Origin of the sequence: Neptuniibacter sp. 2_MG-2023 (genome assembly GCF_030547495.1) — a bacterium.
Taxonomy (GTDB): domain Bacteria; phylum Pseudomonadota; class Gammaproteobacteria; order Pseudomonadales; family Balneatricaceae; genus Neptuniibacter.
The window spans coordinates 1-57,671 of the sequence record NZ_JAUOQC010000010.1; the positions used below are offsets into that span (position 1 = coordinate 1).

57 protein-coding genes and 1 riboswitch (1 of these 58 running past the window's edge) are annotated in these 57,671 nt (G+C 42.7%); of the genes, 45 read left to right on the plus strand and 12 right to left on the minus strand.

Going from position 1 to position 57,671, the window contains the following annotated elements; all coding sequences use genetic code 11:
* The first annotated feature begins 181 nt into the window (after positions 1–181).
* From Q4486_RS10480 to Q4486_RS10510, 7 genes are all read left to right on the plus strand, one after another.
* Positions 182–538 (plus strand): hypothetical protein, encoded by a 357-nt coding sequence (locus tag Q4486_RS10480; RefSeq protein ID WP_303519363.1) that lies wholly within the window; start codon positions 182–184, stop codon positions 536–538.
* A 140-nt stretch (positions 539–678) separates the two neighbouring features.
* A complete protein-coding gene (locus Q4486_RS10485) occupies positions 679–945 on the plus strand; it encodes a transcriptional regulator (RefSeq protein ID WP_303519364.1) in 267 nt (88 codons plus the stop codon).
* On the plus strand, positions 942–1,226 hold the full coding sequence (locus Q4486_RS10490; protein ID WP_303519365.1) for a type II toxin-antitoxin system RelE/ParE family toxin: 285 nt from the start codon (positions 942–944) through the stop codon (positions 1,224–1,226). Before Q4486_RS10485 ends, Q4486_RS10490 begins: the two co-directional genes overlap by 4 nt.
* A gap of 1,000 nt (positions 1,227–2,226) precedes the next feature.
* Positions 2,227–2,628, plus strand: coding sequence for a GFA family protein (locus Q4486_RS10495; RefSeq protein ID WP_303519367.1), 402 nt, complete (start codon positions 2,227–2,229; stop codon positions 2,626–2,628).
* 84 nt (positions 2,629–2,712) lie between these two features.
* A complete protein-coding gene (locus Q4486_RS10500) occupies positions 2,713–3,144 on the plus strand; it encodes an acetyltransferase (protein ID WP_303519368.1) in 432 nt (143 codons plus the stop codon).
* Between the two features lie 72 nt (positions 3,145–3,216).
* A complete protein-coding gene (locus Q4486_RS10505; protein ID WP_303519369.1) occupies positions 3,217–3,792 on the plus strand; it encodes a YdeI family protein in 576 nt (191 codons plus the stop codon).
* Between the two features lie 430 nt (positions 3,793–4,222).
* Positions 4,223–4,906, plus strand: coding sequence for a hypothetical protein (locus Q4486_RS10510; protein ID WP_303519370.1), 684 nt, complete (start codon positions 4,223–4,225; stop codon positions 4,904–4,906).
* Positions 4,907–5,121: 215 nt separating this feature from the next.
* Here Q4486_RS10510 and Q4486_RS10515 read toward each other — a convergent pair whose 3' ends face one another.
* Positions 5,122–7,944, minus strand: coding sequence for an autotransporter domain-containing protein (locus Q4486_RS10515; protein ID WP_303519372.1), 2,823 nt, complete (start codon positions 7,942–7,944; stop codon positions 5,122–5,124).
* A 418-nt stretch (positions 7,945–8,362) separates the two neighbouring features.
* Here Q4486_RS10515 and Q4486_RS10520 point away from each other — a divergent pair, with 418 nt between their 5' ends.
* The 6 genes from Q4486_RS10520 to Q4486_RS10545 all read left to right on the plus strand — a co-directional run bounded on the left by Q4486_RS10520 (position 8,363) and on the right by Q4486_RS10545 (position 12,701).
* On the plus strand, positions 8,363–8,857 hold the full coding sequence (locus Q4486_RS10520) for a hypothetical protein (protein ID WP_303418425.1): 495 nt from the start codon (positions 8,363–8,365) through the stop codon (positions 8,855–8,857).
* Between the two features lie 178 nt (positions 8,858–9,035).
* On the plus strand, positions 9,036–9,704 hold the full coding sequence (locus Q4486_RS10525) for a 2OG-Fe(II) oxygenase (RefSeq protein ID WP_303519473.1): 669 nt from the start codon (positions 9,036–9,038) through the stop codon (positions 9,702–9,704).
* A gap of 361 nt (positions 9,705–10,065) precedes the next feature.
* Positions 10,066–10,518: a hypothetical protein gene (locus tag Q4486_RS10530; RefSeq protein WP_303418422.1), complete on the plus strand. Its 453-nt coding sequence runs from the start codon at positions 10,066–10,068 to the stop codon at positions 10,516–10,518.
* Between the two features lie 146 nt (positions 10,519–10,664).
* On the plus strand, positions 10,665–11,588 hold the full coding sequence (locus Q4486_RS10535; protein ID WP_303519373.1) for a zinc dependent phospholipase C family protein: 924 nt from the start codon (positions 10,665–10,667) through the stop codon (positions 11,586–11,588).
* Positions 11,585–11,983 (plus strand): hypothetical protein, encoded by a 399-nt coding sequence (locus Q4486_RS10540; RefSeq protein ID WP_303519374.1) that lies wholly within the window; start codon positions 11,585–11,587, stop codon positions 11,981–11,983. Before Q4486_RS10535 ends, Q4486_RS10540 begins: the two co-directional genes overlap by 4 nt.
* A gap of 382 nt (positions 11,984–12,365) precedes the next feature.
* Positions 12,366–12,701, plus strand: coding sequence for a hypothetical protein (locus Q4486_RS10545; protein WP_303519375.1), 336 nt, complete (start codon positions 12,366–12,368; stop codon positions 12,699–12,701).
* A gap of 212 nt (positions 12,702–12,913) precedes the next feature.
* Here Q4486_RS10545 and Q4486_RS10550 read toward each other — a convergent pair whose 3' ends face one another.
* A complete protein-coding gene (locus Q4486_RS10550; protein WP_303519377.1) occupies positions 12,914–14,761 on the minus strand; it encodes a methyl-accepting chemotaxis protein in 1,848 nt (615 codons plus the stop codon).
* Positions 14,762–15,349: 588 nt separating this feature from the next.
* On the opposite strand from Q4486_RS10550, the gene Q4486_RS10555 reads away from it, so the two are divergent.
* The 3 genes from Q4486_RS10555 to Q4486_RS10565 all read left to right on the plus strand — a co-directional run bounded on the left by Q4486_RS10555 (position 15,350) and on the right by Q4486_RS10565 (position 17,230).
* Entirely contained in the window at positions 15,350–15,847 is a 498-nt protein-coding gene (locus Q4486_RS10555; RefSeq protein WP_303519378.1) for a YqiA/YcfP family alpha/beta fold hydrolase, read from the plus strand.
* Between the two features lie 116 nt (positions 15,848–15,963).
* Positions 15,964–16,248, plus strand: coding sequence for a cysteine-rich CWC family protein (locus Q4486_RS10560; RefSeq protein WP_303418409.1), 285 nt, complete (start codon positions 15,964–15,966; stop codon positions 16,246–16,248).
* Between the two features lie 130 nt (positions 16,249–16,378).
* Positions 16,379–17,230 carry a transglutaminase family protein gene (locus Q4486_RS10565; RefSeq protein WP_303519379.1) on the plus strand — a complete coding sequence of 284 codons (852 nt, stop codon included), beginning with the start codon at positions 16,379–16,381 and terminating at the stop codon, positions 17,228–17,230.
* A gap of 89 nt (positions 17,231–17,319) precedes the next feature.
* Here Q4486_RS10565 and Q4486_RS10570 read toward each other — a convergent pair whose 3' ends face one another.
* Together Q4486_RS10570 and Q4486_RS10575 are read right to left on the minus strand one after the other, a co-directional pair.
* Positions 17,320–17,979, minus strand: coding sequence for a hypothetical protein (locus tag Q4486_RS10570; protein WP_303519380.1), 660 nt, complete (start codon positions 17,977–17,979; stop codon positions 17,320–17,322).
* Positions 17,980–18,108: 129 nt separating this feature from the next.
* Positions 18,109–19,284, minus strand: coding sequence for a hypothetical protein (locus Q4486_RS10575; protein ID WP_303519381.1), 1,176 nt, complete (start codon positions 19,282–19,284; stop codon positions 18,109–18,111).
* A 490-nt stretch (positions 19,285–19,774) separates the two neighbouring features.
* On the opposite strand from Q4486_RS10575, the gene Q4486_RS10580 reads away from it, so the two are divergent.
* The 4 genes from Q4486_RS10580 to Q4486_RS10595 all read left to right on the plus strand — a co-directional run bounded on the left by Q4486_RS10580 (position 19,775) and on the right by Q4486_RS10595 (position 21,604).
* Positions 19,775–20,116: a cupin domain-containing protein gene (locus Q4486_RS10580; protein WP_303418401.1), complete on the plus strand. Its 342-nt coding sequence runs from the start codon at positions 19,775–19,777 to the stop codon at positions 20,114–20,116.
* Positions 20,117–20,300: 184 nt separating this feature from the next.
* Complete coding sequence (locus Q4486_RS10585; protein WP_303418400.1) at positions 20,301–20,627, plus strand: hypothetical protein; 327 nt, start codon at positions 20,301–20,303, stop codon at positions 20,625–20,627.
* A gap of 69 nt (positions 20,628–20,696) precedes the next feature.
* Positions 20,697–21,026 carry a multidrug efflux SMR transporter gene (locus Q4486_RS10590; RefSeq protein ID WP_303418398.1) on the plus strand — a complete coding sequence of 110 codons (330 nt, stop codon included), beginning with the start codon at positions 20,697–20,699 and terminating at the stop codon, positions 21,024–21,026.
* 152 nt (positions 21,027–21,178) lie between these two features.
* Positions 21,179–21,604, plus strand: a complete 426-nt coding sequence (locus Q4486_RS10595) for a hypothetical protein (RefSeq protein ID WP_303418396.1) — start codon at positions 21,179–21,181, stop codon at positions 21,602–21,604.
* An 80-nt stretch (positions 21,605–21,684) separates the two neighbouring features.
* Here Q4486_RS10595 and Q4486_RS10600 read toward each other — a convergent pair whose 3' ends face one another.
* Together Q4486_RS10600 and Q4486_RS10605 are read right to left on the minus strand one after the other, a co-directional pair.
* Positions 21,685–22,374, minus strand: a complete 690-nt coding sequence (locus Q4486_RS10600) for a response regulator (protein ID WP_303418394.1) — start codon at positions 22,372–22,374, stop codon at positions 21,685–21,687.
* Between the two features lie 17 nt (positions 22,375–22,391).
* Positions 22,392–23,996 (minus strand): sensor histidine kinase, encoded by a 1,605-nt coding sequence (locus tag Q4486_RS10605; protein ID WP_303519383.1) that lies wholly within the window; start codon positions 23,994–23,996, stop codon positions 22,392–22,394.
* 217 nt (positions 23,997–24,213) lie between these two features.
* Here Q4486_RS10605 and Q4486_RS10610 point away from each other — a divergent pair, with 217 nt between their 5' ends.
* The 5 genes from Q4486_RS10610 (at position 24,214) to Q4486_RS10630 (ending at position 28,669) form a co-directional block, all read left to right on the plus strand.
* Positions 24,214–25,197 (plus strand): tripartite tricarboxylate transporter substrate binding protein, encoded by a 984-nt coding sequence (locus Q4486_RS10610; RefSeq protein WP_303418391.1) that lies wholly within the window; start codon positions 24,214–24,216, stop codon positions 25,195–25,197.
* Positions 25,198–25,376: 179 nt separating this feature from the next.
* On the plus strand, positions 25,377–25,850 hold the full coding sequence (locus tag Q4486_RS10615) for a tripartite tricarboxylate transporter TctB family protein (protein WP_303418388.1): 474 nt from the start codon (positions 25,377–25,379) through the stop codon (positions 25,848–25,850).
* Positions 25,851–25,854: 4 nt separating this feature from the next.
* Positions 25,855–27,396 carry a tripartite tricarboxylate transporter permease gene (locus Q4486_RS10620; protein WP_303418386.1) on the plus strand — a complete coding sequence of 514 codons (1,542 nt, stop codon included), beginning with the start codon at positions 25,855–25,857 and terminating at the stop codon, positions 27,394–27,396.
* Between the two features lie 264 nt (positions 27,397–27,660).
* Positions 27,661–28,245, plus strand: coding sequence for a uracil-DNA glycosylase family protein (locus Q4486_RS10625; protein WP_303519385.1), 585 nt, complete (start codon positions 27,661–27,663; stop codon positions 28,243–28,245).
* Between the two features lie 79 nt (positions 28,246–28,324).
* Entirely contained in the window at positions 28,325–28,669 is a 345-nt protein-coding gene (locus Q4486_RS10630; protein WP_303519386.1) for a 5-carboxymethyl-2-hydroxymuconate Delta-isomerase, read from the plus strand.
* A gap of 64 nt (positions 28,670–28,733) precedes the next feature.
* On the opposite strand, the gene Q4486_RS10635 is transcribed toward Q4486_RS10630, so the two are convergent.
* A complete protein-coding gene (locus Q4486_RS10635; protein WP_303418380.1) occupies positions 28,734–30,443 on the minus strand; it encodes a diguanylate cyclase in 1,710 nt (569 codons plus the stop codon).
* 254 nt (positions 30,444–30,697) lie between these two features.
* Here Q4486_RS10635 and Q4486_RS10640 point away from each other — a divergent pair, with 254 nt between their 5' ends.
* From Q4486_RS10640 to Q4486_RS10720, 17 genes are all read left to right on the plus strand, one after another.
* Positions 30,698–31,240, plus strand: coding sequence for an HD domain-containing protein (locus tag Q4486_RS10640; protein ID WP_303519387.1), 543 nt, complete (start codon positions 30,698–30,700; stop codon positions 31,238–31,240).
* Between the two features lie 114 nt (positions 31,241–31,354).
* Positions 31,355–31,618, plus strand: a complete 264-nt coding sequence (locus Q4486_RS10645) for an RNA-binding protein (protein ID WP_303418376.1) — start codon at positions 31,355–31,357, stop codon at positions 31,616–31,618.
* A 68-nt stretch (positions 31,619–31,686) separates the two neighbouring features.
* Positions 31,687–33,138, plus strand: coding sequence for an NAD(P)/FAD-dependent oxidoreductase (locus Q4486_RS10650; RefSeq protein WP_303519388.1), 1,452 nt, complete (start codon positions 31,687–31,689; stop codon positions 33,136–33,138).
* Positions 33,139–33,315: 177 nt separating this feature from the next.
* On the plus strand, positions 33,316–33,822 hold the full coding sequence (locus tag Q4486_RS10655; protein WP_303418372.1) for a hypothetical protein: 507 nt from the start codon (positions 33,316–33,318) through the stop codon (positions 33,820–33,822).
* A 135-nt stretch (positions 33,823–33,957) separates the two neighbouring features.
* Entirely contained in the window at positions 33,958–34,950 is a 993-nt protein-coding gene (locus tag Q4486_RS10660) for an alpha/beta fold hydrolase (RefSeq protein ID WP_303519389.1), read from the plus strand.
* 97 nt (positions 34,951–35,047) lie between these two features.
* Positions 35,048–35,389, plus strand: a complete 342-nt coding sequence (locus Q4486_RS10665) for a hypothetical protein (protein WP_303519390.1) — start codon at positions 35,048–35,050, stop codon at positions 35,387–35,389.
* Positions 35,390–35,746: 357 nt separating this feature from the next.
* Positions 35,747–36,238 (plus strand): DUF2202 domain-containing protein, encoded by a 492-nt coding sequence (locus Q4486_RS10670; protein ID WP_303519391.1) that lies wholly within the window; start codon positions 35,747–35,749, stop codon positions 36,236–36,238.
* A gap of 9 nt (positions 36,239–36,247) precedes the next feature.
* Positions 36,248–36,982, plus strand: a complete 735-nt coding sequence (locus tag Q4486_RS10675) for a ZIP family metal transporter (RefSeq protein ID WP_303519393.1) — start codon at positions 36,248–36,250, stop codon at positions 36,980–36,982.
* A gap of 121 nt (positions 36,983–37,103) precedes the next feature.
* Positions 37,104–37,577 (plus strand): Dps family protein, encoded by a 474-nt coding sequence (locus Q4486_RS10680; RefSeq protein ID WP_303418362.1) that lies wholly within the window; start codon positions 37,104–37,106, stop codon positions 37,575–37,577.
* A gap of 138 nt (positions 37,578–37,715) precedes the next feature.
* Positions 37,716–37,864, plus strand: a riboswitch (FMN riboswitch).
* Positions 37,865–37,974: 110 nt separating this feature from the next.
* Positions 37,975–38,457 carry a 6,7-dimethyl-8-ribityllumazine synthase gene (locus Q4486_RS10685; protein ID WP_303519395.1) on the plus strand — a complete coding sequence of 161 codons (483 nt, stop codon included), beginning with the start codon at positions 37,975–37,977 and terminating at the stop codon, positions 38,455–38,457.
* 107 nt (positions 38,458–38,564) lie between these two features.
* Complete coding sequence (locus Q4486_RS10690) at positions 38,565–39,353, plus strand: zinc-dependent peptidase (RefSeq protein ID WP_303519396.1); 789 nt, start codon at positions 38,565–38,567, stop codon at positions 39,351–39,353.
* A gap of 526 nt (positions 39,354–39,879) precedes the next feature.
* Positions 39,880–42,156, plus strand: a complete 2,277-nt coding sequence (locus Q4486_RS10695) for an AAA family ATPase (RefSeq protein WP_303519398.1) — start codon at positions 39,880–39,882, stop codon at positions 42,154–42,156.
* 136 nt (positions 42,157–42,292) lie between these two features.
* Positions 42,293–42,994, plus strand: coding sequence for a hypothetical protein (locus Q4486_RS10700; protein WP_303519399.1), 702 nt, complete (start codon positions 42,293–42,295; stop codon positions 42,992–42,994).
* Positions 42,995–43,153: 159 nt separating this feature from the next.
* Entirely contained in the window at positions 43,154–43,411 is a 258-nt protein-coding gene (locus Q4486_RS10705) for a type II toxin-antitoxin system Phd/YefM family antitoxin (RefSeq protein WP_067865658.1), read from the plus strand.
* The gene (locus tag Q4486_RS10710) at positions 43,399–43,710 is read left to right on the plus strand and encodes a type II toxin-antitoxin system RelE/ParE family toxin (protein WP_067865644.1); all 312 of its coding nucleotides are present in this window, start codon (positions 43,399–43,401) and stop codon (positions 43,708–43,710) included. Before Q4486_RS10705 ends, Q4486_RS10710 begins: the two co-directional genes overlap by 13 nt.
* Positions 43,711–44,020: 310 nt before the next feature.
* Positions 44,021–46,177, plus strand: a complete 2,157-nt coding sequence (gene katG / locus Q4486_RS10715) for a catalase/peroxidase HPI (protein ID WP_303519400.1) — start codon at positions 44,021–44,023, stop codon at positions 46,175–46,177.
* 267 nt (positions 46,178–46,444) lie between these two features.
* The gene (locus Q4486_RS10720) at positions 46,445–47,152 is read left to right on the plus strand and encodes an NAD(P)-dependent oxidoreductase (RefSeq protein ID WP_303519402.1); all 708 of its coding nucleotides are present in this window, start codon (positions 46,445–46,447) and stop codon (positions 47,150–47,152) included.
* 86 nt (positions 47,153–47,238) lie between these two features.
* Here the strand turns inward: Q4486_RS10720 and Q4486_RS10725 are convergent, their stop codons facing one another.
* From Q4486_RS10725 to Q4486_RS10745, 5 genes are all read right to left on the minus strand, one after another.
* Positions 47,239–48,546: a HAMP domain-containing sensor histidine kinase gene (locus tag Q4486_RS10725; RefSeq protein ID WP_303519404.1), complete on the minus strand. Its 1,308-nt coding sequence runs from the start codon at positions 48,544–48,546 to the stop codon at positions 47,239–47,241.
* Positions 48,543–49,229, minus strand: coding sequence for a response regulator transcription factor (locus Q4486_RS10730; protein WP_303519405.1), 687 nt, complete (start codon positions 49,227–49,229; stop codon positions 48,543–48,545). The genes Q4486_RS10725 and Q4486_RS10730 overlap by 4 nt, the downstream gene beginning before the upstream one ends.
* Positions 49,230–49,377: 148 nt before the next feature.
* Positions 49,378–50,814 carry an efflux transporter outer membrane subunit gene (locus tag Q4486_RS10735; protein WP_303519406.1) on the minus strand — a complete coding sequence of 479 codons (1,437 nt, stop codon included), beginning with the start codon at positions 50,812–50,814 and terminating at the stop codon, positions 49,378–49,380.
* Positions 50,807–53,968, minus strand: coding sequence for an efflux RND transporter permease subunit (locus tag Q4486_RS10740; protein ID WP_303519407.1), 3,162 nt, complete (start codon positions 53,966–53,968; stop codon positions 50,807–50,809). Before Q4486_RS10740 ends, Q4486_RS10735 begins: the two co-directional genes overlap by 8 nt.
* Before the next feature lie 3 nt (positions 53,969–53,971).
* A complete protein-coding gene (locus Q4486_RS10745; RefSeq protein ID WP_303519408.1) occupies positions 53,972–55,162 on the minus strand; it encodes an efflux RND transporter periplasmic adaptor subunit in 1,191 nt (396 codons plus the stop codon).
* 310 nt (positions 55,163–55,472) lie between these two features.
* On the opposite strand from Q4486_RS10745, the gene Q4486_RS10750 reads away from it, so the two are divergent.
* The 3 genes from Q4486_RS10750 to Q4486_RS10760 all read left to right on the plus strand — a co-directional run.
* Entirely contained in the window at positions 55,473–56,123 is a 651-nt protein-coding gene (locus Q4486_RS10750; protein ID WP_303519409.1) for a peroxiredoxin, read from the plus strand.
* Between the two features lie 320 nt (positions 56,124–56,443).
* The gene (locus tag Q4486_RS10755) at positions 56,444–57,388 is read left to right on the plus strand and encodes a glyoxylate/hydroxypyruvate reductase A (RefSeq protein ID WP_303519410.1); all 945 of its coding nucleotides are present in this window, start codon (positions 56,444–56,446) and stop codon (positions 57,386–57,388) included.
* A 140-nt stretch (positions 57,389–57,528) separates the two neighbouring features.
* Positions 57,529–57,671, plus strand: partial view of a Bax inhibitor-1 family protein gene (locus Q4486_RS10760; protein WP_303519411.1) — the start only. It continues 514 nt past the right edge of the window; the window shows 143 of its 657 coding nt (coding positions 1–143); it begins with the start codon at positions 57,529–57,531; the stop codon falls past the right edge of the window.

Genomic DNA, 57,671 nt, shown 5'->3' on the forward strand with positions numbered 1-57,671 from the left:
GCCGAAGGTGGGTCTCAATTTACCCGTTTTTAAAAGGATTTAAAAAGGTGGAATATCCTCAAGAACAACCATACAAGCCGCTCAAATACGTTCCGGCCATAAAAAGCGTGGCCTCCACCGGACTCGCTAACGCTCGCCGTTTAGCGGGGCGTTAGAAATATCACAAACTTAAGGAGAAGTTATGCCAACTGGAGTAAATCAAGCAGTTATTGCCATCTGGATTACGATTGGATTATCTGTTGCAGCTGCACTGATTAATCGATGGATAGGTGAAATATCTAGTGGCGAGTTCATGTGGTACATCATCGTATATGCAATACTCTGTGTTTTTCCTTATAAACTCAGTAAGGGTAGTAACCCCGCTCGCTGGGTCTACGCAATATTTTTTGCGGTAAGTATTCTTTTTATGCTTGGTGGTGTATCTAGTGATATGCCAAAGGCGGATTGGATAGTTTCTATCATTACCCTACCTATCGAAATATTTATAATTTATCGTCTCTTTCAGGCAGAGGCATCGTTATGGTTTAAACAGCATTAAATTTCTAACAAGGGTAAGCACTTGACCCAAAAAAGCTACGCTTTTTCGGTCAAGTGTTACCGGCGTTATAAGTCACTCGCTCTATCTAGTTTCCTGTAGTATTATGTATTACATGTGAACACATGTGTATGGAGCCGACTATGAGCGTTACTAGTATTCGCCTTAATAATGAGGTTGAAAGGCCTCTAGAGGACCTTTCAGTTAAATTAGATAGAAGTAAGAATTACCTTATAAATCAGGCGGTTAAGGAGTTTTTAGCCCGTCAAGCCATGGAAGATTCTCGCTGGGAAGACACCCTCCAGGCCCTAGATTCCGTAAAATCAGGCAAATCCATCAATGGCGCTAAAGTTGAAGAATGGCTTCAGAGCTGGGGCTCCAAAGGCGAGAAGGCATCACCTCAAGAATGACTATTTCTTATACGCCGGAAGCTGTAGGTGACCTGTCTCGGTTACGGGAATTCATTGCCGAAAAGAACCCAAATGCAGCTCAAAGGATTGCTGGCGAACTTCTAGAAGGTATCAGTAAACTCGAGACGTTCCCCAGAATGGGCTTACCGGTAGCTAAAGCGCCTGACCCTGAGCTCATTAGAGATTTATTTGTAACTTCGTACACTGTACGCTATCTCATAGCTAGTGAAGAAATTCACATCTTGCGTGTATGGCACAACAAAGAAGCCGAAAAAAACTGATAACAAATTGCTTCAGTTGATTCCCTACACTCTGTTTGATTTGCGCTAGAAAAATATTGGCGCAAATCAAACTCCATTCCGGTCACAACTGAGCAAGGCGTTATGTGTAGGTATGAAGAGAAATTGTCCTGCTTGTGGTGAGAGAAGTATTAACGTAATTGGTGTGACCTTTTGGAGCACTAAGTGCAGTAACTGTGGTGCTAAAGTTCAAACACAGTATTGGGCATCTCTCATATTCAATGTATTGTTTTTTATTGGTAGTTTGGGTTTGTTGTGGTTTGGTTTTATTAATCTGTATGTATTCATATTACTTCAAATAGTTAACTGGCTTTTGGTTGAAGCAGTTTCTCCATTAAAAGCTTCGAAGTAATAGCAAACACATAGCAAGTCAATCCACCGCCTACGGCGGCTGATTGAGGCGTTGGTATGAATATGACAACAACGGTATCGATCATCTCGCTTTTGCTACTAAGCTTTGTGGTTTTCCTGACTACATTGGTAGAAGTAACTACGTGTACTCAGGGTAGTCTCGATGTTTGGCTTGTATCATTATTCGTGTTCGTGCCAGCAATTGTAGGTCTTTCTGGCGTTGCTCTCATTGGGCGAGCGCGGAGAATTTTTGTACGCTGGTTCACATTGCCTGTGTTATTGGCGCTACCGTTGTCCAGTTATCATGTAGTCCGATATATTATCGGCATTAATTTAAAGGGTGAGCATCCTTGTAGCATTGCAACGGGAACGGATTTCGAATCTTTTCCTCTGGAGCCATGGGTACCTTATTGGGCCCCCATCCATTTTGCGGCGCTTGTTTTTTGCAGCTGGGTTGTCTTCCAATTTTGGTTCGGCAAGAGAAAAGGCTAACAGGTTATCAACTTGATGCACCATACTCCGCGCCTTTTTGGGGTGGCTACGCCACCTTACCCAAAAAGCCACTCCATATGTGGCACAGATTATCATGGCGTTAGGTGTGTTTTATCCAAAGACCAAGGAGGAGGTTCTGATGACTGATTATGTGGGTTCTTGTCTATGTGGCACTGTGAGTTTTGAGATAAAGGGTGATTTTGATAGTTTTTACCTGTGTCATTGTCAGCATTGCCAAAAAGATACGGGTTCGGCTCATGCGGCAAACCTATTCTCACGGTCAGCAACATTGGTCTGGCGGTCGGGTGCCGATGCTGTGACGTCCTTTACGCTTCCAGACACTCGTCATAGCAAAAGCTTTTGTAAGATCTGTGGTTCAGCACTGCCAAATACTCAGATCGAAGGTTTGCTCGTCGTTCCCGCAGGGTGCTTGGACACTGAAATATCTATGGTGCCTACAGCGCATATCTTTTTGTCCAGCAGAGCTGCTTGGGATGAGGAATTAGGGGAAGTAGCAAAGTTCGATGGGCTGCCTGATTGAGCTACTATCACATACTGTTGGTGGACGCATCTACGTTCCGGCACATCGGAAAGCCAAAGGTTAAATTTTCAATCAGGTTTAGTGATGAATATTGAAGTTGTAGAAAAAGCAGATCATCTTAGGCTGCTAAAAATTTGGGAAGGATCTGTGAGAGCAACCCATGATTTTTTGGCGGAAGAAGATCTTCAGGAATTAAAGCCACTGATCTTAGAGCAGTATTTTGACGCCGTTGATTTAAGGTGTGCAAAAAATAGTAAGGGTGAAATATTGGGGTTCTGTGGTGTACATGGAGGTAACATTGAGATGCTGTTCATTTCACCTGATGCGCGTGGCAAAGGTTTAGGAACTCTATTAGCTACTTATGCGATCAAGTCCCAAGGGGCTAGCAAAGTTGATGTTAATGAACAGAATGAGCAAGCGTTAGGTTTTTACCAGCATATTGGCTTTTCTGTCACGGGCCGTTCACCAATTGATGGTCAGGGCAAGCCTTATCCGCTGTTGCATATGGCGCTATAAACATTAAATAAGGCCAAGCAACGTGATAGCTTTTTATAACGCCAACCAATCACTAAAGAGAATCTAATTCAGATGCCAGAACCTGATCCATTAAAAATCATTGCATTTGCAACGCCAAAAGATCTTGGCAAGTGGCTCGAGAAGAATCATGCAAGGGAACGTGAGTTGTGGGTAAAGATTTTTAAAAAGAATACTGGAATCCCAAGTGTTACTTGGAATGATGTGGTGATAGAAGTTTTATGCTGGGGCTGGATTGACGGTGTAAAAAAGTCAATTGATGATCAAGCCTATCTTCAACGCATAACTCCTAGAACAGCACGAAGCAATTGGTCTAAAAGAAACACAGAGCATGTGGAACGTTTGATAGGCGAAGACCGGATGAAGGAACCTGGGCTTGTACATGTGCATGCAGCAAAGACTGACGGTCGGTGGGAAAACGCCTATGTAGTAAGTGAAATGGAAGTGCCTGCAGATTTCTTGGCAGCATTAGATACTCAGCCAAGAGTAAAAAGTTTTTTTGAGACACTTAATAAATCGAGTCGTTATGTTATTGCTTACGGTTTAACAAGCGCAAAGAAACCCGAAACTAGACAAAGGCGTTTCACAAAATATATGGAAATGCTTGTGCATGGGGAAAAACCCAAATAGTTGAATCGTGTATATCAATGCGCTTAGTACTCAGGGTTGGGGCAGAAATAATACTATGTCGAATCACTATACTTTTACGTTGAATTTAAAACTTAAACGCAATCTAATGGCCACAGAAATTGCCACATTAGAATATATTCTTAATGGTAAGGAACCAAGGGGGCAGATCTTACATCGTGCGTGTTGGTTACTGCTATCTGACCCTTAAGTTTATGAGTAATAAATGGGTCAGAGTCTATTTATTAAAAAAACTGTAGGAGCTCAGCCCCTGAGCGAATCTCTGAGCAAGCCTCTGACAAGGTTGTTCCTTAAGCAAGTGTCGGATAAGTCATTAATCCACTAAGAATCGATGACAAAGGGAAGAAAAAGAAAGGCGAGTTAATACTTTTTTATCAGACCAATCGTCAATAGTTGATAAGGATAAAGCTTTATGGAAGTGATTCTCATCATTTGTCTACTTCTCTTGTTGGTCGGCATACTCTTTCTTGTCATTAGGTTTAGCAAGTGGATTTTGCGAAGTAAAATGAGGTTAGGTGTATTTTTAATATTGCTGGGAGTAGGTATTGTTGGGCAGGGTATTCATCACCTTTTTTTTAAGAATATGCAGTTCATACAATCCGAGGTCTATCCTGACCTTTATTTAATAAAGTATCCAGACAAGGATCAGAAAGTTGTTCATCAAGCCATCCGTGAAAAAGTAATAAAACACCTAGCCAATGGGTTTCTACAAGGTAAAAAGCTGGCTTATCAAAGAGAAGATTCTATTTTCTTCTATACTTACTACAAGACTTTTCCTTTAAGTATTTTTCAGGATGCTGGTACCGAATACTTTTTAGAAAACGAAGAGGATCTGGGTGGGCTTGTTACTGAAGAATTAGGTATGTACAGGCAGTATAAATTAGCTGAATTTTATTATGCTCCCTGCAAAGCCGATGAAACGTTGTATTGTGGTGAAATCAGTTATTTTAATAAGGGTGATTTCGTTAAATCTGAGAACCTGTTCAATCTGGTTACTTCAAGCAATGTGGCTAAAGAGGTTAATGCAAAGGTTGTTAACCCTGCTTTGGACGATGCTACCCGTCGCGATGTATCTATACAATATAAGGGCGAATAAATGGGGTTAGAATATATTGATTAAGTTCATTTATCGTTGGCTGCACTGAATAAAAATGGACGTTACCCTATACCCAAAATGTATGAATGGGCATAGGGCAGGCTAGGCCTAGTCACGATTCACGGCTTATTGTAAATCTTATCCTCTGCAATGCTCAGTGTCGCGGATCCATTGAGTCTGCTCTCTGGATTCCCGCTAATAGCTGAAGCGAAACGCTACCAAACAAATTTCACCGTAGCGGCAAAGCTGTGGTATTTATCAGAGCTTGCTAATTCACCGTTGTAACCGACATTCAAGGTTGTGTTTCTATTCAACTGACTTGTGACACCCAGACCAATTTGTAAGCGGTTTTTATCTAAATCAGAACCATCTACTTTGAATGTACTGGTTGGTACCGCAGTGAAACCCGCTTCAAGTTGTGATTGACTATCTAAATGCTCATGCACATAAGCAATGCTGGCCGCTGGGGTAATCGTTTCATTATTTTTGGTTTGAATCTCTCGGCTTAACCGTAAGCCTAAAATGGTACGTAAACTGTCTTCGTCTTGTTGCTTAACACTTAAGTTCGCTGTGCTTGCTCCAGTCTCAATAAAGCCATCACGCTTATTGTGACTGTAACTCACGCCAATATACGGTGTAAGAGTGGTATCTAAATTCAGTTTAATGTCTTTGCCCGTTTCAAGTGCTACACCTAGGTTAATACTGTCATAGTTTGATGTGGCGGTATTGACTGAGTTACCGACAGTAACAACCCTTGTTGCATCAATTTTATGTAAGCCTAAATTGACCGATGTATTCATGTAAATATTGTCGCGTGCCCAGCTTCCGTAAGCTCCAGCTTGGAAGGATTCAATATCACTGTCACCCGCAAAAGGATCAACATTACTTCGGGTATAACTACCGGCAACACCGACAACAAAATCACGCCATTGGGTATCTATACCTAAGGCAACGCCTGCGCTTTGATAATCGGAACCACTCGCATTAGTAGTATCGGCTATGGTTCCGAAACCTCCTAGCCCTTGCATCCACCAACCGCGAGGATTAGCTGCTAAACTTGATGGCTCCATCATACCAATAGGCCAATTGTTTGAGTTATCCGCAAGCAGGTAACCTTGCATTGGCTTGAAGGTTTGTGGATTAAACCCGAGTTGGCTATTCGTACTTTGAGTGCTGCGACTAAATAACAACTGTTTGAACTGTTGGCCAAGTTTATTCATGACGGCTTGGTTTTGAGTGTGTTGAATACCGCTTAAACTATCGAACGCTTGTTGCGCACCTGATTCAGTCAATGGAGTGATATTGTTGACAATGGATTGTAAGGCGGTGGTGTTGTTATCCAGTACAGCGGACACAGCAGTTTGGTTCGGAGTACTTGCGATGTTGTTAAAGCTAATATCGTTACGCGTTAAGTTCAGTAACACGTTATTGGCATCATAACTTAAGGTAGGGGTTAAAAACGCTAGATTGGAATTTACACTGCCAAAGGTTGTTCCGCCTAAACCGCCTGTCGCGGTTAAAATGGTGTAGTCAGTCGTAGCGGCATAAGTACCGGCTTCTGGTTGGACATTCACGGTAGCTCCGGTTAAGGTTGCCGTGCCTGTGGCTATGATTTTATCGGAGTTACCGGCAGCATCAACTTCCACATTGTAGTTACTACCGGCGCTAAAGACGACATCCCCAGTTACGTTGATGGTTCCAATCGAATTACCCGGGGCAAACGTTCCCCCGCTGTTGATTGTGACGTTGCCGACAGTACCGCTACCACCTAAGGTAGCACCCGTATTGACCGTTGTGCTTGAATTTGCAATCGAACCATTGACCGACAAGATACCATCATTAATGGTGGTGGTTCCTGTATAGGTGTTAACGCCAGTGAGGTTTGTATTGCCTGTACCAGCTTGGGTGAACGACCCTGTACCACTCATGACACCGGCATAAGTACCGTTGGTGGTTTGATCAAAAGTAACATTCGCATTATTAATGATATTGCCTTGTAGTGAAGTCGTTGTACCTTGCAATGTGCCGCCACTGACTGTTGTACCGCCGGTGTAGGTATTTGTTCCTGTTAATGTCTGTGTGCCCGAACCTTGTTTGGTTAGCCCACCAGTACCCGATAAAATACCGGAATAACTTGTCGATGTATTATTACCGCCAGTCGTCAACGTGTTGGCATTCAACGTCACATTACCTGCACCCGCTAATGAGCCAATGCTTAAGCCTGTTGTCAGATCAAGTGAGCCACCGCCTACCGTTACGGCACTGTTACTACCTAACGCACTGGTATTGGAAGCTCGCAGGAGACCTGCACTGATAGTGGTTGCACCAGTATAGGTGTTGGCGCCAGACAAGGTCAATGTGCCTGCACCAGTTTTTGTTAAAGTACCGCTACCACTTATGCTCTTGTTATAGAAAGCTCCAGAATTAGCCTCATTGCTGTAGATAAAGCTACCGTTGTTAATGATATTCCCATTTATCATTAAACCTTGTGCTTCTAAAGTACCGGCTGAAATATTGGTAACGCCAGAGTAGTTTTTAGAACCTGTAAGTATCAGCTTTCCGTCGCCCAGTTTGGTTAGTGCATTTGGAGAAGTACCTCCAGAAAAACCAACGATCGCTGAAATTGTTGCTGTATCCCCAATGTTTGTAACCGTATATGAATTGACAGGATTGGCGAAGAATATGGCCTGTGACGAAATCCTGTATCCATCACTAGAAAATGTAATGTCTCCAACAGTCTGGGCGGTACCCAGCGTTACTGTGCCCCCTGTCCCTCCAAAGTTCGCATTATCACCAGCTACCCATGCCTGATTGCTTGTGCCAGCGGCATCGTTGGTCCAGTTCGTGGTGGTCGTGTTCCAGGTACCGGTACCACCAATTGGCGCACCATTGCCGCTGGAGGTATCCGTACCATCCCAATAGACGGTAGCTGCATTTGCATATTGGTTCATACCAAATAACATTAACGGTAACATCGCCCAATAAAGGGGTTTTAATTTAGAGTGAAGAACGCTTGAACCTTTTAGTTTGTGTTCCACCTGAATATCCTCTATTTAATTGTTATTGTTATCGGTGTTGGTACGATTTTGTAGACGGATGCAGAGCATGACTTTAGTAAAATTTATGTATTTACTTTGAGTATTGCAAGGCAATTCGACATTATATGAGAATATGAGTCGATGGAGTAAAGGGCTATCCAGTTTCCGAAAAACTATGGATTAAAATGCCTTTTTACTTGGGTTTATAATATTGTTTTTAGCTTAGAGCGTAAGTGGAATTAAGATGGCTGAATGAATTAGGTCGCTAGGGTTTTGGATGGGGCAAAGTTGTTGGATTCCAAAAAAACACTGAAATCAAATGTCCGCCAAGACTTCTGGCGCATTAAACCGCGATGGTATATTTAGGTTTCCAGTGAACAAGCCGCCCAGTACTTAGCGTTAGGCCATAAATAATACTATGTCGAATCACTATACTTTTACGTTGAATTTAAAACTTAAACGCAATCTAATGGCCACAGAAATTGCCACATTAGAATATATTCTTAATGGTAATGGCTCTCCACCGACTGATTTACCCAATCACTCCTTTTTTTCTAGCGGCTTACCTAACTATGTTTACTGGAAATCATACAAGGAGTTTCCAGTAGGGGGTTGGCGATCTGAGTTTTGGCAATCAGTCTACTCCCCTGGTTGTGCAGCCGATGGTCAAATGAATTATGGCGTAAATTTATATCTGCCTAGCCATAAATTGGAAGGGGCTCTTAGCGAACTCCCATTTGCTTGTTGGCTTGCAACCATTAGTACTTCAATTGGTTATGTTGGGGCAATTACCTGTGAAGATGATGATATTGGGATGCCACTTTTTCTTCTGTTTATCAATGATGGGCAGTTAAAAATAAGTAGTTTGCCTGACAACCTTGAACTGGAATCTGCTGAAGGCATATCGGGTTGATCGAACATCAATAGAGAAAGCTCTGGCTGCTTTACAACAAGATAGTTCAGTTAATAAATATAAGGTTATACTAGCCAATGGCTTTAACAAAGCGTTGCACTGGGCAAGTCTGAGAATGCGACGTTATCCAAGATGAGTTGAAGTATTAATTCTGAATAGGTAGTAAATAAAATTGGCAGTGCTAAAAAAATTTCCCAAAGCGAGTGACGGAAATACCTTTGATGAAACACTATTTGGTCTTATCGCCGATGATCTGGAAAAACAAGGGTACAGCATTCGGCATGGAGCTCTCCCTGATGATATATCAAGTTCTTTGTATTCATACCAACAAGATTTAAATGCGGCCAAATACGCTGATGCAGGTATTGGGCGTGGTGAGGACTTTTTAAAGACCGAATTTGTAAGAACGGATGAGATTTTTTGGATTGTTGAAGAGTCGGATGCGGGAAAGAAGTGGATCGATTGGACATCTAAATTACAGCGTTTCTTAAATCAAAGGCTCTTTTTAGGTTTATTCTCTTTTGAGAGTCATTTTGCACATTATGCGCCGGGGGCATACTACAAAAGACATCGCGATGCTTTTCGAGGAGAGGCAAACCGCGTTCTATCGGTCGTAACATACTTAAATCCAGCCTGGGGACACTCTGATGGTGGTGAGCTGGTGTTATATAGTGATGATCAAGATCGTGAAGGGTTAAAAGTTGTTCCTTTATACGGAACTTTAGTGTTTTTTCTGAGTGAAGAGTTTCCTCATGAGGTGTTGCCCGCTACTAGGGATAGGTATTCTATTGCTGGTTGGTTTCGTGTTAACAATTCAATTAATAATAATATTGACCCGCCTCGTTAAGTCGATCGATTCAAAGTATAACAGGCACTTCAAAAATGACGCTTGGCTGCATATTTTAAGCGGGCGTTATGTATAGGACATAAAATGGTTAATCTTGAAGATATAAGTATGATTTTCAGTCTAGCTGGAAGGTTTTCGGAATGAGCATTGCTTGGGTAATAGCTTTTTATTGATCGCTATTTTGTTCATAGTTATCTTAGAGTCCGCAGGAATTATCAGTCTTGCCTAACAAATTAATCAATGGCGTTCCTACGGTGCTGGACCTTCACTTTGCGGCTTGCCGCTTGGTTTCGGTTATTTATGTAAGGCGTTGTGCTTCAAAAAAATAAAAACCGCCTAAAAACATGGGAGTGTGTTCTATATGAGTCTCGCTAGGTTAGAGAGTAGATGGAAAGCCTGTTTTACATCGATAGTGCTGGTGAGTCCTTTTCCTATTTTAATTATATTTTTTGTGGCCCTCGACTTTCGTGCTCCTTCAGATATAGATAATAGTGTGCTTATCTTTTTTAGCGTCATGTTTAAATGGATCATTGCACTTTTAATGGGTTTGTTTCTCTATGTGTTGATATCCTTATTAGGCTGGCTTCTTATCGGTATGCCAATCAGCAGGCTAATAGAAAAAAGTAATAACCCTAGTATTTTTATTTATTTGGCCGTTTCAATATTTTTTAGCCTATGTTTAGGGGTGTTTAATGCTCCCAATACTTCTATCGCTAATAATTTACAATCAATCGCGTTTTTTGCTATTCCTATTGTTTTACAAACAACGATTTATAAAATTTACTTAAATAAAATAATTTCACATAACAAGTAGCTGCGTCAAAAGCCACATGGGAAACATATGGAGCCTGAAATCATATTTCGAATCGCTTTCTGTTTTGGTTTTGCTGGCAACGAATTTATTGGCCTCAGGTTAAGCCAGTAACATAACGGATACATTATTAATAATAAGGACGAACCATGCCTGGTGCATTCGCACATCTTGCAGCGGTTAATTTCGCACTAAGTAATGCAAACCTCAAAAAACTAAATATGCCTAAGAGGTCAAAGTTAATCCTAAGTAGAAATCAAAAGTTTGTTGAGTTGGGCTGTGTCAGTCCTGACTATCCCTATTTGATGTTAATAAGCCCAGCTCAAAAGGCGTGGGCAGATAAGATGCATTATGAAAAAGTAGGTGTCTTAATAAAAAAAGCAATCTTGCTTGTGAAGGTGCTACCGAATAAAGAGCAAGAGAAAGCGTTTTCTTGGCTGTGTGGTTTTGTTGCCCATGTGATTACTGATATTACAATTCACCCTGTGATTGAGCTGAGAGTTGGGCCTTATAAGGAGAATGCAAAAGAGCACCGCATCTGTGAAATGAACCAAGACGCATATATCTGGCCAACGCTGAACTTAGGTAAGATCGGTTATGCCGATAGAGTTAGAGATAATATTGGTGCCTGTAATGATGCTCATAATCCATCGGATTTAGATAAAACCATCACGACGTTATGGGGACGCTGTTTAACGGAGATCTTCCCTGAAAAAGCGAATGCTACACCGCCAGATATTAATGGTTGGCATAAAGGTTTTCGGTTCATCGTGGATAACGCCGACGAAGGTTATCGACTTTTTCCTTTTGCTCGGCATGTTGCGGCTAAACAAGGGTTAGTTTATCCCAATCAAGACGCCATCGATCCCTCTTATATTAAAGCTTTAAAAACGCCTGATGGAGTCGCCGATTACGATGCTATTTTCGAACGTGCTGTTGAAAACGTAAGGGAATACATCTGTTGTTTGGCTAATGCTGTTTTTGATGAGGGGAGTGTTGATATGTTCTTAAACTGGAATTTAGATACCGGCCTCTGTGAAGACGGAAATTTAACCGCTTGGAATAACACATGAAACATCTACTCTTTATTATTGTATCTATGCTAATCGTTGGATGCTCTACATCTAACCCTTATAACAATGAAAAAATGTATGACTTAGCGTCACAATTTAAAGACCTGTCGCAAACGGTTGATGGTTCTATTAAATTTGGAGAGGTTGCGATTGAAAATGGTCATCAAGCCTTAGAACGTGTTTCGATTGAGCAACCGGATAAGGTTGCCCCTTTTGCCGAATATATCATCAAAGTTGAAGTGCAAGGTGACAATGCGGTGCTTCTATTATGCGATGAGGATATTGCTCTTATAGAAGATGCCGGCTGTAATGCCGTACTTGATAAAGTCTATTGGCAAGCGCTTAATCCTAAGAGTTGTGTGATCACATTAGATAGTCACCAGCTTTGCAAATAGAGAGTGGGCGCTAGGGTACGTCTTGCCTAGAGCCTATTTGATTGTTTTTCCTGTCGGTCAAGCACGCTACATTAGGTAGGAATTCAGCCTGTGAGCGAAAGGCTCAGTGTAACCTGAGGGGCTTAGGTCGTAGCTTTATTGCTACAGCTGTTAGGGCAGCTGTAGCGAAAGAGAAACAGACTTTACATCATTGTTCTTATGATGAAATAAAATATTTTTTAAGGTTAATTTGTAATCAATTGATTTCAATCGTTAACACATGGTGATTAGGTGTAACGGCCTCTATTTTTAACTAATGGAACTATCTTTGCAATTTCATATCAGAATATTTAGTGCCCTGTAAAAAAGGGTAATGAGTAATTAACCGTAAGCAGGCTGTGTTATGAATTTAAAAATAGGAATAGGTTTTTTCTCGGCGATGGTTTTTTCTTTATCTGTTGTTGCAGGTTCTGAAGGTGTTTCCACTCAATATAAAGGTGGTTTTTATGATATGGCAGGTTATTTGAATAAGACAGCAGTTGTCGGTTCTGATCAGCCCAGAAACGCGCCTATAAGCATTAAGGGTGGGCCATTTGATATGAATGGTTATTTAAAACTGACGGCTTTTTCTACAGTTTCAACTCTGGGCGACAACAAGTCAGTTCAGGTTGCTGCAATAAATATGCATGCCAATCCGAATCTGTTATTTGTGCCTGGTGCTTTAAATCACCATCTATAAGAACCGTTGAAAAGCATTTGCCTTTTTATTGTTTTATCGCTCTTTTCTCGTCTATATCTCGTGCAGCAGTTTTAACTGCGGTGCAGGGTATATAGATTCTATTTATATTGGTCGACGACGTTTGCCCTAAAGCTTTTCAGTCTAGGGGGCTACTTATAAGAGATCCTAATTCAAGTTTTCTGTTGTTTTACGGTTCCTTAAGGTTGCACCGGTTATTGGGCTTTTAAGGGTTTAGGTTCTAAATTGAATTTGTGACAGTGGGCCTCATAACGTGCTTTTAGCTCGGATTCGCCTAATAGATTACCGGGCTCGTCGCGATAGGAGCCGTCGCCATTGAGAGCGGTACCTTGCCATGTCTGTTCAATCGCGGTGCGTTCTCTTTGTTGCTTAAACCAATGGATGAAACGGTTTGCTTGGGCTAATAAGCGATAGCTAGAGGCGCTACTATTAACGACCATAGTATAAAAAAATGGTCGGGGCGCTAAGTTGCCCGGTATTATTTCAATTTTATCGTACCAAGGGCTTGCTGGGTTTTTACATGCCCAGTAATAGATGGGTAGATCAATACCAAAGGCATCGACAATACCATCGGCAAGGCAGTGGTGTATGCGAGATTGATCGGAGTAGGCGATTAGGTTATTCAGCGTGATGCTGCCCCCCGGTTTTTTCTCGTTACTACTCCAGCGGACGCCTAGATCCTCTAAAATCATTAGGGCTGCAGGGTCGTTGATCACACCGACAACTTTATCTTGTAGATCTTGGATACTGTTGATTCGATCGTCGCCTTTACGACGGGCCAATACCCAAGGTAAGTAGGTATACGCTTCAGAATAGGCAACATTGTCATATTCGGCGGAGGGCGGTAAGGCGCTGATAACAATGTCGGCGGGTGGTTGGCCGAATTTTTTGCCTGATGTTAGTAGTTCTGTACACATATCCCAGGGTGCTTCGATAAATTCGCATTCGACCCCGAGATAGCGGGCAAATGCTTGTGCATAATCGACATCTAAGCCTTTGAGTGGTTCACCTAGCTTTTCACGGAATGATAAACCAACAAAACTAGGTTCAATGGCGACGCGTAGTTTGCCTCGACGGAGTACGTCGTCTAATTGGTCATGTCCGGCATCGGCAACTAAGTGTAATTTATTTAGCGTTTGATTGATCGCTTTAGAGGCTAGATGGATATCAGTACTATGAATATCGACTTGATCTAACCCTTTCGACATATCTTCAACAACGTGATTAATCAGCTGGTTTTTATTGCTGATGCGCTGCATTGAACCGTTGCTCATTTCTAGGGTTTCAAAGATGACCGCAGTATTCTCCATGACGGCACTGAGTTGTGTTGCTATAGAGTTAAATAGCTCGGTTAATTGCTCTGTCGCTGATTGGGTGACTTGGACGAAATTGTCCAATTTTTCAGTATTGGCTGCGCTGATATTACTTAGTTCAGCATTCACTTGAGAAAAGTCGAGCTGTTCGGCTGCTTGATTGGCTTGCTCTGTAGTCACGTTTGCTAGGCGTCTTACTTCATCGGCAACAACGGCAAATCCGCGACCATGTTCACCGGCTCGAGCAGCCTCAATTGAGGCATTAAGTGCTAAAAGGTTAATCCCTTTCCCTATCTTAAGAATACCATTAAGCACCTCGTTTACATTGCTAGATTTATCAGCAAGGGAGCTGCTTATCTCATCTAGTGATAGGCTAATTGAGCTGTTTACTTCATCTACTTCTGTTTTAATCTGTTGTTGGAGAGAGCTTACTTTAGTGTTAGAGCTGTTTAAGTAATCGTTGGCGACATTGAGTTCGGTGTCTAATTTTGTGGCACGTTGGTTAATCTCTGAGAGAAAGTTTTCTTGTGCTTCTAATGCTCTGAATATTTGCCGGGATAGTTGTGCTGTTTGGCTACTAATCAGTTGTAATGCGCGATAGAAACGCTTCTCATCATCTGAGAAGCGAGGAATGTCGATGGTCTGGGAATCTGGCGCATAGGTAATAGATGCTTGGGTATCCGAAGTTGTATTCTGTGATTTACCAAAAAGTTTATTAAATAGTGTCATAGCTAATTCCAAAAGGAGTACCCAGTAAGCACTATCTATAAGCAAATCTTGTTCCATAAGAATATAAAATTCGTAATAGGAATAAAATAAACGTATTTTTACGATATTATGCCTATCTAGCGAGCGTTTATAGCTCAATAGAAGGAAAGAACGTCGAGTGACAGGCTATAAATTGGCTGTGGGCGAGTCCCTTTGCACTAGCGTTGTGCTTCTTTTGTTACATAAATGTGCGTTAAATGCGTGGATTTGTGGATTTTAACTTTTTATCTTCACTTTCCATGCTCGATGATCAATAGGGGCGATCATTGTACCTAGGCATCACCAAAGCAGGACTAGGTCACAGAAAGGAGGGCTAGGTAACAGGAAGAAGGGCGAATACCATATCTAGAATTAAACGACGTGACCGTGGGAGCCCATCCTTTATGTCTGACAGGGTGCCAGAGCGAAAGATTATTAGAAAATACTTATCTTGGACTGACGAGTATTTCCATTGTGTTTGACCCATATAGCTGGCCATATCATGATACTGTGTGGTCTTTAACAGCGTGCTACCCGCATCACTTCACAGGATAAAAGGGATAAGTGCCTATGAAAGTTTATTTTTCACATGGTAAAGAGAGTGGGCCATGGGGCAGTAAAATCAAACGATTGGCGGGTATCGCTCAACAGAAAGGTTACGCTGTCGATAGTATTGATTATTCCGATATTTTAGACCCTGATCTGAGAGTTGAACGCTTGCTTAGTGTACTGGGTGAAACCGGCGAAGCGTTTGTGTTGGTCGGTTCTAGTATGGGGGGTTATGTGTCATTGGTTGCTTCAGAACAGGTGAATGCCAAAGGTGTTTTCTTATTGGCTCCTGCACTCTATATGGAGGACTATCAGCAGCAAAACTATCATCCCCATGGGTATGTGGAAGTTGTGCATGGTTGGTCGGATGATGTTATTCCCGTCGAAAACTCGATTCGCTTTGCCAAAGCCGTGGATTGCTCATTGCATCTCATTTCCGGTGATCATCGGCTTAATAGCTCGATTGAAGTAGTTGAACAGCTATTTTCGCAGTTTCTTGTCTCGGTTGACTCGCATTGAGATTCATCCGCTGGTCTGGTTTTGTTCTATGATTAAAGCATCTACGCGATGAAACCCCATGGATACTTATATGTGGCTTTGGCGGCGATAGGATTGATCTGAAAGATTAATGGATCATGGTGGCGATTAATGGGTTAAACTTATTGTTTAATGCGACGACTTCATTGGGGCTGCTTACGTTGAATCAAGAAGACCTGTGCCCATCTGATAAATGCCCTCTGTGTGGCAAAGATAATCATTGTGGACATCTCAACTCAAGTGGTGAGGCTCTCTCTTGCTGGTGTTCTGATAGCCAAATAGAGTTTCCCCATGAGTTGGTAAGCCAAGTGTCTGCATCGCACCTCAATACTGCGTGTATTTGTAAGGCATGCGTCTTGGCCACAAAAAGCATCAAACCTTAATTCACACTATGGGTTGTCGGTTGTCTGTGAATCGATGTAGATCTTGTTTAGATCTGTGAGTTTTATATGATCTTTTAGGTTGGCTGCAAGGTTCTCTTATGTAAGTTTGAACTTTCATTTTAGGGGCATTATGAAACGTTATAAAATCATTCATCGTACCTATTATAACTATACGGATACCGTGACTTTGGGCGCGCACCAGTTGTTACTGCGACCTCGAGAAGATCATGAGCTACGTATAGAGTCTTTCTCGTTGCAGATTACACCCGATGCAAAAATCTATTGGCATCGCGATGTGGAAGGTAACTCAGTAGCGATTGCCAATTTCAGCAACCCAGCGCAACAGTTGACGATCGAAAGCGAGGTGGTGATTCAGCAATATAATGAATCCCCCTTAGATTTTTTGGTGGCGGATTATGCGATTAATTATCCTTTTTCATATCACGAAAGCGATCAGTTTCTGCTGTCACCTTACCGAGTGCTGCCCGATGAAAATACCCGAACGCTATTAAATAACTGGTTATTTAATGTTTGGCGTGGGGGCGAGGCGGTACAAACCTATACCTTATTGCAGCGGTTGACGGAGACTATCCATAATACCTTGGTTTACAAAGTGAGAGAGGAGCCGGGTGTGCAATCCGCCGAGGAGACCTTATCCCTTGGGTCGGGCTCTTGTCGTGATTTTGCTTTACTCTTTATGGAAGCGGTTAAGTGTCTAGGGTTTGCGGCGCGATTTGTCAGTGGCTATCTGCATGCGCCGTTGATGTCTGATCAGGTGGGTTCGACCCATGCGTGGGCCGAAGTCTATCTGCCGGGTGGCGGCTGGAAGGGCTTTGACCCAACCATAGGTGATATTGTAGGCACGGATCATATTCCCGTGGCCGTATCGCGTTTGGCTGAAGCGGTGCCGCCCATATCGGGGTCATACGCGGGCACGGCTGAGTCAAAAATGGATGTGGGTGTTTGGGTGAGTGAATGCTAAAACGCTGTAAATTGATAACAAGAAAAGGTGAGGGGGCTGGCGAGTTTGTCATTTGATCAGGGGCGGTTCAGCCGTGTGCCAGTCCATTACTAAAGGCTATCTAGCTCCTCAAATACGCGCCTCTTAATGTGTTCGAGTTCTATGGATGAGATTATTTGGCTGCAGTCGTGAGCAAAATACGACCAGCTATGTCTGGTACTATTTTTCATCTCTTGGATATAAGCGGCTACCTGTTTTTCTTGTGCGGGGTCTTGTTTAGCGTGGACAATTTTATGCGCAAGTTTTCGGACGATATTTAATTTATTGATTGCGCCGCCGGCATCATCTACGTTGCATAGGCTAAACAACCCTTGAGGCTCTACCGCCTTTTCTAATACTTTAAGGTCGACTCCATCTTCAGTTAATGGCGGGGCGTATACTTTGGGTTCCTCGTCAAGAATGATAGTGCCAATATCGTATTTTTCATATTCTCTTCCTTTCCATTGGGCGACGGCTATATCTGTGGAGTGCCCGTAGGTTGAATGTTGAGTGTAAATAGGGACGGACAGTGGTGTATACGCCGGCATGCGCATCTCTACATTCAATGCTTTGGTGGGAATTAGTATGAAATGCCCTTGCGCGTTCGTTATTGACGACTGGGTTGCTGTTGCGGATGGTTTAACGCCATCGTAAGAAATGATGGCCCCGTCGATGGGCGTTAGATCTGATAAGCGTAGAACTACACCTGAGACCTCTGGCCCATTATACATTTTACTAACAACAGGAACGCAGGCGGCCAGCACAAATAGAGAGGTCAGGGTTAAAACAATGTTACCTGTATATTTCATTGAGATGAGCCTGTAAATGTGGGCGGTTTAGGTTCGTTGCTTGCTGATACTTTATTCTGTACTTAATTTAGATTCTATAGACCTTAGTTCATCTAAAATTTGGTTGTAGCGGTAAGATAAGTTGTTTTTTTCTTCGATCAGATCATTGGCTTTAGATATTATTCGGTGTTGGTCGTTTTCGCAGTCTTCGGTTTCGCGGTCGTAATCCGCTTGAGCTTCGCGCTCCGCATGGCTACATTGTGACAAACACTGAAAATCAGGCTCGTCTTTGTAATATTTAAAGATAATATCTAGTTTGCGGATCTTTGGACAACTGTCGGCACAAGAATAGTCGACAATGGTCTGGGTGCATGATGAGTCTAACTTGTCTTCATACCGATCAATTTTATCTGTTAGCTTTTCGATGTGGGAGTCAAGTGTTTCCCATTCTGCCTTTAACCTGTGGTGTCGCTCAACCAGCGCTTTTTTTTGATTATGGCGGTTGTCTATTATGCTGTCTATTTTAACATCAAGGCGATTACCTAAGGTTAATCCTAACTGAATATTAGAGCTGGCGAGAGACCATTTTTTGTTTTTTAATAGTTCATGGGACTCGTTTACCGTCGCGTCAAATTCAGTGATGCTTTCATCTATGTCTAACTGTTCAGTCTCACTTAGCTCGTTTACGCGGCGGCTTAATGTATGGCCTATATCATATAACTTACTTACGTCATCAAGTACTTTAAAGATGTCTTTGGTATGGTCTTGCATGGCTGCATAGTAACGCTTTTCATACGCGAGAATGTCCGCACCCGTAAAGGCTGGATTTTCGATGATGTCGAAGTATGTATTGTCTATTGCGAGGACAGTGTCAGGCAGCCCATATTTAATCCCCCGCTTTAATAGCCTCATCTCATAGACATAGGCCATGTTATCTGATTTATGCTGGAATTCCGCTGCCGTGTGAAAGTTCGCTATGTTCTGCTCTGTTTCACGGATAAATGCGTCTAGTTTTTCCGGTGACGGATCTGGAGTACTTTTTAGGGCTTGGTATTGGCTTACTATGGTTTCAGGTATGGATATAGGTTCTCTATTTTGATTAGAATATTCTCCATAGGCACTTTTCAGGCGTGTCATGACCTCTTCGAGAGTATCTGTTCCATGTTCTGTGGCAGATGAATAAGGAGAGATACAAGCGAGCATTATGGTCAAAAAAAGGGTGAGTGCGCCATTTATTATAATAGTCATTAGTGTCCCTTTTATTGAGTCCTTGGTAGTCCATATTTATGAAAATAGGTTGAATAAAATTTTCTGATCTACCGAAACCACTAATATAAAGACAGAATTGGCGCGGCGGGTATGTTGTTTTAGAATCGATAAATTATCATTTTTAGGTGATATTTGCATGAGTTTTTAATTACTGGGATAGATGCTATTAAATAACTTAATGCTTCTATCACTCTCTATTAACCCTTCGCTCACCCGGTGAGCGGAAGGTTATAGCGAAAGACTCAATCACGACAGGCGCATAATGAAATACTAAGCATGGAAGCTTGTAACTCATTCATTATTATTCACCCTTATCTATGCTGCTTTTACGGACGGGGAGTAAAAAAAGGGGGCTTGTATTTATACTAGGCTTAGGTTAAAAATATTTATAAATCATATAGATGTATGCCTAGTATAGGTAGATACACGGCCCTCCATATATACAACTATTATATTTCAAGGAGCTCTCTTGGCAGTCATTAGCACTCAATTAGCCGAACACTATACTTGGGGAAATCAATGTGACGGTTGGCACCTTGTAAAAACTGAAAGCTTAAGTGTAATCCAAGAAAGAGTTCCCTCTGGTTGTTCTGAGTCTCGCCATTTCCACACTAAAGCAGAGCAATTCTTTTTTATATTATCCGGTATTGCAACTATGGAACTTGAGGGGGAAATCTTCAGGTTAAACCCAAATGAGGGTATTCATATTCCCGCAGGTTCAAGGCATCAATTAAGCAACCAACACGAAATTGATTTGGTATTTACAGTAACATCAACTCCACCGAGCCATGGTGATCGAATTGAAATATAACAAGCCATCCCGCTGACGGCAAAGCATCGGCTGAGGTGGGCGTTATGAGCCTCCAGTTTTCGAATTTAGGAGCCTAAGTAGGAATCTAAGGGGCTGGTCTTGCATCGTGCATGTTAGTTACTAGTTGACCCTTAAGTACGTCAAAATCTCACCTATTCCTGCATTATGTTTAACGAGGCTAAAAATGGCGCTAGATTTCCACATAGGTGATAATCAGAAAGAGGCATCCTATCAAAATAGTGATGCGTCATTTGATTTTGAGCTTCATCGACTGCTTTTTACTCAGCTAGGCCTTACCGCAACAGAGTTTCCTCTATTCACAAGGCTTGAGGATTACTACAGCGATACAAAGTTTAATATTGACGAGTTGGTTTTTTTGATGGATGAAACCGATCAGGTCAAAGCGTTACTGTCTGAACATGACGCCTTCACTCAGCCGCTCGATAAATTGTTGTTGGTTTGTGAGAAAGCCTTAAAAGAGAAAGTAAGTATTTGGGTGTTTTGTGATTAAAACACGAAGCAAGTAGGGCCCCCCTGACGTTGTGGTGAGCAAAGCGTTATTTTTTATAGAAGGTTGAGTATGGGTTACTGGTATTTAGCAATAGCTATTGCTGCTGAAGTGATAGCAACACTTGCACTTAAAGCATCTAATGGTTTTTCTAATTTTACGTTTACAGCTATTTGTGTAGTGGGTTATGCCATTGCATTTTATTGCCTATCTATAGTACTTAAAACTATTCCTATAGGTATCGCTTACGCTATTTGGGCCGGTATGGGGATATGTCTAATTGCATCAATAAGTGCTGTTGTCTACAAGCAGGTGCCCGATCTGCCCGCAATAATAGGAATGCTCTTAATTATCTTGGGTGTAGTTGTTATCAATGTTTTTTCGAAAACGGTGAGTCATTAAACATATAAGAAGCTGTTAGTTTTGCTTAGGCGCTAAGTTTTATCTGTAATAACAATGTTTTTAGAAGAGAAATAATAAAAATGAAAGAGGCCTTTAAATATATAACTTGTCTTCTTGTGGGCATCATAATTGGCGGCTCTGCAATGCTTTTTATGTCAAAAAGGGCGAGCTCTACTTTTGTTGATTTAATCAAAGTAGTTTATGAACTAGAAGAGGAAACCTCAGCTAAAGAGGCGCTAGGTAATGGTCAATATTTCTTAGCGGCTCACCATTTCCAAAACCTTGTCGAGAGTACATCAAATTCCAGTAAATCGATTTTTCAGGCAGACCAAGAGTTTTGGGATTTTAAATTCCCCTTTTCTGCGATAGTACTTGATAGAATTCATAACCCCTCAGATCCAGATGATGCAGGCGTTCAAAGAGTACATGGCCTTTATCGAGGCATGCTTGCCTTTGCTTTTGAAAAAAACGGTATGCAGGAGCAAGCAGAGCAGGAGTGGCTACAAGCCTCAGCATTACTGGATATAGCCAATGTGTCAGAAACAAAACAGCTCATACGTCGTTCACTTGAAAACTAAGCCTTTAGAGGTGAGCTGACTATGTGTTGTAGATGCTATTTTATCTGAGGCAGCAGTGCTCTAAGGTCAAGGTCTGGAGGTTAAGAGTGACATCTTTGATAGCGTCTCTCTGGACGTCCAACTGTGCCGTAGCTGACCTCTGCAGATAGTTCGGTGCAACTAACCAGATATTCCAAATAACGACGGGCGGTGGTACGGCTGGCCCCGATAATTTCACCGACCTCTTCGGCGTTTAGTGTACCGTCTCGTTCGGCAAATACCTTATTCACATTATCTAGAGTGATCGCATCAATTCCTTTAGGTAAGCGTATGTTTTCCTGTGTAGTGGAATCTTGAGTGTTGCTGCGAGGTAGTACTCGATCGACATCGCATTGGGCTAAGGTTTCTAGGGCACGTAGTTTTTCTAGGTGTTGTTGGTAGTTGTGTAGCGTTTCCTGTAGCCGTTCGAAGACTAGCGGTTTAAGAATATAATCAAACACACCGCCATGAAGAGCTTCCCTAAGGGTATCGACCTCTTTTGCGGCGGTGATCATGATTACATCGATAGCATTGTTGCCTGCACGGATTTTGCGAAGAAGGTCAAATCCTGTGCCCGTTGGGAACTGGATATCCAGTAGTAAAAGGTCAGGTTGCATGATCTCGATGAGATCTTCCGCATCGGTTAGGCGATGGGCGATACCGATCAGTTCAAACCCCTCAATTCGTTCGAGAAAGCGCCGCTGAATTTCGGCAATTTGTGGATCATCTTCGGCAATGATTACTTTTATCATCAGTTATTCAATCCGTACTATTTTTTATTTTTAGGGATATAGACGGTAAAGCGGCTGCCACCCTCAGAACTGCTCTCGATGGTGATTGTGCCATTAAGCTTATCAAGTAAGTTTTTCACCAAGTGTAGTCCATAACCGTGGCCATCGTTACTTTTGCTGCTGACGCCTTTTTCGAAAATTTTATCCTGCTGTTCTAGTGGGATACCTGGGCCTTGATCTTCAATTTCAAAAATTAGATCGTTTCCTAGATCGGTCATCGAGAGCTGTACTTTACCTTCGCCAGCGCGATAGTTTAGAGTCGCTTCCAGAGCATTATCGATCAGGTTTCCGAGGATGCTGACTAATTGCTCTCGGGGGAGTTTATCGGGCAGACTGGTCATTTCACTTTCAGGGTCAATGACTAAGGCTAGTCCCATCTCCCGTGCCCTATTATATTTGCCTAATAAGCATCCTGCTAATACTGGATCGGGTACCGCTTTCATCAGTAGTTTGATTAACGCTTGATGGCTTTGGGTTTCTTGCCCTATTAGCTGTAAAGCTTGATCGGTTGCGCCAATTTGAATAAGTCCGGCGATGGTGTGTAGTTTGTTGGAATACTCATGGGACTGACTGCGTAAAGTGTCCGCATATTGTTGAATCCTAGTCAGTTTTTGGCTGATCATATCCAGCTCATCTTTGCGTCGAAAACTGGATACTGCACCGATGATTGTATCGCCCTGTTTTAAGGGGAGGCGGTTGGCGATAATACAGTGATCACCTCGCCAGACCTCGCTATCAAATTGAGGCTCACCGCTTTTTAGTACGCTCAGCATTGAACTGTCTGGCAGGATCTCATCAACTTTACGGCCGATCAGGTTGATATCTTTAGGGAGCCCTAAGGTTTCAATAGCAGCCTGATTGATGGTGGTGATTTCACTGGCGTTGTTGATGGCAATAATGCCTTCTCGGACAGATTCTAGTGTGGCGCGTTGTTCATCAAACAACCGGGCTATTTGTTCGGGTTCGAGTCCAAATATAGCGCTTTTAAAATGGCTAGCGAACCAGACGGCAATGACTGCGCTGAGCATAAAAGAGCAGAGAATAACTAAGATAAGTGTGAGCCGATAACGGTTGATAATCTGATTAACCCGGTCAAGATCGTAGCCAACAGAGATAATGCCTACAATATTACCTTCTGGATTGATAATAGGGGTTTTTCCTCGCATGGACCAACCGAGTGACCCCACCGCTTTAGCTATATATCCATGTCCTTGAATCAGTGCTTGGGAGCCACTATCCCCATCATCATCAGACATGGAATAGCCAATCTTCTCTGGTATCGGATGTGCTAGGCGTATGCCTTTATTATCACCGATGACAACAAAACGTGCTCCTGTTGTTTTGGCTAAAGACAGACTAAGAGGCTGTAAATAGGTGCTGTTTTTCTGTTCGACCGCCTCGGCAACATGGGGCATTACCGCAATTGTTTTAGCTACATCTAAGGCGCGTTGAGCAATCTGTTCATCGAGCGAACGCTCTAGATAGTGAAGGGCAAATAGACCAATAAAGCCGGTCTGTATGAGCGCCATAATCCCAAGTATCAGGATCATTCGCTGTTTCAATTTAAGTTGCGGAAGCTTCATGGTACGCACTCGTACTTAATAATTGTTGTCGGAGCTTTTCTCTTTTTTCCCGTGCTTAGATAGTAATCAATCTGCTTTAGCTTGGCTCGTGAACATTATGAACAAAATATTTTTTATGTCTTAAAAAGCCTTTAAATCCATAAACTTTATTAAAAAGTAACAGGAAACTATTGTGGATCGCACTATAAAAATGAGCGTTAACGAGCGAGGAATCACAATGTTTGGTAAAACGGCGAATAAGAAAACCTTAATAGCGGCGGTGTTAACTACCTGTTTGACTGCAGGCGCATCCTTTCATGTAGCAGCTATGGAGTCGATCCACTTTTTGGTACCCGGTGGTGCAGGGGGTGGTTGGGATGGTACCGCGCGAGGCGTTGGTGAGGCGTTGAGTAAAGCGGGTTTAGTCGACAGCATCTCTTATGAAAATATGTCAGGTGGCGGTGGCGGTAAAGCGATTGCCCATCTTATTGAAACAGCTAATCAGAAGCATGACACACTTATGGTGAACTCGACTCCAATTGTGATTCGTTCACTGTCTAAGGTGTTTCCTCAATCATTCCGAGACTTAACACCAATTGCTGCAACCGTAGGCGATTTTGGTGCTTTTGTTGTCAGGAAGGATTCTAAATACAACAGTTTTAACGATGTAGTGGCTGAATTTAACGAGAAGCCTCGTTCTGTGAAAATTGGGGGTGGCTCAGCCCGTGGCAGCATGGATCATTTAGTTGCTGCTATGGCTTTTAAAGCGTCTGGTGGTGATGCTCGCCAAGTACGTTATGTGGCTTATGATGCGGGTGGTAAGGCGATGGCCGGTCTGCTTTCTGGTGAAATATCTATTCTATCTACCGGTTTTAGTGAAGCCTTAACCTTAGCCGATTCGGGTGAAATTCGGATCTTGGTAATGACAGGTGAAGAGCGTAATGAAGCAGCTCCAGATGTGCCGACACTTAAAGAGCTAGGTTATGACGCTAGCTTTGTTAATTGGCGTGGTTTCTTTGCGGCGCCTGGTATCAGTGATACGGAAAAAGCGGAGTTTGTGACGACTCTGAAAAAAATGTATGACACTGATGCTTGGGAAAATGTACGTGCCCGTAATGGTTGGGTTGAGCTTTTTAAACCTGATGATGAGTTCGTTACTTTTTTAGAGCAGCAAGAAAAAGAAGTGGGTGCTCTGATGCGCGAATTAGGTTTTCTTAAGTAAAACCTAAAAGCTTGGATCATATAAGCAGGCCAAGTGAGACCAGCGCTTGTGTCTGCTATAGGGAATATTTCTTAGCTCTTCTCCGGGTCAGGTAATCTCTACGGGTAGCAGATTATCATTGTTGAAAGCCCGGAGCTTTTTGTTTTATCCGACAGAATGCCTCTGTCCGGGAGTCTTTTATGATGTTAACTAAAGACCATATTGGTGGTTTGGTATTTCTCTGCCTATCGGTTCTTTACGGCTATTATGCCGGCAGTATAGATATGTTGCCGGGGGATGAGTTTGAACCCTTCACGGCACGCACTGTACCTTATGCATTAGCGATCTTAGGCGCTGTATTATCAGTGGGATTGTTACTTACGGCAAAACGATCCGTCGAAAATCGTTTGAGCCTTAATGGCTATGACTTTGCTTTGGTAGCCAAATTGTTGCTGTTGATTGTTTGCTTTGGTCTTGCACTGGAGTGGACCGGTTTTATGTTGGCGACCATGCTGTTTTTGATAGCTGGCTTCTGGATGTTGGGTGAGCGGCGCATCAAAATGTTGTTGCTAGTGTCGGTCCCATTTGCGGTGAGTATTTGGTTTATCTTGGCCAAATTGCTGGATATCTATCTGGCACCTGGTCAGTTGTATATGCAAATTTTTGGAGGCTAAGGCGATGTTAGACGGAATTTTTACCGGGCTATCCACAGCGGTTATGCCTTTTAATTTAATGATGGTGGTTGTCGGCTGTTTTGCGGGCACCTTTATCGGTATGCTGCCAGGCTTAGGTCCTATCTCTGCCGTGGCTTTAATGATCCCGATTACCTATGGTTTGGATCCTTCATCGGGCATTATCCTGATGGCGGGGGTCTACTATGGTGCGGTATTCGGTGGTTCTACCTCCTCTATACTTATTAACGCGCCGGGTTGTGCCAGTACGGTAGTGACTGCATTTGATGGTTACCCTTTAGCACAGAAAAATCAGGCAGGTAAAGCGTTGGCGTTGGCGGCGTATTCCTCTTTTTCAGGGGGGACTATAGGGGCACTTGCGCTACTCTTTGCGGCACCGGCGTTAGCAAAAGTTTCCCTTAGTTTTCAATCGACCGACTATTTTGCCTTGATGATTTTGGGGCTTACTGCTGTCGCCGCTTTTTCAGGTAAAGGGCAGGTGATTAAAGCACTGATAATGACAGTGTTTGGCTTGATGATTGCGACGGTAGGTACAGATACAATGTCCGGCGCGACCCGTTTTACTTTTGGTAGTCTTGATCTAATTGATGGTATTAGCTTCTTATTGTTAGCGATGGCGACATTTGCGTTGACGGAAGTGATCATGACGGTCTTAAAAGGCGAACATCGGAAGGAGGAACAGCAGGTCGATATGAGTAAACTGGGCAGTATGAAGCTCAGTAAAGAGGAGATAAAAGAGGTTGCTCCCACAATTGCTCGTTCATCCGTATTTGGTTTTCTGGTCGGGGTTTTACCGGGTGCGGGTGCTACCATAGCGTCATTTTTAGCTTATGGCCTAGAGCGTAACTTAGCTTCGGTAAAAGAAAAATTGAAGTTTGGTAAGGGCTCTTTACGGGGCGTAGCAGCGCCAGAATCGGCTAATAATGCGGCTTCCACGGGCTCTTTTGTACCGTTGCTGACGTTAGGGATTCCTGGTTCAGGCACTACCGCAATTATGCTGGGGGCGTTGATCGCTTATGGTATTCAGCCGGGACCACGGTTGTTTTTGGATAACCCTGATGTTTTCTGGTCAGTCATTATCTCAATGTATTTCGGTAATTTGGTCTTGTTGGTTCTTAACCTGCCGCTGATTCCGTATATTTCTAAATTATTGATTATCCCTCGGCCAATTTTGATACCCATGATCTTGTTCTTCTCCATTACAGGGGTTTATCTGGTCAGCTTTAATACCTTCGATATTCATATGATGGTGGTTATTACGCTTATTGCGCTCTTCCTTAAATTACTAGAGTTTCCGATGGCTCCTATGCTATTAGGTTATATTCTAGGTGGGTTGATGGAAACGAATCTAAGCCGAGCATTAATGATCTCTGATGGTAGTTTGGCATTCCTATGGGAGCGGCCGCTTACACTGGCGATTATCTCTGTGGCGTTGATTGTACTGATTGTTCCACCTGTGTTTGATCTGTTCCGCAACCGTAAAAATGCTCGTGGTCCAGAAGCTGCTATCAATGAAGGGGAGGGGTGAGCGCTTTTCTGAAGGTATTCTAACCCCCAGTTTAGCGGTGGCTGCTGTTTAGAGAGGACTGGCTGACGTAATGGACATGTTTAAGTATGCGCTACTAGAAATCGCTACTTAAAAAGCTAAAAGCCCGGCTATTATGTCGGGCTTTTTTGTTTTCTCAATAGATAATATCCCACCGGTTTTTTTTAAAGGTTCGCTTACGCGCTGCCCCAGCTGGATTGAGTGTTAGACTGAGTGTAGCAAGGCATTATATTTAGGAGGGGCTGTATGACTTTATTTACATCGTTGTTAGATGAGGTTCGTGCCTGCACACGCTGCGCAGAGAATCTGCCTTATGAGCCGAAGCCTATTTTACAGATAGATCCTCAGGCGAAAATATTGATAGTAGGGCAAGCGCCGGGCAGAAAAGCCCATGAATCAGGTATACCTTTTGATGATGCAAGTGGCGATCGGTTACGTGATTGGATGGGTATATCTCGAGAGCAGTTTTATGATCCTAAATACGTGGCTATTTTACCTATGGGTTTCTGCTTTCCGGGTACGGGAAAATCCGGAGATCTTCCGCCGCGCCCCGAATGTGCGCCCGCTTGGCGTGATCAGCTGCTTAGCCATTTACAGGACATTGAGCTTACCTTAGTGATTGGTCAATATGCACAAAACTACCATTTGCATGATAAGCAATCTTCACTGACGGAAACGGTTCGTGCGTGGAAAACTTATTGGCCAAAGATTGTTCCGCTTCCTCACCCAAGCCCACGAAATAATATTTGGCTTAGGCGAAATCCTTGGTTTGAAACCGAACTACTTCCTAGTCTGCAACAACGGGTATCTGAAGTCCTTAAATTAGATTAAATCAGTTTATCAATTCTACGCCTAAGGCATTAAAGCGCTGGGTTAGTGTTTGAAGCGTAAATAGAGAGAAGGAAAGCTAATGCCGCATTTTTTAGTCGATTGTTCTGAAAGTATTTTTATATTGCACTCTGAAGAAGAGATTATTGAGCAAGTACACTCGGCTGCACAGTCGACAGAGTTGTTTAATGAAAATGATATAAAAGTGAGGGTTAATGCGTATAAAAAATACTCTACAGGGAATAAAATCGAAGATTTTATCCATGTTTTTTCCCATATCATGGAAGGCAGAAGCGACGAGCAAAAATCTAATTTATCTCGCAAAATAGTTGAAGGCTTAGTCGCTTTGTTTCCTGCGGTACCTAATATTGGAGCTAATGTTGTCGAGCTAGAAAAGGCCAATTACTTCAATAGAAATATGCTTTAAGCTTCATGAAATATTAGCTCAGTGTGGTACAAAAAGTGGATAAAGCTAGGTTCGAGCTGCGCTATCATTCTGCAAATAGTTGGGACTGATTTCGGCCATTATCTTTAGCTCTATACAGCGCTTTATCTGCTTGATCAATTGTGTTTTGTAAATTAGGTTTATCAAGGTTTATTTCTGCAACACCCACACTAATTGTAAAGTTAATTAATTGGTTTTTATCGATTGTAATGGATGAGTTTTCTAGTGCTTTTCGAATACGTTCAACGACATTATAGCTCTCTTTTAATGAAGTTCCGGGCATAAGAATTACAAACTCTTCGCCGCCATAACGAGCTAATATATCTTCATTGCGGCATTGTCCCTTGATCATATTGGCAACAGATTTAATCGCTTTATCACCTAGGGCGTGCCCATAAGTGTCATTGATTTTTTTAAAGTGATCTATGTCGATAATCGCAATGGAGGCAGGTTGTCGTGAGAGTTTTATTTTTTCTAACAGATGATTGGCAGCGATATTAAAATGACGACGATTAAATAGCTTAGTTAATGGATCAGTGGAGGCCAATATTTGGAGATCGATTTGGTTGGCTTTTAAGCTTTCAATGGTGCGAATACGGTAGGCAATAATCAGCGAGAGTACCAGTGCTTCGAGCATTATACCAATGCCAACACCGTGGCTATTAATGTAATTGAACTCTAGGGAACCTTTATAAAACAAGACGGCTAAAGTGCTAAATATGACAAACAGCCCGTGACCTAATAAAAAGAAAAGGGCAAGGGGGTGTTTTCGAATAAGCATTGAAATAGTGACTGACAGTGTGATAGCCATCATGATAGAGGCTAGAGTAGTAGCGTTCTTGAGGGAGCCTACAATATCAATTAAGCCATAGAAAAAATCACCTATTAATAAACTAAGGGTCGCCAATAACGCCCAGTGTTCAATAGGGTAGTTTTTCTTGGTTTCAAAAATTGTCATCATGAATAGAAGCAAGAATATAGGTATGCCCCCTAAGGCTAAATGTCCTTGAAAAGTACTTGAACCGTAGGCTTCAAACAGGTCTGCGAAGAGTCCATAGGAGAGTGCGATCCAATAGCCGCCACACACGAGATAACAGGCATAAAAAAGATGCTCTTTTAAACGGGATGAAAAGAACAATAAAAAGTTATAAATAATAAGCGCCAGCAACATGCCTACGAGTAGAGCAATGTCTGTAAACTGGCTTAGTAAGGCCCTTTTTGATTGATTCTTGTCATACAGGTTCAATGCGAGCCATTGGTGTGAATAGACAAGGTTTTTGATATAGATAGTTTTGTGTTGCTGTGGTTGTAATGCGATCTCAAATACAGCGCTGCCTCGATACATCCAGTGAAGTGTTTCTTTATCATCTAAACGAAGCTGGCGTTCACGGATCAACTTTCCATCAACTACTTCATAAAGTTCAACCGCCTTGTTGTGATAAGCGTAGGGATGATGAAGATAAATATTTGTTGCCGTGCTGTTGGCATTTTCAAGGTTGATTTTAAGCCAAGCCGTCCTTTTGTTTGTACCTAATGAAACGCGGTTTTCTGTTGTTTGAAAAGTTTGCTGTTTTACTTTTTCAAAAGGCATTTTCTCTGTCGTATCGACAAAGTAGCCTATTTTAAACTGTTCAAGTTTTACTGAATCGCCTTGAATAAGTTGTACAGGAATAGAAGCAAAAGTCGTATTGGGGAGCAACCAAAAGCATAGAAACAGCAACGTAAAAATAAATGAGCTAATGCGAGAGCTTGTCATTAATCGTCTTCTATAACTGGGAAATGTACAGTTGTTTTAAGATAGTAGGCGTTAATCCTAACCGATTATGAAGGAAAAAGTACAATTACCGGTTTTATGGTCGGTTATCTAAGCAAAAGCAATGCCCGAGGCTTATTCAATAAGGTGTATACTCGGCTTACTGTTATAAAGAAGCAGGCAACGCGTTGAGAAACCCCGCTTAGTTCTTCCACGACGTTGTATAAGAATACGAGTTTAGTATAAAGGACGGTTTAATGAGTTTGTGGAATCAAGATAGGTACATTAAAGCATGGAACTACGCTTCTGTAGCGCATAATGGGCAACAGATTCCCGGCAAAGAGATAGCTTATATTAATCACATTGGTCTTGTTGCCATGGAAGCGATGGCTGCCGTGGCTCATGAGCCTATTGAGCAGCCAGATCTATTAGTCGTTTGTGCTTTATTGCATGACACTATTGAAGACACAGAGACCTCATTTGCTGATATTGAAGCAGCCTTTGGCCTTGATGTCGCTAAGGGCGTTATGGCGCTCTCTAAAGATAAAACGCTTCCCACTAAAGAGGCGCAAATGAGTGATAGTTTGAACCGGATCAGAAAAGAGCCTAAAGAGATTTGGATGGTTAAACTGTCGGATCGAATTACTAATCTGCAAGCACCGCCCCAGCATTGGAGTAAAGAGAAAATAGCCAAGTACAAACATGAAGCCATGGTTATTTTAGAGGCTTTAGGGGAGGCTAATCGCTATTTAGCTGACAGGTTAAGTTTGAAGATAAAAGAATACCAACAATATGAATAAGTTAGCGTAGGAGGTCACTTCTGTGTTTGTTAGCGGGGGTTAATTAACACCGCTCAGTGTCCATATAAATAAACGGCGTCTACCTTTAACGAATAACCCTTGATCGGAATAGATATGAAATTATTAGTACGTAACTTAGATCGTTTAACCACTGAAGATGAACTAAAGAGCTTGTTTCAAGAGTTCGGTGCGGTCCAATCCTGTAACTTAGTTATTGATAGCGATGGCGGTACATCCAAAGGTTTTGCTTTTGTTGAGATGCCAAAGCCGGGCGAAGCAAAAGCCGCTATGAGTAACTTGAACAACAAAACGGTAGGGCACAATAGAATACGTGTTAAAAAAGCAGAAGATAAAAAGGCTGAAGTTAAAAAGGGATAGTCCCTCATTCTCTTATCTCTGATAACCGAGCAGTTAACATCACATTCACTATATAAGACGTTTACACAGTGGAAAACGAAGAGAGTAGCTGGACGGTTTGTCTGGAATGTCAGGGACGCGGTAAGCGACGCCGACGGCTACGTAAAAAAGTACGGCTAAGTTACCAAAGGGCGTTGGATGCGTTTGAAAAAACGAATGCTGAACCGTCGATGGCGCCTGTTCGTCCTAAAGGCCATCTTGAAGACTGCGTAAACTGTGGTGGTTCAGGGTTACTACCTTCTGCTCATCCCCCCTCGGTCGATAGTGAAAACTATCCGCACCTTGCCATCATTGGTGGCGGTATCGGCGGTGTTGCGCTAGCAGTGGCCTGCCTACACCGTGGGATTCCATTTACCCTTTATGAACGTGATAACTGCTTTGATGCTCGATCTCAGGGATATGGGCTTACCTTGCAACAAGCGAGTAAAGCGATTGAAGGGCTAGGGCTGTTTTCTTTAAACGAGGGTGTAGTTTCCACACGACACTTAGTTCATACGACCACAGGAAAAGTGGTAGGTGAATGGGGGATAAGAAAGTGGATGGAATTTACTACGCATAAATCGCCAAAACGGACCAATATTCATATTGCACGACAATCATTACGTTTAGCGTTGCTGGATCAGCTCGGTAGCCACGATGTGGTGCAGTGGGGGCATCAGCTAGTCGATGTTCAAACGTTTGAGGATGAAAAGGTTAACCTGAGTTTTAACGTCGGTGGATCGATGAAACAGGTTCAAGCTGACCTTGTCGTTGGTGCGGATGGTATTCGCAGTGCCGTACGCCAGTTAATCATGGATGAAGAGGTTACGCCTTTACGTTACCTTGGCTGTATTGTCATTTTAGGTATTTGCCCTTTAGCTGATCTAAACGGTCTTGAGTCTGAGCTACTTGATGGGGCTACAGTATTTCAAACAGCTAATGGTAATGAGCGAATCTACATGATGCCCTATGATTCAGAGTCAGTGATGTGGCAGCTTAGCTTCCCAATGTCTGAAGCGGAGGCTAAAGCGTTGAGTGAACAAGGTGCACAAGCGCTTAAAGATGAAGCATGCCGCAGAACACAGTGGCATAAACCTATACCTCAGATTTTAGCTGCAACCCAACCATCTCTGGTTTCGGGCTATCCCGTGTATGACCGAGCACTGCTAACCCCCGAGCGGCTGGAGGAAGCGGGGCAGGCAACACTGATTGGCGATGCCGCTCATCCGATGAGCCCATTTAAAGGTCAAGGTGCTAATCAAGCCTTATTGGATGCTTTAGCGCTGGCGCGAGGAATTGTAAAAGGCTGTAGACCTTTATCTCAATGGCGGGATCTAGGGCTGAGAGAAAGCGTGCTAACTGAGTTTGAAGCGGAAATGTTGGCGCGCAGTGGCATCAAAGTCAAAGGGTCTGCTGAGGCCGCACAATTCCTGCATTCTGATGTTGTATTGCATGAAGGGGATGAGCCAAGGGGGCGCTGTCTCAAAAAATCAGAGATCTGAAAGGTTGAGGTAGGCTGAGCGCAGATCATTCTGCTTAGTTCGTTGTTCTGTGAGCCTAATCAAGGTATTAAGCGAACTACTTAAGCTAGGCTATGATCCATTATTGATAGTGGGCTTAGGTAACGATGCTTGTCGGTACATATACCTACGGATATGGATCTTAATAGGGAGTTTTAAATGCAAACCAAGATAGTCGCATGTGCTTTTTTAGTGATGATGAATCAATCTATCGCGGGGGAGCCTGATCTGTGTACTGATCTAGAAGAGGTTTATTTCTCGTGTGCGAGTGATAATAAAGTGATCTCTCTATGTTTAACTAAAGGGTTTAGTCCAACCGTCGGTGAGTTAACTTATCGCTATGGAGATAAAGATCATCTTGAATTGGTATTTGCATCTAATTACGCTGATCTGAATGCTAACTATCAATTAGGCGTTTTATCTTACGCTAAAGGGAGTACCTCAGAACTTTCTTTTACGCGGGGGGATTTAACTTATACGGTGCATCAAGATCTGCATGTTTTTCGGCCAAACAGTTCAGGTGTTTTTGTCGAACAACAGGGTAAGCACGTCGAATATAAAAAGTGTGATCATCCCCATCAGGAGCAGAGACTTGGTTTATTTGATTTGAAGGAGATAGGCTTAGTTACCGGAGAAGCACGAGGTATAGGTACACTCGGGGACTAGCCTGCTTTATTGTAAAAACCTGCGACCTAAACAGATACTGGAAGGCTTGTTGTGTATTGACGAAATAAGGCACAGGAGCAGGGCAGACGCTGTTTTAAATCTTAATGTAGATAACAATATAACCTATGGGGCTGTATGAAAAAATATCTTCTAATCTTCGTTTCTATTTTTGTCTTAACATCACCGGCATTTGCTGAACAAACGGTTATTTATAATAAAGAACTTGATGGGTTTGAATATCCATTTGAGGTCAGCACATTTAAGTTTAACTCTCAAAATCAAACCCTAAAAATGCGTTACATGGATGTGGGGAATAAGGACGCTGAAAAAGTCATTGTTTTACTGCATGGTAAAAACTTTTCTGGTTACTACTGGGAGCGGGTGGCAAAAGACCTTCTAAAGAAAAATTATCGTGTCATTATTCCGGATCAAATTGGTTTTGGTAAATCATCTAAACCTGATTATTACCAATACAGTTTCGGTCAGTTTGGACTCAATACTAAATCTTTGCTCGATAGCTTAGGTATTAAAAAGTTTGATCTTGTTGGTCACTCAATGGGTGGGATGTTAGCCGTTACGTTTGCAGTTAATTATAGTGCTTCAGTTAACAAACTGATTTTGATCAACCCTATTGGTTTAGAAAACTATGGTCAATATGCAGAGTTTAAAGATGTTGATTTCTTCTATAAAAATGAGCTGAATAAGACGCTAGATAAGGCTCGGAACTACCAAAAAAAGAATTACTATGACGGTAAATGGTCCAGTGAATATGAGCAGTTGTTGGTGCCTTTAAAAGGGATGCTGGCAGGGCCGGATTGGAGTCTTATTGCGTGGAATAATGCCTTAACTTATGGCCCTATCTTCTCAGAAAATATAGTGGCTAGGTTGCCACAAATAGAGAATGAAACGTTTTTGATTATCGGAACGAGAGATAAAACAGGGCCGGGTCGGGGCTGGTTGAAAGCGGGCGTCACCTATAAGTTGGGTGAATACCAACAACTGGGAAAACACACTAAAAACATGATTAATGGTGCCACCCTTTTTGAATTGGAAGGACTAGGCCATATGCCGCAATATGAAGACTATAGTGCTTTTATTAATGCCTTCGATAAAGCATTGGAACAATAAATAAGTCGTATCAATAGGTAGTATCTTAAGTGTGCTTTAGCGGATTCGGTTTATGTGTTCGTTGGGCGGCAGTAAACTCTTTATCAGTGGAATCTTTATGGAACGAAGAATTAAATATCTAAAAATAACTCTCTATATCGAGATGGTATTAGGGACTGGCATGGGTGCTGTTATGGCATTATTTTTAGGCACTATGGCTACGGACTCACCCACGTCAACAACCGCTGATTTTGTTATGGGGGCATTGATGGGCTTTAGTCTCTTCGCTATTCCCTTAGTCTTTCTACCTATACTGTCGTTACGAGAGCTAAATAGATTCGCGGAAAAGAGAGTTTCCCTAATAAACTATATTAATAGCGCTATTCTCATCCTCTTTGTGTTTTTCCCGTTAGGGATTTGGCAGATCTACAACCTTGTTAAGCTCAAGTCTGCAGACTAAATAACAGGGTAGTTGTGGACTAAAAGATAAGAATTATTATTTTTCGGGTTCTAAATTTGTTGTCGTACCTTTTGACTTAATCATTAACCTAGTGGTGGTCAGTACGATGGGGCACTCGTTGCTGAAGCGATTCGGATTACTGGGTAGTAGGCACTTCGCTGGGTAATGTATTGGTGGGCAGTGGTTTAAGCCCTTACAGAAACGGAAGGTGGCTTGTTTTTATCATTAACTGCCTATATATTAATATTATCTAATATATTGGTGGTGTGGATGGAAAAGAAAGGGTAAATCTTTATTAAACGATTGCGTTTATACCCTATATTAATCCCATCTACTCTTGCGAGAGGAGAGGGAGTCATGTCTGAAAAATTAAAGAATGCTTTGGTCGAAGCAATCAATGATGAGTATAAAGCGCGAGCAACTTATCGTGCCGTTATTAATACATTTGGAGAGATACGACCCTTTATTAATATTGTAGAGGCTGAAGGTCGTCATGTTGAGGCTTTGCTACCTTTGTTTGCTAAATACAATATTGCCGTCCCTGAAGATGACTGGGATACACGTATTGAAATACCCTCATCGATCCTTGATGCATGTATGTTGGGCGTTGAGGATGAAATTGAAAATGCCGAGATGTATGACAGACTGCTTGAAGCAACGACCGACTACCCTGATGTTCAAGCGGTTTTAAAACGGTTGCAGAGAGCGTCAAAAGAAAACCATCTCCCTGCGTTTCAGCGCTGTGTTGAACGAGGAGGGGCCCAAGGTAAAGGCTTAGGGAATGGAAGAGGTGATGGCAGAGGCAATGGTCGAGGACAAGGACAGGGAAGGGGCCGGTGCTCTAAATAGGGGGCGTTAATGGGTAATACATTTTGGACAGCGTTTGCTACTAGTGCCTTGGCAGCGATAGTAACTTCCGTTGGTATTTATACCATACGTAAATATGTCAATTGGGGGCAGCGCAACACTACCTACTTTATGTGTTTTGCCGCGGGGGTACTTATCTCGGCCTCATTTCTTCATATAATTCCTAAAGCTTTATCCATGAACCCTAATAGCGCTATCTATCTGTTAGTTGGGTATTTTGGATTGCATCTATTTAACCGTTTTATCACCGCTTTTGTTTGTCATAAAGATCCTGAAAAAGAGCAGTATGGGATTGGACTTGTTCCTATGATAGGGATTGGTTTCCATTCGTTTATTGATGGATTTATTTACTCTATTGTTTTTACAGTGAGTATTTTTACTGGCTTTCTCGCAACAGCAGGTATGGTTTTACATGAGTTTCCGGAAGGAATAATCACATATCTTTTATTAATCCGAAGAGGCTTTAGTGATCGCAAAGCAATGATGCTTGCTTTATTGGCAGCTGCGCTTACTACGCCTTTGGGAATGCTAGTTTCATACCCATTTATAAGTGAAATCAATGAACCTATTTTAGGAGCTCTGCTATCATTATCTGCAGGTGCGCTAATTTATGTAGGTGCTACACATCTCTTACCTAGGGCAGAGCAAGAGCATAAAAAGTATAGTTTTGTTGCATTAGGTGGTGGTGTGCTGGTGGCAATAATAATCGTTTTATCAAAGGCTTAATTTGATTGCTAATAAGCATCAATTGAGGGGTCTAAGAATAGGTTCAGTATGACCTTAGCTGTGTTGTGGTCACTTATGTGAACCTTGTAATTCATAATGACGTTAAGCGTAAGGAAATAAAATGACTGGTATTGATATTGGTATAAACAAAAAAGATCGATTAAAAATTGCAGATGGCTTAAAGCGGCTTTTAGCTGACTCTTATACATTGTATTTGCAAACCCATAACTTTCATTGGAATGTGACAGGTTTACAGTTTCGTGAATTACATTTGATGTTTGAGGAGCACTACACAGAACTAGCTATTGCTGTAGATGATATTGCAGAACGCATTCGAACACTCGATGTTGCTGCGCCGGGAACCTACAAAGAGTTTTCAAAACTTAGTTCAATTGAAGAGGTTGAGGGTGTTCCCTCGTCAGCGGAAATGGTTGCCTTGTTAACAAAAGGCCATGAGCAAGTGATCAAAACTGCACGTAAAGTGTTAAAAATTGCGCAAGCTGCAGATGATGAGTCTACCGCTTCTTTAGTTTCTGATCGTATGCGTATTCATGAGAAAACAGCATGGATGTTAAGGGCCGCTCAGAAAGCTTAATCTGCTTTTACCGATGATGGGGTGTCTGCTGGTAAGCAAATAAGTGATAACTCACAAGGTTAGTGCCCGGCTGTAAATATCAGATTTTGACAATATACGGTAAAAGGCAGTATATTCGCTGCCGTCGAATAATTTCGATTTCGTTCTCGGGGCGGGGTGAAACTCCCCACCGGCGGTAAAGAAGTATTTCTAAGCCCGCGAGCGCCTTTAAGAGTTTTCTTTTAGGGTCAGCAGATCTGGTGTGATTCCAGAGCCGACGGTTATAGTCCGGATGATAGGGAACGTGTCAGACAAAATATTAAACTACGCCGCTTATCTTAGTGGTGTAGTGTCGCTCTATGTGGCGTATTTTCCTGTCCGTTCGCCCTGATTCACTTTCTATTTATAGGATTTTGTAATGAATCAGAGCTCAACGAATTTCACTCCTGCAACACAACGAATTGCGTTTCTACATGCGACTTGGCATGAAGAGATCGTTCTCAATTGTCTGGATGGATTTAAAAAAGAGTTAACTTCACGTGGGTATGATGTATCACTGATCGAGGTGATCGCTGTACCTGGTGCGTTTGAAATACCCTTGCAAGCAAAACTGCTGGCGAAAAGTGGCCAGTACGCAGCGATTGCCTGTAGCGGATTGGTGGTGGATGGCGGTATTTATCGCCATGACTTTGTTGCACAAGCGGTTTGTAGCGGGCTAATGCAAGTTCAATTAGAAACAGAAGTGCCTGTTTTAACCGCAGTACTTACGCCCCATCACTTTCATGAGCATGATGAGCATAACGACTATTTCTCTCGCCACTTTATAAAGAAGGGTATTGAGTTAGCACATGCATGTGATCAGGCGGTGCAGCTCACTGCAAAAGCGAAGCTGGCACTATAAACCTAGCTGCCTCTTCGTAATGCTTCGTTATACTATGGCGTTTATATCACTCGGTGTATTCGCCATTTATCGGAAAATGACGATGCCCGCCCGTAAACGAGTTCACCATGTTTAAACGAATCCATAACTGGTTGGAAAACCGACGCGTTAAAAAAATGGGCTTTACCACGCAGCAGTCGGAGTCAACCATCGCTGATTGGCCAGTGATGGAACGCTATCAAGGTGCTGAACGGGATGCGTTAAGGGATATGGCATTCCGCTTTTTAGTGCGTAAGGACTTTGTATCGGGTGGTGATTTCCAGTTTACTAATGAAATGTGTTTAAAAGTTGCCACAATGGCTTGTGTGCCTATATTGCACTTAGGCCTAGATTGGTACGATCACTGGTATACCCTTATCCTTTACGAGGGGGATTTTATCCCTAACCGTCCTTATCGTAGTGATGATGGGGTGGTTCATTCTAAAAGTCCGGGCTTAAGTGGCGAAGCGTGGTCCAAGGGGCCTGTGATTTTGTCATGGGCTTCTATTTGTGAAAGCGGTGCTCATGTGAATCATACTAAGGCAAGTAATGTAGTGATTCATGAGTTAGCTCATAAACTGGATATGCTGCGGGATGGTGCTAATGGCGCCCCACCTATGCATCCGAATATGCGAGCAGGAGAGTGGCATGACATTTTTACCACTGCCTGGGATCGTTTACAGCATGATTATAAAAAACACCGTCCGCTCCCTCTTGATGACTACGCTTTAACAGATCCCGCTGAGTTTTTCGCCGTATGCAGCGAAACCTTCTTTGAAGATCCAAAAAATATGAAGGCGCACATGCCTGAGGTATACAGGCTACTCTGCCAGTTTTACCGCCAGCAGCCTGTACCTGTTGCTATACCGGCCATGTAATCAATCAAGAAAATCCGTATAAAAATGACCTATATGGTTACGGACTTTCGTAAGAAATGGAAAGACCCCGATGTAGGCGCTCACCCTGTGAGCGAAGGTCTTGTATTGCCACCTAGCTTAGGTTAAAAATAGTTATAAATCAGACAGGTGGATGTCTGGCATGGGTAGATATACAGCACCTTTTAATCGAGCAGTGTATATCAATTGTTAATGCGCATGCTCGTTTTGTCACGGAAGAGTTCGCTTCGATTCTTTAGTTTCTCCTTCCTTTTCAAATAAATACATCTGTTTTTAACCAATAGCGGTGTGAGTAGATATACGGGCCCCGTATATCAATTGTTAATATGCACGCTTGTTTTGTTACGGAAGAGTATAATTTTTTATAATTATTCCTTTATTTTTAAATAGTTATATCTGTTTTTTAACAAATAGCGATGTAGGAAGATACACGGACCCCCGTATATACAAATGTTATGTGCTTCGGAGCACTGGCATCTTTAATTGATGAATGGCGAAAGGGATTTAAATGTTAGAAAGAATACATAGAATAAAAGGTATAGGTCTTTTACATGATGCTGATGCAAGAGCACATGGATTACAGAAAGCTAGCTTTATCTATGCAGATAATGGACGAGGTAAATCTACACTAGCTTCATTATTCCGTTCTTGTTCGACGAATAAACCTGAACTCCTCGTAAACCGCCGAACTATTGATGGTAATCACGAACCAGAAGCAATTCTTCAATTTTCTAATGGGCAGCGTTCTACCTTTCAAAATGGTAGTTGGGATGTTGAGCGCCCAGAGCTTTTAGTATTTGATGCCGATTTCGTTGAACAAAATGTATATGCAGGTGGACAAGTTACTGCTGACCAACGAAAAAACTTATTACAATTTGCACTTGGCGAAAGTGCTGTAGTGGCGCAACAAGAATATGATCTTGCAGATAATAATGCCAGAACAGCAGCCAGCTCTTTACGCGAAACAAGCAATCAATTAGAGGTGTTACACAGAGGTTTGACGCAAACTCAATTTCAAGGAATAGCCGAAGTTGCAGATGCAGATGACCAAATATCCGTTCTTAATGGCAAAATCGTTGAAGCTCAAAACATCGGTCAAATTCAAGCTAAGGCATTGCCTCAGCAATTAGTATTGCCGACACTTAATGTGGATAATGTTTTCAATATTTTAGGTACATCTCTTGAAAATATTGACCTAGCTGCAGAACAGCAAGTTAAAGAACATTTAAATATTCACAACAAAAATCGTCTAGAGAAATGGATAAGTGACGGGCATGCATATGGTGATGAAGGTAATTGCTTGTATTGCAACCAACCTCTTGATGGTGTCGAATTAATACAAGCATATCGCAGTTATTTTAACCAAGATTATAATCAGCTTAAATCAGATGTTTCTCGGCTTGCAGGCCTTATTAACGCAAGCTGCTCTAATGAGATAATTGACAGATTAAAAGCACGGTTTGAAACTGCCAGTGCAGTCATTGACGGTTGGCAGGAACATGTCGAGGTAATACCTCCAACATTCGATGAAAGTTCAGCAAGAGATGCTCTTTCTAATATTGAAAATCTATTAAACGCTTTGAGAGAGAGAAAAGAAGTTAATTTGCTTGATTCTTTTGGCTCTGAAGAGGATAGAAGCGAAGTTGCTAGGAACTGGCAGGAAGTTTTAGATGTTGTTTTTGCGTGTAACGATTCAATTTCAAATGCAACAGCTGTTATAACAGACTACAAAAACAATTTGGCAGCTCTAAGTATTGATAATTTGCAAAACCAAATCCGTGATTTGGAATGGGCTAAAATACGTTACAGGCAAGATGTTATAGATTTATTTTCACAGCTCGCGTTTGAAAAAAATCAAGACGTAGCTGCAAAAGCTGAAAAGCAAACTAAGAAAGATGTCTTGAATCAAATCATGCAGGCAACACTAGAAAGCTATAAAGATCGTATTAATGAGCTTTTACGCGGTTTTGGTGCTCAATTTCTGATTCCTAATATTGATTTCAATTATCGGGGTGGTTTGAGAAGTGATTATGTACTACAAATGCGCGGTGCCAATATTGCTTTAAATGGCGGTGTGCCAGATTTTAAGACGTCTTTGAGCGAAGGCGATAAACGCACATTAGCTTTTGCTTTCTTCATAGCTTCTGCAGAGTCTGATACTGATTTAGCCAACAAGGTTATCGTAATAGATGATCCAATGTGTAGCTTAGATCTCAATAGAAAACAGCAAACACGTACTGTTTTGAAGAGGTTGCATGATAGCTGCGAGCAAATAATTGTTCTTGCACATGACGTCCATTTTCTTCGGAATCTTCGTGATGATGTGTTGCGAACCGGAAGTCCAAACGACATTAAATGTTTAAAGTTAAAATCAGTTATTAATCGCTATAGTGACTTCGATGTAATTAATCTTGATCAAGAATGTGAAAGTGCATATTTCAAATGCCACCGTATGCTTGATGAATATATAGTTGGCAATGTTCAGAGTAGTATGGAAATAGCTAGATCAATTCGGCCTATGCTTGAGGGGTATCTACATAGACGTTTTCCTAACCTGATAAATGGCGGTCTTTTGTTTGGTCAAGTTATTGACTTGATAAGTAATGCGCAACCACCAAGCCCCTTAATTAACGCTCAAAACATTATTACCGAACTAAATGAGATAAATCGTTACGCAGGACAGTTTCATCACGATACTAATCCTGCGGCAGACCAAGTTCAAATTACAGATGGTGAGCTTTTAAGCTTTGTAGAAAGGTCGCTAGCTGTGATTTATGCAGGATAAACATATTAGTAATCAGCACATAACAAGGCCATAAAGTCGGATTCGTAACAGTTGGCTCAGTTCCGCTTCGCTACACATTTTAGCCAACTGTTGCTCACCGCTTATGGCGGCGTTAGGGTAATAGAAGGATAGAGCATTGATCGGAATAGGCTCAGCAGACATCTATATAGATACCCCCAAACTTTCTCGTGAAGAGTTAGAGGAATACTCGAAAACTCTATTTGAGCAATGGGAAGTCTATGTCGATATTCATTTAGAGCTATCTGATTACTCATTGTCACTAAGTGTAGAAGATGGCTCTATTAAAGCATACGGGAAAATAGCCCTTGCAAGCCTTTCTGCTTTGTATATAGGTATTGGTCAGTACGGCTCTTTTATGTCAGGAGTTCAGACCATTAAAGGTCAAGTGAGTGATGCCAGTGAATATTTAGGCCAACAAGCAGTACGTCCATTCGCGGAAGAAAGAATTTCCCCAACTGTTCGAAAAAGAGGTGAAGCACTATCTCGGCTAGAAGGGATTTTCAAAAAGGTCGAAGCAGGAGAAATAACGGTAGAGGAAGCTGTAGCGCAGTCCAAAGCACTTCTAGGCGAGGATGAAAATGTGCCAGACTTTTATAATGACTTAGAAAATTCTCTTGCCGAAATTCCACCCCATCCTCAAGAAGAGCAATTAGAGCTAGATATTCCAGTTGAAGAAGCTGTCGCAGCCGAGATAAAGAGCCTTGAAAAGCGAAATAAATCGCCTCGGCCACCACGCGATCCAGAAGATCATTATCGTGTCATTATTTGGCGAGATTCAAAAGACGACCGTGTTAAAGTTGAAGTTACAAAAAAATGAAACGGCTAACCCTAACAAGGCAAGGCATTGGACTGTCAAAAGCGTCACTTAAATTGCTTACGCAATTACGTGCCACTTCTGCCAGCCCATGCTCGCGGCGTTAGTTTTCTTTGAAACGGAGTGATACTATAGTGATACATTTTAATTTAAGGTGTTACTATGAGAACTGAAGTTGTCACGACGTTAAAGCGGCAAGCAACAAAGCTGCTCGCTGATCTGCATGAGTCAAAAGAACCTATTCTTATAACTGAGCATGGTCAGCCATCAGCCTATTTGCTTGACGTAGCTGATTACGAGTTAATGGTAGAACGGATGAAAATCCTAGAAGGTATCGCGAAAGGCGAGCAGGCTATCCGTGAAGGTCGAACAGTGGATATGTCACAAGCCAAAGAGAAGATGAGTAAATGGCTCAAATAATTTGGACTGAGCCGGCACTAGATGATCTGAACCATATAGCTGAGTATATTGCAGTGAGTCATCCGTTCGCTGCGAGGCAATTAGTAGAAAAAGTTTTCAATAAGGTGGAAAGGCTCGAACAATTTCCTGACTCAGGCCGAATCCCTGAAGAGATTTCGACTTTAAATTATCGAGAATTAGTCGTAAACCCTTGCCGCGTTTTCTACAAAGTTGATAAGGATTTAGTTTATATTCTTCACGTGTTAAGGCAAGAGCGAGATTTACGAAAGTTTTTACTATCTGGCGAAAATGAAAACTAACTAGCGTTCAACTGAACTTCACTTGTTAAAATAACAAAAGTAAAAGCCGGTAGCGACGAGCCGCAATAAAAGATTATATATCCCAAACCTTTCCGCCATATTTCCTTTCTGTGTGCTATACATATTAGCAATATATCAATTAGCGCTTGTCTAAATAGTCACTTATTAAGCTTGATAGTGAAAACCTATGGATCGAATAGGGATAAACATTTTCATATAAAGCTCAAAGTGGTCAATAGTGTTGTGTCAGTAGCGTTTAATACCGTACCGCTAAAACTTACTTATCACGCGATAAACCGGAGATTGAGTTATGTCTAATAATAAATGCCCTGTAATGCACGGTGGTGCCACAGAGAGCAGTATGACCAATATGGAGTGGTGGCCAAAAGCTTTGAACTTGGACATTCTGCATCAGCACGATAGCAAAACAAACCCGATGGGCGAACAATTTAACTACCAAGAAGCGGTTAAAAGTCTTGATGTAGAAGCACTGAAAAAAGATATGCATGCACTAATGACGGATAGTCAAGAGTGGTGGCCTGCGGACTGGGGGCACTATGGTGGCTTGATGATTCGTATGTCTTGGCATTCGGCAGGTACCTATCGTATAGCCGATGGTCGAGGTGGTGCTGGCACTGGTAACCAGCGTTTTGCGCCGATTAACTCTTGGCCAGATAACGCAAATTTAGATAAGGCACGTCGCATACTTTGGCCGATCAAAAAGAAATATGGCAACAAGCTTAGCTGGGCTGATCTGATCGCCTATGCAGGGACAATGGCTTATGAATCTATGGGTTTAAAAACCTTTGGCTTTGCGTTTGGACGTGAAGATATTTGGCACCCAGAAAAAGATACCTACTGGGGGGCAGAAAAAGAGTGGCTTGCGCCAAGTGGCAGTGAAGGGAGTCGTTACTCTGGAGAGCGTGATTTAGAAAACCCGCTTGCCGCTGTAATGATGGGATTGATTTACGTTAACCCTGAAGGTGTGGATGGTCATCCGGATCCACTGAAAACGGCTAATGATATACGTGTTACCTTTGAGCGTATGGCCATGAATGATGAAGAAACTGTTGCATTAACGGCAGGTGGTCACACTGTAGGTAAGTGCCACGGTAATGGTGATGCGGGACTACTTGAGGCTGACCCTGAAGGGGCTGAACTTGAAGATCAAGGTCTAGGTTGGTTGAATAAAACTAAGCGTGGTATTGGCCGCGATACAGTGACCAGCGGCATTGAAGGCGCGTGGACAACCCATCCTACCCAATGGGATAACGGTTATTTTGATCTGCTGCTTAACTACGAATGGGAACTTAAAAAGAGCCCAGCGGGGGCTTGGCAGTGGGAACCTATTGATATTAAGGATGAAGATAAGCCGGTAGATGTTGAAGACTTATCGACCCGTTACAATCCTATAATGACCGATGCGGATATGGCCATGAAAATGGATCCCGAATATCGGAAAATTTCTGAAAAATTCCATAAAGATCCAGCTTACTTCTCTGACGTGTTTGCTCGGGCATGGTTTAAACTGACTCACCGAGATATGGGGCCAAAGGTTCGTTATATTGGCCCTGATGTACCTCAGGAAGATCTAATCTGGCAAGATCCTATTCCAGCAGGTAACACTGATTATGATGTTCAAGTCGTAAAATCTAAAATAGCGGCCAGTGGTTTGAGTGTAAGCGATCTAGTGACTACCGCATGGGATAGTGCTCGAACCTTCCGAGGTTCAGACAAGCGTGGTGGTGCTAATGGCGCACGTATTCGACTAGCGCCGCAAAAAGATTGGCAAGGCAATGAACCTGAACGGTTGGCAAGTGTATTGAGTGTACTCGAAACTATTGCGACAGAGACCGGTGCGAGCGTTGCAGATGTGATTGTTCTAGCGGGTAATCTGGGCGTTGAGCAGGCTGCAAAAGCTGCAGGCTTTGAAGTGGATGTACCATTTACAGCTGGACGCGGCGATGCCACTGAGGAGATGACTGACGCGGACTCTTTTGATGTGCTTGAGCCGCTGCATGATGGTTTCCGTAACTGGTTGAAACGTGATTACGTTGTTAGTGCCGAAGAGTTAATGCTAGATCGTACACAGCTTATGGGTTTGACCGCTCCTGAGATGACAGTGCTGGTGGGCGGAATGCGTATGATGGGTACTAACTATGGTGGTACTAAGCATGGTGTGTTTACGGAGCGAGAAGGGGCATTAACCAATGACTTCTTCGTCAACCTTACGGATATGAATTACAGCTGGAAGCCTAGTGGTGAAAATCTGTATGAAATTCGGGATCGTAAGACGAATACAGTGAAATGGACAGCAACGCGGGTCGATCTTGTTTTTGGTTCTAACTCTATTCTTCGCTCTTATGCAGAAGTTTATGCCCAGGATGATAATCAAGAGAAATTTGTGCAGGACTTTGTTGCTGCATGGACCAAAGTAATGAATGCGGATCGTTTTGATTTAGCCTAATCGCCGCATATAAATCCCGCCTGCGTTACATTCGCAGTGCGGGATTTTTTTATCTCAGCTGAAACATCTCTTCGGCCAAAGCTTGGCTTCCTACAAAAACCTCTTAATATCGCTTTCTGTAGGCGTTCACTCCGTGAGCGAAAAGGTGGTGGAAAGCACATCTTTCAGGTATTTTCTCTCTTATTTGGCCCAAGGTTGGCCTCCTACAAAGCCCCCTTAATATCGCTTAAGTGGTCTTTCTTATGGGAATGTTTAAAGGAGATTTAAATGCTCGTTTTAGTTGTCGGTGCTAACGGGGCCACAGGCCAGCATGTTGTTGATTTGTTACTGAGACAAGGTGTAGAGGTGCGCGCTATTGTTCGTTCTTTAGGAGCCTTAGCTGACCATCCAAATTTATACAAAATTAAGGCATCGGTTCATGACCTTGATCGTTCTGAAATGGCTACACACACTAAAGGCTGTACAGCGGTTGTTTCATGCCTTGGGCACAACCTATCTTTTAAAGGACTATTTGGTAAGCCTCGTTTATTAGTAACCGATACCCTGCAATGTATCTGTAACGCGATAATTGACAGTGAACCTGCGGATGCCGTTAAAGTTATTCTTATGAATAGTACAGGAGTCAGTAATCAAGATATCCCTGAAAAACCGCAATTAAGTCAACGTATAGTGGTCGCCATATTAAGGGGCTTGTTGCCACCGCATGTGGATAATGAGAATGCCGCGGATTATTTACGTACTCATATAGGTCAAGGTCATCAAGCGATTGAATGGGTTGCTGTTCGACCTGATGCCTTAGTTGATGAGGATAAAGTGACGGAATATACAGTACATGATTCACCCATTCGAAATGCGATATTCGATTCGGGTGCGACGAGCCGTATTAATGTAGGGCAGTTTATGACTGAACTGATCTTAAATAAGGAAACGTGGCTGAAATGGAAAGGGAAAATGCCCGTGATTTATAACAAATAACACCAAAATATAGATGCTAAGTGCTGTTGGGGTTCAGCTTCCCGATAGCTCGTTTTACACCTTAGATCAATCATAAACCTGTTTAATTAGTTCACGCCTCTGTTATCACCAAAGTCGACGGTGACTTGATAACGGCCTTTTTCATCGGCTATCTCATAAAACCAGCCATGACGCTGAATAATCTTCTCACTCAGTTGTAGACCTAAACCATAACCTTTTGCTACCTGTTTCGTTGGGGAGCCTGTTAGAGAAGATGTTGTGTCATTTGTATGATTGCTGTTAATGATGGTGACACGGCTGCCTAGCTGCTTAATGATCACTTCACCAGAGTTTGTATGCTGATAAGCATTACGAATCAGATTGCTTAATACTATATGGCAAGCAGTCGCTCCCAAACTTACCTGAGATGTATCGCCTTCTATATGAACGTCAACGTTTTTGTCATTAAGTAAGTAATTGAGCTCGTCACATAAAAGGTTAATTTTTTCATGTAGATCAATTGGCTCTGGTGCCATGTCGTGTTCATCATCACGGCTCAACCAAAGTAATGTCTCGGTTAAATCGCTCATGGTTAAGCCTGCTCGCTGTATCCGCTGTACGGTGAGTTGTTGCTTGTCACTGAGAGGGGATTTTTCACCGAGTCGTTGGAGTAGGTCAACATTGCTACGAATAACAGAAATAGGGGTGCGCAGTTCGTGACTGGCATAACTCAAAAAGCTCTGCTCACGTTCTAAACTTTGATGGGCCGAGATAAGGCTGCTCTGTACTAATGAGGCGAGCACATTGAGTTCGTTGTAGCTGAAATCAGGCGGTGAATGTTGAACGCTGTCTTGGTTAAGTGATTTTGCCCAGTTTTTTAAGGATTCGATAGGCTTAGCGATTTTTTGCATAATCATGACTAAGGCAAATGAAAAGATAATAATGGCAGCAAGGGCGGTAAAAAGTGCCCAGTAGAGACGGTTTTTTGGAGCTTTAGCGTCTGGGTGTTCAATTCTGTTTTTTTCTAGGATATTTTTTGAGACAAATCGTTTCTCCCCCTCATCTGTATAAACTAATACGACAAAATAAAGATTTTCAGGAATGGAAAAAATAGACGATTGATCTTTTAGTTTTTGAAGTTGATTAGCTTCTTGTGGTGGCGTGAGAAAGCGCTGCTGAATTACATCGGGAGTATCTTGCCAGCGCTTAGCAACATTAAAGCCGATGACATTGACAGGGTGTCCATCTTCTACTTCGGTTGTTTTAGCGATATCGATCATAACGCCGTTTAAGCCTTTATCGAGCCCGTTAATAAAGTAATTAACACTTAGTAGGGAAAAGCCAATCGCCATGGCTGAGCCAAGCAAGACTACACTGATAAAGAAGTAAAGCCTGAGACTTGGCCTGATTTTCACGATAATGCTCCTTCAATATGCTCTTTTATCGCAAAGCCAACACCTGAGATAGTTTCTAATCTAATATTGCTGACCTCTGTATCTAGCTGTTTACGTAGGTGATAGATATGTACTTTTAAGCTATTGCTATCGGGTTGTTCATCGCCCCATACGGCTTGCATAATCTGTTGACGGCTCACCGCTTGTGGGCTCGCGCGCACTAATATTTCTAATAATTTAAATGCGATAGGGGATAGTTTTAAGTTGTGCTGTTTTAACTGGGCTGAATGTTGGGTTAAATCTAGGCTTAAATCACCTAAAATTAAACGTTTTACTTCACCGCTGCGGCGTTTTGCGAGTACTTGTACTCGTGCAACTAACTCTTTGATTGCGAAGGGCTTAACTAAATAGTCATCGCTACCTGCTTCAAATCCTTGTAGTTTGTTCTCTAGGCTATCGCGAGCAGTGAGCATAAGTATAGGGATATCCATACCTTTTTCGCGCAGTGTGCTGCACAAGGTTAAACCATCCATTTTAGGCATATTAATATCAAGTATGATCATTTGATAATGATTACGTTCTATTAAATTTAACCCCATTAAACCATTGCTGGCGTGATCGCACTCAATCGATTCAATTTCGAGATAATCAACAATGGTAGTGGCAAGATCAAGATCATCTTCAACCAGTAGTACATTTGTCATGCCGATATTTTTCCTTCATCTTCACCGTTTTTTGTTTTAAAAACGATGAGTCATAACCTACCGGTTAGCCGCTTTAGTTCGGCGAAAGGTAGGTCTGTTAAACTGATCACTTAGATCAAATATACATGTAAACCTATGAGGTGAGGATTTAACTTTCGCCTTGTGATTCATTCGTTGCTAATCCACCACCTAGCACCCGATATAGAGTGATGCGGTTATCTAGATCAGTTTGCCGAGTGCTGATCAGTGATTGCTGTGCGCTATACATAGTTCGTTGCGCTTCTAAGGTGCTTTGAAAACTCTCCACGCTATTCTCATAACGTGCTAGAGATAATTGGTAACTGCGGTTTGCAGCGGCCACCAGAGCTGACTCTGCATTGAGCTGTTCTTGAATCGTAGCTCTGCGTGCTAAAGCATCAGCGACCTCAGAAAACGCAGTTTGAATAGCATATTCATATGCTGCAAGCTGTTTTTGTTGTTGGGCTTCACTGTAAGCGAGACTAGCGTCATTAGCGCCGTTATCGAAGATGGGTAGTGTTAAGCTCGGTGCGATCGTCCATATCGAGCTAGCACCGCCACTAAAAATATCAGCTAACACTGAGCTGGCGATACCGCCAGTAGTGGTTAATGATAACGAAGGGAAAAATGCTGCCCGGGCAGCCCCTATATTAGCATTAGCTGACTTCAGATTATGCTCTACGGCTAGGACATCAGGGCGTTGGAGCAGCACTGAGGAGGATAAACCTGCGGGAACATCACTCACTAGGGATCTACTATCAGGCAGTGCGCTAGGTAGTAAGCTGTTATCAAACTGGGCACCAACTAACAGCCGCAAAGCGTTAAGGTCTTGATTGACTTGTGTTGTATACAAGGCAATATCTGAGCTGGCGCTGTGATATATAGTTTCAGCATTGGCTAGATCAATTTGAGAATCGACGCCCAAGCTTAAACGTTTCTGAGTAATCTCTAAGGCTTGCTGGGCGTTATTTTGGGTTTCTTGGGCTAAACTCAAAATGCTCTTATCAGCGGCTAAGGTTAGCCAAGCATTAGCTATTTCACTAATAAGCGAAATTTGTGCTGCTTTTGCTGTTTCTGAGCTGGCTAAATAAGCTTCCAGTTGGGCGGCACTTAGACTTCGGTTTTTGCCAAACAGATCAACCTCATAGCTGCTTAATCCTACCTCTGCTTCATAAGATGAACTTATGCTGCCTGAGGCTTTACTACGGGTACCGTTAAGTCCTGCATCAATTTGAGGAAAGATATCAGCCCTTTGGATACGGTATGTAGCGCGCGCAGCTTCAACATCGGCAAGGGTTTGGCGCAAGCTTCGGTTATTGTTCAGTGCCAACTCAATTATCTGGGTTAGGCGGTCATCCTTAATAAATTCTTGCCAAGGCAGTTGCGCTGCTTGTTGTGTCGATAAGCCTTGGGTGCCTTCAATTGGTTGGTTTTCCCACGCATTGGGGACAGGTAATTCCGGACGGGTATAGTCTGGAGCCAATGAGCTGCAACCCGCGAGCAATAAAGCTCCCGCGAGTGGTAACAGTCTAAAGTTGCGCATTGTTTTTACCCTTACTTTAATCATAAGTATTTTCCCCTTTATTGGTATCGTCGGCATATACCGGACGTCTTTTAGGGAAGAGGCTGCGGACCAGGACAAAGAACAAAGGTACAAAGAAGATCCCTAATAGGGTCGCTGTAAATGTCCCCCCAACAATACCTGTACCAATTGATATACGGCTATTGGCCCCTGCGCCAGATGATAGAGCTAAGGGCAAGGTACCAAAGATAAATGCTAAGGAGGTCATAATAATTGGGCGCAAACGGAGTTTAGCGGCTTGTATTGCGGCATCTATTAAAGACATGCCCCGTTGATAGGATATTTCAGCAAATTCCACAATTAGAATGGCATTTTTTGCCGCTAGACCTATAGTCGTTAATAACGCTACTTGGAAGTAAATATCGTTTTCTAATCCTCGCATAGTGGTAGCTAAGGCTGCACCGACTAAGCCAAGAGGGATTACTAGAATAACTGATAGCGGTACAGACCAGCTCTCATATAGGGCGGCCAGCGCGAGGAAAACGACCATTATAGAGATTGCGTACAGCATTGTAGATTGGCCGCTAGAGAGTTTCTCTTGATAAGATAAACCGCTCCATGAATAGGTGAGCTTACCTTGTCCCACTTCTTCAGTCAGACGCTCCATCTCAGCCATCGCTTGGCCTGAACTAACACCGCTGGCCGATGCCCCTTGTATCTCATAAGATGCAATACCATTAAAGCGAGATAAGCTTTGCGGTGTGCTTGACCAAGAGACAGAGCTAAAGGCTGAGAACGGTGTCATAGCGGTGTTACCGTCAGCATCTTGACCGCGAACATACCACTGGTTCAAGTCCTCAGGTTTTGAGCGGAACTCAGAATCACCCTTTACGTAGACTTTTTTTACTCGGCCATCATCAATAAAGTCATTCACATAAGATCCTGCCCAAGCCGAGGTTAAAGTGTAGGCCACATCGGATAATGAGACCCCAAGGGTGGTCGCTTTACCGTTATCGATATCAATCTTAAGTTGTGGGGTTTCACTCAAGGCGCCTTCTCGGATGGCTGTCAGAAGTTCGCTCTGCCGTGCTTTGGTCAACAGTTCATTCTTTAAGGCGGTTAGCTCCTCACGGGATGTGCCCGCCGCTGCCTGTAGTTCAAAGGTAAAACCGTTACTTTGCCCTAATCCCTGTATTACTGGTTGAGACATAGCGAAAACGTTGGCGTCTCGAATGGAAGATAAGTTTTGATTCATGCGTTGAATCAATGCATCAGCACTTTGATCATCGCGAGGGCGGTCATCCCAAGGTTTTAATGACACAAAACCCATACCTGCATTTTGTCCGCTACCTGAAAAGTTAAAACCGGAGATCGAAAACATACGAATAACCGTATCGGTTTCCTCCTCTTTTAAGTAGCTTTCCACTTGTTCAGCCGCCGCACGGGTACGCTTGATCGATGCGCCTGCTGGCAAGCTAATTTGAAACATGGTGCTGCCTTGGTCTTCTTGCGGCAAAAAGCCGGTTGGCATACGAAGGATCAGTACGCCAAGAATTGCCACAATGATGCCGTATAGCAGCATCCAGCGTAGTTTACGGCTGATAATACTTTGCACATGGCCGGTGTAAGAGGTGGTCATGCGGTCAAATATACGGTTAAAACCAGCAAAAAAGCCTTTGCCGTTGCTGCTGTGTTCTGTTTTGGTTAACAGGCTTGCGCATAACGTTGGGCTTAAGGTCAGAGCTACGATCACTGATAACGTCATTGATGAAACAATGGCGATAGAAAACTGTTTATAGATAACGCCGGTGGAACCGCCAAAAAAGGCCATTGGTAAGAATACTGCCGATAAGACTACGGCAATCCCGACGAGCGCACTACTGATCTCTGACATAGATTCTATAGTGGCATCTCGCGGAGAGAGGTTCTTCTCGCGCATTAAGCGTTCAACGTTTTCGACCACTACGATGGCATCATCCACGAGTAAGCCAATGGATAAGACAATACCAAACATGGTTAAGGTGTTAATTGAAAAGCCAAAGGCTGATAGCACACCAAAGGTGCCGAGCAAGACCACCGGTACAGCTATGGCTGGGATTAATGTTGCCCGCCAGTTTTGTAAGAAGATCCACATCACCAATACGACCAAGACGATCGCTTCCACAAGGGTTTGCACTACTTCGCTAATGGATATTTTGATAAATTCGGTACTGTCCCTAGGGAAAGTAACTTCGTAACCGTCAGGTAGACTTTTTTGTAGCTCCGCTACTTTTTCTTTTACGCGGGTCGCAGTATCAAGCGCGTTAGCGCCCGGTGATAGCATAATGGCGATCCCTGATGCGGGGTGACCATTCAAGCGGGGGATAACATCGTAGCTTTCACTACCAATCTCAACCCGGGCAATATCACTGAGGAGAACATTCGCACCGGAACTATCACGTTTTATGATGATATTACGAAACTCATCTGGCGTTGACATCATCGATTGAGCAGTGACGGTCGCGTTAAGTTCTTGATGAGCGGGCGCAGGCACTGCACCAATTTTACCTGCAGGCACTTGTACGTTCTGCGCACTCAAGGCACTTACAATATCGGAAGGCATTAGTTCATATGCTGCTAATTTGGTTGGGTCTAACCAGATCCGCATCGCATATTGTGCACCAAAAACTCTAGTATCACCGACACCTTCTATACGGGCTAAGCTATCTTCCATGTTAGAGGCGATATAATCAGAAATGTCAAAGGCGTTCGCTTGGTCAGTAGAATCATAAAGCGCGGTGACCAGTAAGAAATCAGAGTTTGATTTGGTGACGGTCACACCTTCGGATTGCACTGAATCAGGCAGGCGAGAGTTAATCTGCTGGACTTTGTTTTGCACCTGAACTTGAGCGTAATCGGGGTCTGTGCCCTCTTCAAAGGTGATACTAACCTCTGCCGAGCCATCAGAGGTACTGGAAGAGGAGAAGTATAAGAGCCCATCAAGACCGGTCAGTTGCTGCTCTAATATTTGTGTGACACTGTTTTCAACGGTGATCGCATCCGCACCGGTATAGGAGGTTTTTACTTTGATTACCGGTGGTGCAATGCTGGGGTATTGTGCAATAGGGAGCGACATAATAGACGCTATACCCGTTAGCATAATAACGATTGAAATAACCCATGCGAAAACGGGGCGGTCGATAAAGAAACGGGCAAACATAAGTTACACTCCCCCTTGGGCAGATGAAGTATCTGTGGCGGGCTGGGCGATGGTTTCTATAGTTCCATTGTTATTCATTTCCACAAGAACAGGTTTTACTTCGCTACCTGGGCGAACTTTGCCGGAACCTTCAATTAATAGTTTGTCATTCACAGATAAACCGCTAGTGATAACCCATTTGTTCTCAATAGCATCGCTGGTCTGCACTATACGTCTTTCTATCCGGTTATTATTATCAATTACGTAAGCATAAGCTTGACCATCGGCTGCGTGGTAAATCCCTTGCTGAGGCACCACTATAGCGCTCTCGTTGACCGCTTCATTTACTTGGGTGCGAACGAACATCCCTGGCAGCAACAACCCATCAGGGTTAGGAAACTCTGCACGTAAAGTGACGGAGCCCGTTGATGTATCTACTGATACTTCTTGCATTTTAAGCTGGCCTTCGTGCTCATATTCACTACCATTTTCTAGCGTCAGTGTGACTGCTGTTGATCCCTGCTTGATCGCTTTTTCGCGAATTAGCTGACGTAGCTCCAACAACTCGGAGCTTCTTTGAGTCATATCAACATAGATAGGGTTTAAGGTGCGGATTGTTGCCAATGCGGAGGATTGTTGAGCTGTGACTAATGCGCCTTTAGTAACACTCGATATGCCAATATGCCCCGATATAGGTGCTTTAACTCTTGTGTATTCAAGGTTTATGGATGCTGTCTCTAAGGCGGCTTGATACTTATCTATATTGGCCTTAGCTTCTAAATAAGTGGCATGGGCATCATCAGCCTCTTGCTGTGAAATGCCGTTAAGTTTGACCAGTTTTGTATACCGCTGATCTTTTAATTGTGCCGTTTTTAGTGACGCTTTAGCATTGTTTAAATTTGCCTTTGCCTCGTTATAAGCTGCTTGAAAAGTGGCGGGGTCAATTTGATAAAGCAATTGTCCTTGTTCGACAACACTTCCTTCTTCAAACAGACGTTGCTGAATAATCCCGCTGACTTGAGGGCGTACTTCCGCTATCTGAGATGCCACCACACGAGCTTGCATTTTAGTATCAATCTGATGTGTAGCTGTGGCGACCTGAATATAGGAAACAGAAGGGACCGAGACACTTCTCGTTGGTGCGTTATCTTGTTGGCAACCACTGAGTAAAGTCGTTACAAGCACTAGCCCCCCGATGCCGCGTGAGAATTTCATGGTGGAACGCTCCTTGATAAATAAAAGACGAGGCTTAAGACAACAAAGTATTCGTGCGATTGTGGGCAGATGAACACTCATATACGTCTACTAGGGTCCAAGATAGCAAGGGTAGGGTTAAAACAGGGTTAATAGATCTTTAACCTTGTTATCAATTGAGGAATAAGGGTTCATTTTCTTGCTGGGTTAGGGAGTTAATATGACGATAGTCAATATCTATCATACTTACATTCAAAGTTTCTTATATATGATATTGGTTTGGCGCTATGATTAATCACATCAAGAGAGACTAATTCAAAAGGTGATTCAAATGGAAACTTCTGAACAAGATAGTGTATCTTTCCCGCAACTTAATAAACCAGCACCAGCGTTTACAGCCAGAACAACTCATGGTGAGAAAAGCTTATCGGATTACCAAGGTCGTTGGTTGATTCTTTTCTCACACCCAGCAGATTTTACGCCGGTTTGTACTACCGAGTTTATGGCGTTTGCAAAACATCATGAGGAGTTTCTAGCTGAGGGTGCTGATCTACTAGGTCTGTCTATAGATAGCTATTTCAGTCATGTTGCTTGGGTGCGAAATATAAAAGAGAAGTTTGGTGTTGAGATCAACTTCCCGATTATTGAGGATCTATCAATGAGCGTAGCTAAATCCTACGGCATGATTCATCCAGGAGCCGCTGACACTTCAGCGGTAAGGGCAACATTTATTATCGATCCAAATGGTATTTTGCGAGCGATGGTGTATTACCCAATGAGTAATGGGCGTTCAATTCCAGAGTTCCTTCGAGTACTTAAAGCGCTAAAAGCATCGGATGAGCATAATATTGCTACGCCTGAAGGCTGGCAGCCTGGTGATCAAGTGATCGTGCCACCACCTCAAGATACCGAGGCCGCTGATGCGCGTATGAATGAAGGTTATGAGTGCACTGATTGGTACTTCTGTAAAAAAAGTCTGTAACTCGGTAAAGGTTTTTTAACCTTAATATATGACCTAATGCCCAAAACTTATTGAATTGAGTTTTGGGCATTTTTTATGAATGTTTATATGCAAGTATCTCGCTCTATAAGCGAAAGCGCTAGATATAGCGCTTCCAGCATCCTAGCGTCGTGATTAGCGGCCCTTTTAAGGTATTTAGGTAGATAATGGCACCTATAAAGCTTTTATATCGAGCGATACGTTATTTTTCGGCTTTAAATTTGGCACAATGGTTAGGCCGATAAATTATAAGCTTATTGGTCGCGGCATTTTGATCCTTCTATTATTCGCACGGTATCTATATGCAGAAATGTATCGCATTTGTTGGCAATATTCCCAATCATGAAAAGCAGTCTTGGTTGGCTAAAATAGGCCCATTGTTAAAGAATACTCGTCTTATACCGTTTGAAGAGCTATCCGCAACGGAGTGCTTAACTATTGAGGTTGCTATTGTTGCTAACCCCGATCCAAAAGAGCTTGCTGAGCTTCCAAACCTACGTTGGGTACAGAGTGTATGGGCGGGGGTAGAGCGACTTGTTGCTGAGTTACCTAATGCTCATTTTGATATAGTGCGAATGATCGACCCTAACTTAGCTTCGACAATGGCAGAAGCTGTGCTTGCATGGACGCTTTATTTGCATCGTGATATGCCTAAATATCGCTGTCAGCAAGACCGGAAAGTGTGGATTCAGCATGATTTAGTGGACTTAAAAGATCGTAAGATAGGTATCTTAGGTTTAGGCCAATTAGGCAAAGCAGCAGCAGAAAAGTTAGTTTTAAATGGTTTTAATGTTAGCGGTTGGAGTCGGCGCTCAACTGCGCTTGAGGGTGTAAAGTGTTTTAGTGGTGCAGAGGGGGTTAACCAGCTGTTGGCGGAAACGGATATACTCATCTGCTTACTACCTTTAACTAAGGATACTCAGCAGTTATTAAATGATAAAAGCTTAGGTCTCTTACCTAAAGGTGCATCGATTATTAACTTTGCGCGCGGGCCAATAATAGATGAAGAGGCGCTGCTGTCACATTTAGAAAGCGGCCATATAGAACATGCTGTTTTAGATGTTTTTAAAACTGAGCCCCTACCTACCGATAGTGCTTTATGGACGGCACCCAATGTAACGGTTCTTCCCCATATCTCTGCCCCTACCAATATTCGAACAGCATCAAAAATTGTTGCGACTAATATAGCCAGATACTTTGAGAGCGGTGAGATCCCCGAGGCTGTGATACGTACCCGTGGGTATTGAATTTGAATGGCGGAGGATTTAATGTGCCGTAGGTGTTTGACTTGGACGTATTAATTATGTGAAAGCCGCTCTAATTTCTATTTTAGTTCAACGACTTAACAATTATCACATAACGGCAACTTTACATAGAGGGAATTATAATGGACGTAGGTGTCTTTAATCGTACGGAAACGAATGATCAGTTAATCAGTGCTTCAATGTACAATTTGGTTATCGGGTTAACCTTAATTTGGGGCTTTGCTATCAACTGGTGGATGGTGCAAAACGTCCCCGTTGAGTTGAT

Bases quoted from the DNA above. Each gene is read 5' to 3' on its own strand.
- Q4486_RS10665 (WP_303519390.1), top strand. From the start codon at position 35,048: ATGGAACGAAGAATTAAATATCTAAAAATAACTCTCTATATCGAGATG.
- Q4486_RS10490 (WP_303519365.1), top strand. From the start codon at position 942: ATGACTATTTCTTATACGCCGGAAGCTGTAGGTGACCTGTCTCGGTTA.
- Q4486_RS10625 (WP_303519385.1), top strand. From the start codon at position 27,661: ATGACTTTATTTACATCGTTGTTAGATGAGGTTCGTGCCTGCACACGC.
- Q4486_RS10570 (WP_303519380.1), bottom strand. From the start codon at position 17,979: ATGTATAATGGGCCAGAGGTCTCAGGTGTAGTTCTACGCTTATCAGAT.
- Q4486_RS10640 (WP_303519387.1), top strand. From the start codon at position 30,698: ATGAGTTTGTGGAATCAAGATAGGTACATTAAAGCATGGAACTACGCT.
- Q4486_RS10500 (WP_303519368.1), top strand. From the start codon at position 2,713: ATGAATATTGAAGTTGTAGAAAAAGCAGATCATCTTAGGCTGCTAAAA.
- Q4486_RS10540 (WP_303519374.1), top strand. From the start codon at position 11,585: ATGAAACATCTACTCTTTATTATTGTATCTATGCTAATCGTTGGATGC.
- Q4486_RS10520 (WP_303418425.1), top strand. From the start codon at position 8,363: ATGTCGAATCACTATACTTTTACGTTGAATTTAAAACTTAAACGCAAT.
- Q4486_RS10585 (WP_303418400.1), top strand. From the start codon at position 20,301: ATGGCGCTAGATTTCCACATAGGTGATAATCAGAAAGAGGCATCCTAT.
- Q4486_RS10575 (WP_303519381.1), bottom strand. From the start codon at position 19,284: ATGACTATTATAATAAATGGCGCACTCACCCTTTTTTTGACCATAATG.
- Q4486_RS10635 (WP_303418380.1), bottom strand. From the start codon at position 30,443: ATGACAAGCTCTCGCATTAGCTCATTTATTTTTACGTTGCTGTTTCTA.
- Q4486_RS10615 (WP_303418388.1), top strand. From the start codon at position 25,377: ATGATGTTAACTAAAGACCATATTGGTGGTTTGGTATTTCTCTGCCTA.
- Q4486_RS10590 (WP_303418398.1), top strand. From the start codon at position 20,697: ATGGGTTACTGGTATTTAGCAATAGCTATTGCTGCTGAAGTGATAGCA.
- Q4486_RS10535 (WP_303519373.1), top strand. From the start codon at position 10,665: ATGCCTGGTGCATTCGCACATCTTGCAGCGGTTAATTTCGCACTAAGT.
- Q4486_RS10730 (WP_303519405.1), bottom strand. From the start codon at position 49,229: ATGACAAATGTACTACTGGTTGAAGATGATCTTGATCTTGCCACTACC.
- Q4486_RS10545 (WP_303519375.1), top strand. From the start codon at position 12,366: ATGAATTTAAAAATAGGAATAGGTTTTTTCTCGGCGATGGTTTTTTCT.
- Q4486_RS10705 (WP_067865658.1), top strand. From the start codon at position 43,154: ATGAGAACTGAAGTTGTCACGACGTTAAAGCGGCAAGCAACAAAGCTG.
- Q4486_RS10710 (WP_067865644.1), top strand. From the start codon at position 43,399: ATGGCTCAAATAATTTGGACTGAGCCGGCACTAGATGATCTGAACCAT.
- Q4486_RS10485 (WP_303519364.1), top strand. From the start codon at position 679: ATGAGCGTTACTAGTATTCGCCTTAATAATGAGGTTGAAAGGCCTCTA.
- Q4486_RS10610 (WP_303418391.1), top strand. From the start codon at position 24,214: ATGTTTGGTAAAACGGCGAATAAGAAAACCTTAATAGCGGCGGTGTTA.
- Q4486_RS10550 (WP_303519377.1), bottom strand. From the start codon at position 14,761: ATGACACTATTTAATAAACTTTTTGGTAAATCACAGAATACAACTTCG.
- Q4486_RS10675 (WP_303519393.1), top strand. From the start codon at position 36,248: ATGGGTAATACATTTTGGACAGCGTTTGCTACTAGTGCCTTGGCAGCG.
- Q4486_RS10510 (WP_303519370.1), top strand. From the start codon at position 4,223: ATGGAAGTGATTCTCATCATTTGTCTACTTCTCTTGTTGGTCGGCATA.
- Q4486_RS10680 (WP_303418362.1), top strand. From the start codon at position 37,104: ATGACTGGTATTGATATTGGTATAAACAAAAAAGATCGATTAAAAATT.
- Q4486_RS10655 (WP_303418372.1), top strand. From the start codon at position 33,316: ATGCAAACCAAGATAGTCGCATGTGCTTTTTTAGTGATGATGAATCAA.
- Q4486_RS10690 (WP_303519396.1), top strand. From the start codon at position 38,565: ATGTTTAAACGAATCCATAACTGGTTGGAAAACCGACGCGTTAAAAAA.
- Q4486_RS10505 (WP_303519369.1), top strand. From the start codon at position 3,217: ATGCCAGAACCTGATCCATTAAAAATCATTGCATTTGCAACGCCAAAA.
- Q4486_RS10720 (WP_303519402.1), top strand. From the start codon at position 46,445: ATGCTCGTTTTAGTTGTCGGTGCTAACGGGGCCACAGGCCAGCATGTT.
- Q4486_RS10695 (WP_303519398.1), top strand. From the start codon at position 39,880: ATGTTAGAAAGAATACATAGAATAAAAGGTATAGGTCTTTTACATGAT.
- Q4486_RS10630 (WP_303519386.1), top strand. From the start codon at position 28,325: ATGCCGCATTTTTTAGTCGATTGTTCTGAAAGTATTTTTATATTGCAC.
- Q4486_RS10595 (WP_303418396.1), top strand. From the start codon at position 21,179: ATGTCAAAAAGGGCGAGCTCTACTTTTGTTGATTTAATCAAAGTAGTT.
- Q4486_RS10645 (WP_303418376.1), top strand. From the start codon at position 31,355: ATGAAATTATTAGTACGTAACTTAGATCGTTTAACCACTGAAGATGAA.
- Q4486_RS10745 (WP_303519408.1), bottom strand. From the start codon at position 55,162: ATGAAATTCTCACGCGGCATCGGGGGGCTAGTGCTTGTAACGACTTTA.
- Q4486_RS10620 (WP_303418386.1), top strand. From the start codon at position 25,855: ATGTTAGACGGAATTTTTACCGGGCTATCCACAGCGGTTATGCCTTTT.
- Q4486_RS10495 (WP_303519367.1), top strand. From the start codon at position 2,227: ATGACTGATTATGTGGGTTCTTGTCTATGTGGCACTGTGAGTTTTGAG.
- Q4486_RS10530 (WP_303418422.1), top strand. From the start codon at position 10,066: ATGAGTCTCGCTAGGTTAGAGAGTAGATGGAAAGCCTGTTTTACATCG.
- Q4486_RS10660 (WP_303519389.1), top strand. From the start codon at position 33,958: ATGAAAAAATATCTTCTAATCTTCGTTTCTATTTTTGTCTTAACATCA.
- Q4486_RS10600 (WP_303418394.1), bottom strand. From the start codon at position 22,374: ATGATAAAAGTAATCATTGCCGAAGATGATCCACAAATTGCCGAAATT.
- Q4486_RS10480 (WP_303519363.1), top strand. From the start codon at position 182: ATGCCAACTGGAGTAAATCAAGCAGTTATTGCCATCTGGATTACGATT.
- Q4486_RS10685 (WP_303519395.1), top strand. From the start codon at position 37,975: ATGAATCAGAGCTCAACGAATTTCACTCCTGCAACACAACGAATTGCG.
- Q4486_RS10750 (WP_303519409.1), top strand. From the start codon at position 55,473: ATGGAAACTTCTGAACAAGATAGTGTATCTTTCCCGCAACTTAATAAA.
- Q4486_RS10565 (WP_303519379.1), top strand. From the start codon at position 16,379: ATGAAACGTTATAAAATCATTCATCGTACCTATTATAACTATACGGAT.
- Q4486_RS10670 (WP_303519391.1), top strand. From the start codon at position 35,747: ATGTCTGAAAAATTAAAGAATGCTTTGGTCGAAGCAATCAATGATGAG.
- katG (WP_303519400.1), top strand. From the start codon at position 44,021: ATGTCTAATAATAAATGCCCTGTAATGCACGGTGGTGCCACAGAGAGC.
- Q4486_RS10740 (WP_303519407.1), bottom strand. From the start codon at position 53,968: ATGTTTGCCCGTTTCTTTATCGACCGCCCCGTTTTCGCATGGGTTATT.
- Q4486_RS10605 (WP_303519383.1), bottom strand. From the start codon at position 23,996: ATGAAGCTTCCGCAACTTAAATTGAAACAGCGAATGATCCTGATACTT.
- Q4486_RS10555 (WP_303519378.1), top strand. From the start codon at position 15,350: ATGAAAGTTTATTTTTCACATGGTAAAGAGAGTGGGCCATGGGGCAGT.
- Q4486_RS10735 (WP_303519406.1), bottom strand. From the start codon at position 50,814: ATGATTAAAGTAAGGGTAAAAACAATGCGCAACTTTAGACTGTTACCA.
- Q4486_RS10755 (WP_303519410.1), top strand. From the start codon at position 56,444: ATGCAGAAATGTATCGCATTTGTTGGCAATATTCCCAATCATGAAAAG.
- Q4486_RS10560 (WP_303418409.1), top strand. From the start codon at position 15,964: ATGGTGGCGATTAATGGGTTAAACTTATTGTTTAATGCGACGACTTCA.